Annotated in this window: 56 protein-coding genes (2 of these 56 only partly in view); 18 read left to right on the plus strand and 38 right to left on the minus strand. The window is 40.4% G+C overall.

Annotated elements, in window-relative coordinates:
* The 4 genes from ACWF5P_RS07615 to ACWF5P_RS07630 all read left to right on the plus strand — a co-directional run.
* On the plus strand, positions 1-11 hold the final stretch of the coding sequence (locus ACWF5P_RS07615; protein ID WP_101224302.1) for a hypothetical protein. Its footprint begins 202 nt before the window's first position; the window shows 11 of its 213 coding nt (coding positions 203-213); its start codon lies off the left edge, out of view; the stop codon is at positions 9-11.
* 521 nt (positions 12-532) lie between these two features.
* On the plus strand, positions 533-1405 hold the full coding sequence (locus ACWF5P_RS07620; protein WP_434168747.1) for an EamA family transporter: 873 nt from the start codon (positions 533-535) through the stop codon (positions 1403-1405).
* A 370-nt stretch (positions 1406-1775) separates the two neighbouring features.
* A complete protein-coding gene (locus tag ACWF5P_RS07625; RefSeq protein WP_434168746.1) occupies positions 1776-2396 on the plus strand; it encodes a chromate transporter in 621 nt (206 codons plus the stop codon).
* Entirely contained in the window at positions 2396-2947 is a 552-nt protein-coding gene (locus tag ACWF5P_RS07630; RefSeq protein WP_434168745.1) for a chromate transporter, read from the plus strand. The genes ACWF5P_RS07625 and ACWF5P_RS07630 overlap by 1 nt, the downstream gene beginning before the upstream one ends.
* 35 nt (positions 2948-2982) lie before the next feature.
* On the opposite strand, the gene ACWF5P_RS07635 is transcribed toward ACWF5P_RS07630, so the two are convergent.
* Positions 2983-3459 carry an Lrp/AsnC family transcriptional regulator gene (locus ACWF5P_RS07635; protein WP_034315019.1) on the minus strand — a complete coding sequence of 159 codons (477 nt, stop codon included), beginning with the start codon at positions 3457-3459 and terminating at the stop codon, positions 2983-2985.
* A gap of 882 nt (positions 3460-4341) precedes the next feature.
* Between ACWF5P_RS07635 and ACWF5P_RS07640 the strand changes: the two genes are divergently transcribed.
* Genes ACWF5P_RS07640 through ACWF5P_RS07650 form a run of 3 tightly spaced genes read left to right on the plus strand, consistent with a single transcriptional unit; the run spans position 4342 to position 6932 of the window.
* On the plus strand, positions 4342-5733 hold the full coding sequence (locus ACWF5P_RS07640) for an ATP-binding protein (protein ID WP_434168744.1): 1392 nt from the start codon (positions 4342-4344) through the stop codon (positions 5731-5733).
* A complete protein-coding gene (locus ACWF5P_RS07645; protein WP_101224307.1) occupies positions 5711-6388 on the plus strand; it encodes a response regulator transcription factor in 678 nt (225 codons plus the stop codon). The genes ACWF5P_RS07640 and ACWF5P_RS07645 overlap by 23 nt, the downstream gene beginning before the upstream one ends.
* Position 6389: 1 nt before the next feature.
* A complete protein-coding gene (locus ACWF5P_RS07650; protein ID WP_434168743.1) occupies positions 6390-6932 on the plus strand; it encodes a VTT domain-containing protein in 543 nt (180 codons plus the stop codon).
* 229 nt (positions 6933-7161) lie between these two features.
* Here the strand turns inward: ACWF5P_RS07650 and ACWF5P_RS07655 are convergent, their stop codons facing one another.
* From ACWF5P_RS07655 to ACWF5P_RS07720, 14 genes are all read right to left on the minus strand, one after another.
* Positions 7162-7719, minus strand: a complete 558-nt coding sequence (locus tag ACWF5P_RS07655; protein ID WP_434168742.1) for a hypothetical protein — start codon at positions 7717-7719, stop codon at positions 7162-7164.
* A gap of 69 nt (positions 7720-7788) precedes the next feature.
* Entirely contained in the window at positions 7789-9018 is a 1230-nt protein-coding gene (locus ACWF5P_RS07660) for an FAD-dependent monooxygenase (RefSeq protein ID WP_434168741.1), read from the minus strand.
* An 86-nt stretch (positions 9019-9104) separates the two neighbouring features.
* Positions 9105-9953, minus strand: coding sequence for a fumarylacetoacetate hydrolase family protein (locus ACWF5P_RS07665; RefSeq protein ID WP_434168740.1), 849 nt, complete (start codon positions 9951-9953; stop codon positions 9105-9107).
* 20 nt (positions 9954-9973) lie between these two features.
* Positions 9974-11038, minus strand: a complete 1065-nt coding sequence (locus ACWF5P_RS07670) for a cupin domain-containing protein (RefSeq protein ID WP_434169616.1) — start codon at positions 11036-11038, stop codon at positions 9974-9976.
* A gap of 176 nt (positions 11039-11214) precedes the next feature.
* Entirely contained in the window at positions 11215-12921 is a 1707-nt protein-coding gene (locus ACWF5P_RS07675; RefSeq protein WP_434168739.1) for an acyl-CoA dehydrogenase family protein, read from the minus strand.
* A gap of 4 nt (positions 12922-12925) precedes the next feature.
* Complete coding sequence (locus ACWF5P_RS07680; RefSeq protein WP_434169615.1) at positions 12926-13345, minus strand: thioesterase family protein; 420 nt, start codon at positions 13343-13345, stop codon at positions 12926-12928.
* Between the two features lie 25 nt (positions 13346-13370).
* Complete coding sequence (locus ACWF5P_RS07685; RefSeq protein WP_452444760.1) at positions 13371-14918, minus strand: class I adenylate-forming enzyme family protein; 1548 nt, start codon at positions 14916-14918, stop codon at positions 13371-13373.
* 255 nt (positions 14919-15173) lie between these two features.
* Positions 15174-16349: an acetyl-CoA C-acyltransferase gene (locus tag ACWF5P_RS07690; protein ID WP_434168737.1), complete on the minus strand. Its 1176-nt coding sequence runs from the start codon at positions 16347-16349 to the stop codon at positions 15174-15176.
* 163 nt (positions 16350-16512) lie between these two features.
* Positions 16513-17289, minus strand: a complete 777-nt coding sequence (locus ACWF5P_RS07695) for an enoyl-CoA hydratase-related protein (RefSeq protein ID WP_434168736.1) — start codon at positions 17287-17289, stop codon at positions 16513-16515.
* Positions 17290-17309: 20 nt separating this feature from the next.
* A complete protein-coding gene (locus tag ACWF5P_RS07700) occupies positions 17310-18164 on the minus strand; it encodes a 3-hydroxyacyl-CoA dehydrogenase NAD-binding domain-containing protein (protein ID WP_434168735.1) in 855 nt (284 codons plus the stop codon).
* A gap of 150 nt (positions 18165-18314) precedes the next feature.
* Positions 18315-20525, minus strand: coding sequence for a helix-turn-helix domain-containing protein (locus ACWF5P_RS07705; RefSeq protein WP_434168734.1), 2211 nt, complete (start codon positions 20523-20525; stop codon positions 18315-18317).
* Between the two features lie 78 nt (positions 20526-20603).
* Positions 20604-21059: a DUF3237 domain-containing protein gene (locus ACWF5P_RS07710; protein ID WP_434168733.1), complete on the minus strand. Its 456-nt coding sequence runs from the start codon at positions 21057-21059 to the stop codon at positions 20604-20606.
* A gap of 63 nt (positions 21060-21122) precedes the next feature.
* A complete protein-coding gene (locus ACWF5P_RS07715) occupies positions 21123-22481 on the minus strand; it encodes an MFS transporter (RefSeq protein ID WP_434168732.1) in 1359 nt (452 codons plus the stop codon).
* A 695-nt stretch (positions 22482-23176) separates the two neighbouring features.
* A complete protein-coding gene (locus tag ACWF5P_RS07720) occupies positions 23177-24169 on the minus strand; it encodes an alpha/beta hydrolase fold domain-containing protein (protein ID WP_434168731.1) in 993 nt (330 codons plus the stop codon).
* A 788-nt stretch (positions 24170-24957) separates the two neighbouring features.
* On the opposite strand from ACWF5P_RS07720, the gene ACWF5P_RS07725 reads away from it, so the two are divergent.
* Positions 24958-25734: a SurA N-terminal domain-containing protein gene (locus ACWF5P_RS07725; RefSeq protein ID WP_434168730.1), complete on the plus strand. Its 777-nt coding sequence runs from the start codon at positions 24958-24960 to the stop codon at positions 25732-25734.
* Between the two features lie 84 nt (positions 25735-25818).
* Here ACWF5P_RS07725 and arsC read toward each other — a convergent pair whose 3' ends face one another.
* The 4 genes from arsC to ACWF5P_RS07745 all read right to left on the minus strand — a co-directional run bounded on the left by arsC (position 25819) and on the right by ACWF5P_RS07745 (position 29070).
* Positions 25819-26238, minus strand: coding sequence for an arsenate reductase (thioredoxin) (gene arsC, locus ACWF5P_RS07730; protein ID WP_434168729.1), 420 nt, complete (start codon positions 26236-26238; stop codon positions 25819-25821).
* A gap of 31 nt (positions 26239-26269) precedes the next feature.
* Positions 26270-27568, minus strand: a complete 1299-nt coding sequence (locus ACWF5P_RS07735; RefSeq protein WP_434168728.1) for an arsenite/antimonite efflux transporter — start codon at positions 27566-27568, stop codon at positions 26270-26272.
* An 18-nt stretch (positions 27569-27586) separates the two neighbouring features.
* Positions 27587-27928, minus strand: coding sequence for an ArsR/SmtB family transcription factor (locus ACWF5P_RS07740; protein WP_101224312.1), 342 nt, complete (start codon positions 27926-27928; stop codon positions 27587-27589).
* A 290-nt stretch (positions 27929-28218) separates the two neighbouring features.
* Positions 28219-29070, minus strand: a complete 852-nt coding sequence (locus ACWF5P_RS07745; protein ID WP_434168727.1) for a LysR substrate-binding domain-containing protein — start codon at positions 29068-29070, stop codon at positions 28219-28221.
* 147 nt (positions 29071-29217) lie between these two features.
* On the opposite strand from ACWF5P_RS07745, the gene ACWF5P_RS07750 reads away from it, so the two are divergent.
* On the plus strand, positions 29218-30312 hold the full coding sequence (locus tag ACWF5P_RS07750) for an oxidoreductase (RefSeq protein WP_434168726.1): 1095 nt from the start codon (positions 29218-29220) through the stop codon (positions 30310-30312).
* 112 nt (positions 30313-30424) lie between these two features.
* Here the strand turns inward: ACWF5P_RS07750 and ACWF5P_RS07755 are convergent, their stop codons facing one another.
* The 13 genes from ACWF5P_RS07755 to ACWF5P_RS07815 form a co-directional block, all read right to left on the minus strand.
* Positions 30425-31798 (minus strand): FAD-dependent oxidoreductase, encoded by a 1374-nt coding sequence (locus tag ACWF5P_RS07755; RefSeq protein WP_434169614.1) that lies wholly within the window; start codon positions 31796-31798, stop codon positions 30425-30427.
* Positions 31799-31853: 55 nt separating this feature from the next.
* Positions 31854-32309: a MarR family transcriptional regulator gene (locus tag ACWF5P_RS07760; RefSeq protein WP_434168725.1), complete on the minus strand. Its 456-nt coding sequence runs from the start codon at positions 32307-32309 to the stop codon at positions 31854-31856.
* Positions 32310-32381: 72 nt separating this feature from the next.
* The gene (locus ACWF5P_RS07765) at positions 32382-32579 is read right to left on the minus strand and encodes a hypothetical protein (protein ID WP_434168724.1); all 198 of its coding nucleotides are present in this window, start codon (positions 32577-32579) and stop codon (positions 32382-32384) included.
* Positions 32580-32603: 24 nt separating this feature from the next.
* A complete protein-coding gene (locus ACWF5P_RS07770; protein WP_434168723.1) occupies positions 32604-33089 on the minus strand; it encodes an arsinothricin resistance N-acetyltransferase ArsN1 family A in 486 nt (161 codons plus the stop codon).
* Between the two features lie 167 nt (positions 33090-33256).
* Positions 33257-34672, minus strand: coding sequence for a SpoVR family protein (locus ACWF5P_RS07775; RefSeq protein WP_101224313.1), 1416 nt, complete (start codon positions 34670-34672; stop codon positions 33257-33259).
* Between the two features lie 162 nt (positions 34673-34834).
* On the minus strand, positions 34835-35914 hold the full coding sequence (locus tag ACWF5P_RS07780) for a YkvI family membrane protein (protein ID WP_434168722.1): 1080 nt from the start codon (positions 35912-35914) through the stop codon (positions 34835-34837).
* Positions 35915-36065: 151 nt separating this feature from the next.
* Positions 36066-37178, minus strand: coding sequence for an o-succinylbenzoate synthase (gene menC, locus ACWF5P_RS07785; protein ID WP_434168721.1), 1113 nt, complete (start codon positions 37176-37178; stop codon positions 36066-36068).
* 13 nt (positions 37179-37191) lie between these two features.
* The gene (locus tag ACWF5P_RS07790; protein ID WP_452444761.1) at positions 37192-37986 is read right to left on the minus strand and encodes a GNAT family N-acetyltransferase; all 795 of its coding nucleotides are present in this window, start codon (positions 37984-37986) and stop codon (positions 37192-37194) included.
* On the minus strand, positions 37979-39133 hold the full coding sequence (locus ACWF5P_RS07795) for a M20 peptidase aminoacylase family protein (RefSeq protein ID WP_434168719.1): 1155 nt from the start codon (positions 39131-39133) through the stop codon (positions 37979-37981). The genes ACWF5P_RS07790 and ACWF5P_RS07795 overlap by 8 nt, the downstream gene beginning before the upstream one ends.
* A 63-nt stretch (positions 39134-39196) precedes the next feature.
* A complete protein-coding gene (locus tag ACWF5P_RS07800; protein ID WP_434168718.1) occupies positions 39197-40039 on the minus strand; it encodes an SIS domain-containing protein in 843 nt (280 codons plus the stop codon).
* Between the two features lie 467 nt (positions 40040-40506).
* Positions 40507-41388, minus strand: coding sequence for an SPASM domain-containing protein (locus ACWF5P_RS07805; protein WP_434168717.1), 882 nt, complete (start codon positions 41386-41388; stop codon positions 40507-40509).
* A 238-nt stretch (positions 41389-41626) separates the two neighbouring features.
* On the minus strand, positions 41627-41947 hold the full coding sequence (locus tag ACWF5P_RS07810) for a DUF3889 domain-containing protein (protein WP_101224319.1): 321 nt from the start codon (positions 41945-41947) through the stop codon (positions 41627-41629).
* Positions 41948-41995: 48 nt separating this feature from the next.
* Positions 41996-42964, minus strand: a complete 969-nt coding sequence (locus tag ACWF5P_RS07815) for a M14 family zinc carboxypeptidase (RefSeq protein ID WP_434168716.1) — start codon at positions 42962-42964, stop codon at positions 41996-41998.
* Between the two features lie 132 nt (positions 42965-43096).
* Here ACWF5P_RS07815 and ACWF5P_RS07820 point away from each other — a divergent pair, with 132 nt between their 5' ends.
* A complete protein-coding gene (locus ACWF5P_RS07820; protein ID WP_048689737.1) occupies positions 43097-43339 on the plus strand; it encodes a YhdB family protein in 243 nt (80 codons plus the stop codon).
* Positions 43340-43470: 131 nt separating this feature from the next.
* Here ACWF5P_RS07820 and ACWF5P_RS07825 read toward each other — a convergent pair whose 3' ends face one another.
* From ACWF5P_RS07825 to ACWF5P_RS07835, 3 genes are all read right to left on the minus strand, one after another.
* Positions 43471-43998, minus strand: a complete 528-nt coding sequence (locus tag ACWF5P_RS07825; RefSeq protein WP_434168714.1) for an NAD(P)H-dependent oxidoreductase — start codon at positions 43996-43998, stop codon at positions 43471-43473.
* Positions 43999-44161: 163 nt separating this feature from the next.
* On the minus strand, positions 44162-45892 hold the full coding sequence (locus ACWF5P_RS07830) for a phospho-sugar mutase (RefSeq protein ID WP_434168713.1): 1731 nt from the start codon (positions 45890-45892) through the stop codon (positions 44162-44164).
* Between the two features lie 150 nt (positions 45893-46042).
* Positions 46043-47590: a carbon-nitrogen hydrolase family protein gene (locus ACWF5P_RS07835; RefSeq protein WP_137018058.1), complete on the minus strand. Its 1548-nt coding sequence runs from the start codon at positions 47588-47590 to the stop codon at positions 46043-46045.
* A gap of 191 nt (positions 47591-47781) precedes the next feature.
* On the opposite strand from ACWF5P_RS07835, the gene ACWF5P_RS07840 reads away from it, so the two are divergent.
* Both ACWF5P_RS07840 and ACWF5P_RS07845 read left to right on the plus strand, forming a co-directional pair.
* Positions 47782-48219, plus strand: a complete 438-nt coding sequence (locus tag ACWF5P_RS07840; protein ID WP_101224324.1) for a disulfide oxidoreductase — start codon at positions 47782-47784, stop codon at positions 48217-48219.
* On the plus strand, positions 48219-48689 hold the full coding sequence (locus ACWF5P_RS07845; protein ID WP_048689755.1) for a thioredoxin family protein: 471 nt from the start codon (positions 48219-48221) through the stop codon (positions 48687-48689). The genes ACWF5P_RS07840 and ACWF5P_RS07845 overlap by 1 nt, the downstream gene beginning before the upstream one ends.
* 68 nt (positions 48690-48757) lie before the next feature.
* On the opposite strand, the gene ACWF5P_RS07850 is transcribed toward ACWF5P_RS07845, so the two are convergent.
* Positions 48758-49171: a DUF5365 family protein gene (locus ACWF5P_RS07850; RefSeq protein WP_048689759.1), complete on the minus strand. Its 414-nt coding sequence runs from the start codon at positions 49169-49171 to the stop codon at positions 48758-48760.
* A gap of 232 nt (positions 49172-49403) precedes the next feature.
* Here ACWF5P_RS07850 and ACWF5P_RS07855 point away from each other — a divergent pair, with 232 nt between their 5' ends.
* On the plus strand, positions 49404-50315 hold the full coding sequence (locus ACWF5P_RS07855; protein ID WP_434168712.1) for an RluA family pseudouridine synthase: 912 nt from the start codon (positions 49404-49406) through the stop codon (positions 50313-50315).
* Between the two features lie 209 nt (positions 50316-50524).
* Here ACWF5P_RS07855 and ACWF5P_RS07860 read toward each other — a convergent pair whose 3' ends face one another.
* Together ACWF5P_RS07860 and ACWF5P_RS07865 are read right to left on the minus strand one after the other, a co-directional pair.
* Positions 50525-50779 carry a GlsB/YeaQ/YmgE family stress response membrane protein gene (locus tag ACWF5P_RS07860; protein WP_170946860.1) on the minus strand — a complete coding sequence of 85 codons (255 nt, stop codon included), beginning with the start codon at positions 50777-50779 and terminating at the stop codon, positions 50525-50527.
* Positions 50780-51254: 475 nt separating this feature from the next.
* Positions 51255-52085 carry an aldo/keto reductase gene (locus tag ACWF5P_RS07865; protein WP_434168711.1) on the minus strand — a complete coding sequence of 277 codons (831 nt, stop codon included), beginning with the start codon at positions 52083-52085 and terminating at the stop codon, positions 51255-51257.
* A 385-nt stretch (positions 52086-52470) separates the two neighbouring features.
* On the opposite strand from ACWF5P_RS07865, the gene ACWF5P_RS07870 reads away from it, so the two are divergent.
* The 5 genes from ACWF5P_RS07870 to ACWF5P_RS07890 all read left to right on the plus strand — a co-directional run.
* On the plus strand, positions 52471-53469 hold the full coding sequence (locus ACWF5P_RS07870; RefSeq protein ID WP_101224326.1) for an inorganic phosphate transporter: 999 nt from the start codon (positions 52471-52473) through the stop codon (positions 53467-53469).
* 442 nt (positions 53470-53911) lie between these two features.
* Positions 53912-54532: a DUF47 domain-containing protein gene (locus tag ACWF5P_RS07875; RefSeq protein WP_063235631.1), complete on the plus strand. Its 621-nt coding sequence runs from the start codon at positions 53912-53914 to the stop codon at positions 54530-54532.
* Positions 54533-54547: 15 nt separating this feature from the next.
* Entirely contained in the window at positions 54548-55546 is a 999-nt protein-coding gene (locus tag ACWF5P_RS07880; protein WP_101224327.1) for an inorganic phosphate transporter, read from the plus strand.
* 129 nt (positions 55547-55675) lie between these two features.
* Entirely contained in the window at positions 55676-56932 is a 1257-nt protein-coding gene (locus ACWF5P_RS07885; protein ID WP_230177196.1) for a PucR family transcriptional regulator, read from the plus strand.
* Between the two features lie 49 nt (positions 56933-56981).
* Positions 56982-57671, plus strand: the 5' portion of a protein-coding gene (locus ACWF5P_RS07890) for an EcsC family protein (protein ID WP_434168710.1). The gene runs 132 nt beyond the window's last position; 690 of the gene's 822 nt are visible here — the first part of the coding sequence; the start codon lies at positions 56982-56984; the stop codon falls past the right edge of the window.

Here is a 57671-nt window from a genome sequence, read left to right on the forward strand (position 1 = left end):
ACGGATTGTGATGCTTCCGGAAAGGTCATGCACCAAATTTAACTTAACGGTGGATTAGGATTAAACTCTTTAAGGGAGCTCTTTAATCTTAATCCACCTTTTCTTTCCAGCATTATTACTGTACCATTTGCTTCCCTTCCCTATAAATCCCTCTTTTTATCCCAAATAGAATCCATTAAGCCAAATAGAAACCCCACCCGTTGCTAATAGATCAGGTGGGGTTCTTTCATGTGTTTCATGTTTTAGTATACTATCTTGATTGACGGATTACCTTAATGATACGCTAGCTTTAATACTATTATTTGTTGTTTTATCAATCTAAAATCTTGTATATTTAAATGAGTATATTTTGTAACTTACTGATGTTAGCTAAAAACATTGAAAATAAATTTTTTTTGAAAGTGAGCTGAAAGCTGATGATGTGGTCACCACTATTCGAAAATGATGTACCTGCAGTTATTCTTCCTTAACGGCAGAAAAATTGCATCTCCGTTAAGGACTGGAAATGTTTAGTTAAAACGGAGGGTACAAAATGAAAAACACTATATTAGGTTCTTTATATTTATCACTCGCTGCTAGCATTTGGGGCGGGATGTATGTTGTGGTAAAAGTTGTGGTAGATGTTGTTCCGCCACTTGAATTAGTATTAATACGATATGTAATTGCGATTTTAGCATTGATGACAATTGGTTTTATAACAAAACAATCTTGGCGGATTGAAAAACGAGACTGGCTTTTGGTTTTCATTATAGGACTTGTTGGAAACACAATTTCCATCGTAACCCAGGAAGTCGGTACACTGCTATCCACTGCACAAATGGGAGCTATCATTACTTCCACAACACCTGCATTTATGGTGATATTTGCACGTATCGTTTTAAAAGAAAAGATCACTTTTAAAAAGTCAATTTCTGTAATTTTAGCGACGATCGGAGTCGGTATCATTGTCGGGAATGCCCATATCGGTTCATCTCACCAACTTGGGGGCCTATCACTGCTTATTGCTGCCTTAACTTGGGCACTTATGTCTGTTCTAATTAAACGTGTCCCTGGGCAATATTCACAAATTGTTATAACGACCTATGCAGTGCTTGTGGCAATTGTTTTTTTAACACCTGTTACGATCAGTCGATTGGATGAGCTTGATTTTCAAGCAATCATGCATCCATCCATATGGGGCGGCCTATTATACTTGGGCGTTATTTCCACAGCATGTGCCTTTTTACTTTGGAATCGCGGACTGCAAATGCTTACCGCTTCAAGTGGTGGATTGTTTTTCTTTTTACAGCCTATAGTCGGTACTTTTTTAGGTTGGTTAATTCTAGGGGAACAAATCGGCTTGTCTTTTTGGATCGGCACAATATTAATTTTTATCGGGGTATTATTAGTCATTCGGGAAGAATAACCCACATTAATAAGTTTATTAGAGTTATATATTAAAATGTACCCTATAGAGCGGTCTCTTTAAAAAAGGCTGTCTATAGGGTTCTTTTTTGGTTTTAAAATGGGGATTGCAGAAAAAGTTGTTTTTTATTTGTAATTTATCCTTATTAATACCCCTTTATGTTAATAATAAGGCGGAATCCAAGAACTCATCTCCACACCGTCCCAACGGTTTCTAGATTCTTAAGACAAAAAGATGTATTATTATATTTTTTCCAGCCGATTATATTGAAAAATCTCAAATATACAATCATTACGTAATAATAATTATTATTTTATGTACATTTCGAAAGAGTTTTTGTTATCATTAATTCATAATCTTTTGGAAATGAATGCTAAATTTTATAACAAAGGAGGAATCGTTCTTGAAAAAACCATATATGGAATTGACGATTGGGATGATGAGAACGGGGATATTAGGTTTCGGCGGCGGACCATCAGTCATCCCGCTCATCCGCCACGAAGCAGTTTCCCGTTATCACTGGCTCGAAGATGATGAATTCGGGGAAACTTTGGCGATTGCCAATACACTCCCAGGACCGATTGCCACGAAGATGGCAGCATACCTTGGTTACAAATTAAAAGGCTGGCCGGGAGCCATCGTAAGTGTGGCCGCTCACGTTTTACCTTCATGCATTGCGATGGTTTTCTTGATTGCGTTCATTAATGTTCTAAGTAATTCCGCAATGATCAGTAATATGATCGCTGCTGTAATGCCGGTGGTTGCTGTCATGCTTGGTCAAATGGCTTATGAGTTTGGCGAAAAGGCGGTAAAAGGGTTAGGAAAGGTGCTCGGAATCACCTTTTTTGCGATTTCCTTTTTGCTTCTGCAGGTCATTTCCCTGCATCCGGGTATCGTCATCATGATTTTTCTTATATATGGAGCGTTTCATTTTAAATTAAAGGATAGATTGAAAAACAAAAAGACGGATAGGAAGGAGGAATCCGCTTAATGGGTCTTATTATCCCAATAGGAGTTGCTGTTTTTCTGGCGTTTTTCATAGCCAATATGCTTGGTTACGGCGGAGGTCCAGCCTCGATTCCGCTAATGTATGATCAAATCGTTACCCGTTATGGCTGGCTTGATAATACCGAGTTCTCACAAATGCTGGCGTTAGGAAATTCACTCCCAGGACCGATCGCCACGAAAATAGCCGCATATGTCGGATATGATGTATATGGCTGGCCAGGATTTCTAGCTGCCTTGGCAGGCACGATCATCCCTTCAGCCGTGGCTTTAATATATTTATTAAAAATCCTGCGAAAATACAAGCAATCGCCTATCGTAAAAGGCATGTCACTGCTTGTACAGCCCGTGATTGCGATCATGATGTTATTGCTCACCTGGAATATGGCAGAGGATGCGGTCGGATCCATCGGCTACATCCATTCAATCGTCATCGCTGGATTGGCATTATTGGCTTTAGGTAAATTCAAGATTCACCCCGCATTCGTAATCATTCTTGCCTTTGCGTATGGCGGCTTTATCATCCCGCTCACATAATAAAAAAATCCACCTATATAGGGGGATTTTTTTATTTAAAGCTTCATGCCCATCCGGCTTTTATAGCGTTTAATGAGAATTTGGCAATCAACGCTGACAACACCGACGACCGCATACAGCTTCTCATTGAGAAAACGTTCCATCTCTTGATTATCAGTAAAGATTCCGTGCATATGGAGTTTACTCGGACCGGTCATATGATATAAACTCGTTACAGCCGGTTCACTTTCTAATTGCTGTGCGACCGATTCCAGATATTTTGGCTCAACCTCAACGTTAAAGAATGCCGAGACATGGATGCCGACCTTAGCTGGATTTATGACCGCAGTAAACCTCTCGATCACCCCGTTTTCAACAAGATGATTAATTCTCATCTGTACCGCAACTCTGGAAAGCTCCACTTTCTTCGCTAAGTCGGTATATGAAATTCGTGCATCTTCATGTAAAACCGATATGATTTTCTTATCGATCTCATCAACTTTCAAGCTGGGAATCTTAAAGTCCTCTGCCATCCTATGTAACTCCTTTTCGATTTCTTTATTCCATTATCGCAGAGAACACCACCGGATCACAACAATCTTCCTTTTCACTTCTAATAAAGGCAGAAATTTTTGGGCAGTCCAAATTCCCCCCCTCTATTTGTATATGAATGTCCATCATATATGTAGTTTTCCAAAATAAAGATGCAGTATTTCATCCAGCTGAGTGCAGCCGCCAAAAAGATGGAATTTGATAGACTCAGGGCCGGACAAATGACGGCACCTCCTTGAGTTCCAGACTGAAGTCCCCCTCCTACTTCGAAAATTGGAAGGCGGGGGTTTTACAGCCCGTTTAATGCAGGATAATAGTTTATGAATTTCCAATGGGCACTTCCTCAATCCTTTGTTTGTAAGGTTTTTGCGATATTTTTGTATTCCTCATCATTGAGAATGCCCATTTTTTTGAATAATGCGGAATAAGCCATTATTTTTTTCTGCGTACGGTTTGTACAATTCATATGGATCAGCTCCTTTTTTATATAGTATTCATTTACGACAAAATGTTTCCTTAATACAAAACATTTTGAATTGGCTAAATAAAAAAACTGCCCATTTTTTCGGCAGTTTCAATTTATTATAGGTTTAAATAAAATAAAAGCAGTCTACATAAATTCAAGAATCATCATCTATTTTTTAAATAACAACTTCCAATAGAATTAAAAAAACTGATTCCCGCATTACCATATACAAGACTGAAAAAATGCAGTTTGGGTCCATTAAAGTTATTGTCCTTCTTGCAACAAGTCTTCATTCGGATTATCGTTGTTTAAGAGATGCGAAGAAATTGAAAATACTGCATACTTTCTTCATACTTTTTCGCTAAACTGACTTTATTCCATAAGAAGGTGAATGCTCATGAAAATCTCCTTTAAGCTCGGACTATCTATATTTGTTTGCATTTTTTTGATGGAAACCGTTTCGATGATTTACTTGCATAATAAAGTGATCCATTCCCGTATCAATCAAGAATTGGAATCACTGAAGGCCCGTGGCAATAGTCATCGTGATGTGTTGGAAATCACGTATTCCGACTCTACCCTTAAGCATATCGGCCTGATGGAGTACCATACCGATACAGATGTCGTGATTACGAACACAAGGGGCGATATTCTGATATCTTCCGAAAAGGTAAATGGGGGAATGAAAAAAATCTTGGCAAAAAACATCCCGCAAGTTCCCCGAAAAGGTATGGTCATCCAATCAAGTTGGAAGGATGAAAGATATATAGCGACCATTACGCCATTTATCAGTGATAAAGAAAAAAAAGGCTATGTTTATATGTTCAAAGATACTAGGGAAGTTGAGGATTTAATTGCACAATTGAATAAGCATTTCCTTTTTGCGACTGCATTGCTCCTTTTCTTCATGCTTATCACCATTTATTTTCTATCAAAAGCTTTGACTAGACCGCTTATTTCAATGAAGGAAGCGACAACCAAACTCAGCAAAGGGAATTTTTCAGTGGCAGTGCCAGTACGATCTCATGATGAACTCGGGGAGCTTGCCCAATCCATTCAAAGCTTGGCTAATGAATTGAACTATTTAAAGAAGGAACGCAATGAATTTTTGGCAAGTATCTCTCATGAACTGCGCACGCCGCTAACTTATATCAAGGGATACGCTGATATTGCCCGCCGTAAAGACTTGAATGCTGCCGAACGAACACGATACTTAGAGATCATCCATGATGAATCCGAACGATTAAACAGATTATTGGACGAACTATTCAATATGGCTAGAATGGATGTGAATACATTCACCATATCAAAAGAAACCGTCCAGCTCTCTTCATTCCTGCAAATCATTCATGAAAAAGTGCTGCCGGCTTTTGCAAATGAAAGAATTCAATTGAATCTGGAATGTAAGGATGATTTATTTATAGATATAGATCCCTCACGGTTTGAGCAAGTCATTCTTAACCTGCTTGATAATGCGCTGAAGTACTCGAACGAATATACAGTCACCACCATCAAAGCCACTGAATGCCTTGGCAGGATTTCCATTTCCATAATCGATCAAGGGGTTGGCATTCCCCCTGAAGATATCCCCCATATCTTTGACCGTTTATATCGTGTCGAGAAATCACGCGCCAGAGATACCGGTGGATTCGGATTGGGGCTTTCCATCGTCAAGCAATTAGTGGAGATACAGGGAGGGATCATTTCGGTTAAAAGCAACTTGGAGCAAGGAACGTGCTTCACTATCACATTTAAGGAGATTACAAATGAAGACAATAGTTCTGGTTGATGATGAACAGAGAATGCTTGATCTATTAGAGCTATACATTAAACCTCACGGATATACATGCATGAAGATGAAATCTGGACATGAAGCCTTACAGTTCTTATCGCATAAACATGCGGATATAGTACTTCTTGATGTAATGATGCCTAATTTGGATGGGTGGGAAACATGTGAAAGGATTCGTGCGTTTACCAACATTCCCATAATCATGCTCACCGCCCGGGATGCTGCACAAGAAATGGTGAAAGGGTTGAAAAAGGGCGCAGACGATTATATTACGAAACCGTTTAATGAAGAAGTTTTACTTGCCAGAATCGAAGCAGTGACGCGGCGAGTGCATAATCAGGATGATACTGTGATATTTAGAGGGCTAAAATTAAATGAATCCGCTTATGAAGCACATTATGATACCAAAACAATCCCATTGACACCAAAAGAGTTCTCACTGTTGTGCTTGTTTTTAAAATCAACAGATCAAGTGTATTCCAGAGACCACCTGCTTTCGACCATTTGGGGATTTAAAACGGATACGGAAGATCGGACAATCGATTCCCATATTCGAAATATTAGAGAGAAATTGCGTCATGTCGGTTTTCCTGTAGATCAACACTTGAAAACGGTCTGGGGCATCGGGTATAAATGGAGTTCTGTGGATTGATATGAATTTCATTTCTGAGGCATTACTATCCAGCGGCCCTTTTTCCATTGCTGTAAGTTTAGTATTCAATATATTGATTAGCGTGCTTGGTTTTGTTCCAAGCGTATTTATCACGGCCGCCAATATCACCGTATTTGGATTTGAAAAGGGATTGATCCTTTCTTACATGGGGGAAATTGCCGGTGCAGTGGTCAGCTTTTGGTTATATCGAAAGGGCATTCAAACATTCCAACCCAAGTTCATGAAGAACCTGTGGGTCATGAAGCTGCAAAAGTCACAAGGGTTTCATGCATTTTGGATGATCCTGATGCTTAGGCTCCTTCCTTTTATACCATCCGGCGTGATTAACCTTACAGCAGCATTAAGCAAGACGCGAATGATGATTTTCTTCCTCGCCACATCCATCGGAAAACTGCCTGCCCTCCTTGTCGAGGCGTATTCGGTGACACAAGTATTGAAGGCATCGGACGATATAAGGATTGTTTTGGTACTGTCGATTCTGGTAATCGCAGTCGTTTATTACTTTAATAGAAATAAGTTATAATCCGAAACTAACAAGTTGTTCTTAGGCATATTATTGGTATATAAAACTGAAGCGAAAACAAGGCTGCACCAGATTTTCCGTTTCTGGCAACCTTGTTTTCTTATTGGAAGATGGTAGTCTTCAAAAGTCTCTGTTTGCAATAGTATCTTAACACTACAATATGTGTTATCCGGTATGTGTGAGTAGGTGATATTAGCACGCAAACATCCTATCATGTTTGCTTCTTAAATTATAGAAGATAAAATGTATTTCCTTCAGGACCGAGCGGCAGATGTCCATCTTCAAGCAATTCTACAATAAAGGAAAATGGGTTTTCTTCACCAGCAAGTTCAGCTGTACAAGCAAGAACACTTATATACATGGCATGTCCAACGAGGAACTTTATTGCTTTTTCATCCCTAAATGCGTTGAATGCATGTTTATATGCTCCATGAAAAACGGCCTCCGGCACTTTGTCCACGATATCTGCAAGCAGTTTTTCATTTCCAGCGGCATCGATCTTTTCCTTAAGTTGATCTGGTAATTCCTTTAGAACTTCCCAAAGTGTACTTCTTTCAAACGAAAGACAGCTGATTGCCTCTGAAACCTGAGTTGCCGAAAGCCACTTTATTTTATATTCACTGACGCCAATTGCGTTCATAAACTGATCTACTTTTTTCTCTGCTTCATTACACTTCACCCCGACTTGTGAATACCAGTCTATGGAAGTAAGTCGCACAATCATTTCATTGGCAGGCCGTGCGTCCGTACCGTACTTTTCTTCATTGATTATTCCGGCTAAAGCCATATTAGTCCGCTCCTTTCATACCTTCCGTTTTATCAGGCTGACTGGGATTCCCCTGCCGACCAATGTCTGTTAATATTTTGTTGTCAGTTCTGGAGGACCAAATTTCGGTCCATATGGGCCTTCATCGAGCCAGCGTCCCAGTCTTGGAACTATGGATACGAGGGATGCTGCAAGTTCACGCTTTAGATTCATTTCAGGGGCATCCCCTTGAAGGTGATGTAATGCAGTGGTTGATCCATCACGGTTCCACTTTGCGGCAATACGTCTTTCGGTGGCAGCTGCATCAATTGCTTCTTTTCGCTCCGTTTCAGAGTTAGATTGAAGCGCTTTCTTAATCCCCCGTACAGAAATAATTGCATCCGGAACTCCGGAGTTCAATCCACGGGCACCAAAAGGTGCAAATAAATGGGCTGCTTCACCGGCGAGAAGAACTCGTCTTTTTTCATCTGTAAAGGAATTGGCAACGACCTGATGGAAACGGTATGTTGATACCCATGTAATACGCTCAGCATATTTAGCATCCATCACTTTTGGAAGCCACTTTTTGACACCCTCGATATTTGTATAGTCATCCGGATTGTCCCCTTCTAAAAGCTGAAGGTCCACCCGCCAGCCACCTTTAAACGGAACAAACATCACATTCCTTCCTCCCATTGCTGGATGTTGATAATGAAATGTACGCTCAAGCGGCAGGGGATTTTCCTCATCCTCTTTTACATCAACTACAAGGAATGTATCTGCCGTTCGCGGTCCTTCAAATTTTAAACCAGCCTGTTCTCTAACAACTGAATGTGATCCGTCACTGCCAATAATGTATTGTGCTTCCCACACTTCACCGGATTTTGTAGTCAATCTCACCCCAGCACCGGTAATATCCAATTTTTTCACTGGTGAATCCCAAACGAACTCAACACCAGCGTCAAGACAGGCATCATAAATGTGGTTTTCGATATCATCTTGGTGCAATGCCGTGAAATGGGGTAATTTATTTTGATCGGTATTATCCGTAAATCCATAATTACGGACATATACTTCTTTTCCTTTATAAAGTGTTCGCTTAACAGGCCAAATGATCCCGTTGCGCCCCAGTGTGAACCCCAGTCCTTTCGAAATTTCTTCCAAAAGTTTTAGAGTTGCACTGTGCATATAGATCGCCCGGCTACCCGGACGAGGACGTCCGTGCGGATCCGCTTCTATAACTACAGAAGAAATTCCTTTTTGCTTCAATGCAAGACCTGCAACTAAACCAACCGGGCCAGCGCCAACAACTATTACATCGCATTTATTTATTTTTTCCATAGATGAGATTCTCCTTATTTAATATTTTATGATTATTTGTGGTTAGAATTATAAGGCAAAATAGACATTTTCAGTTTTACAATTCCTTAAACTTCACCGGCCAGTTTAACATCTACGGTGAATTCACCAATTTTGTCAATTTTAATGCGGACACAATCCCCCTCTTCAATCGGACCCACTCCTTCAGGGGTACCCGTTGCCACAATATCTCCAGGAAGGAGCGTCATATTATTGCATGCCACTTCAAAACATTTGTAACTATCGTAAATGAGATGTTTTGTACTTCCATCCTGACGCACTTCATCGTTCACCCATAATGTCATGGCCAAGTCATTTGGATCTTCAATCTCATCGGAAGTCACAATCCATGGTCCGATCGGAGTAAATGAATCAAACGACTTTCGCCAGGTCCGCTCTTCATTGCCCCGAATGGAAATATCCAATAAGGCAAAGTAACCAAAGATATAATCTTTTGCCTCTTCCTCCTTTATATTTTTCGCCTTTTTACCGACCACATATCCAAGCTCAGCCTCATGGTCCGTACGACGATCCTTATAAGGAAGTAAAATGGGATCGGAGGGGCCAGATAAGGACTCAGGTGATTTCAGAAACAAGGCAATTTCTTCGATTGTCCTAGGTGCGTTGTTGAATATTTCATTCATTTCTTCTTGATGTTTTCGATAGTTCACAGGTGCAGCCCAAATTTTCCTTGTACTTGGTACGGGGGACTTCAATGTCACCTCATTCAATGAATAAGAAGTTCCTGTTTCCGCTTCCCGATTCATTTCCTCTTTTAGTTCATTAAAATTTTCAACGAGCTTGAGGAAAGAAGAATTCGGGTCAGCTTTATCCCATCCTGCTACTTTTGATACATCTGTTACACGGTCTCCCATTACCACTCCAAGTAAATCGTCATTAAAAATAGCAATCTTCACAATGTCTCCCCCTTCTCTTCTCAAACGGTTCCGTCAGGTATAAAGACTTTTTCCACTACCTGGTGTCCATCATTTTCTTGGTACCCCTCGCTGAATTCAAGCTCTAATTTTTCCATGACGGGTTTGTCATTGAAGGAGAATAGGAACACATCATCTGATCCCGTGTTCACATGCTCATGATTGCTCCATGGTGGTAGAATAAAGAAATCCCCTTTTTCCCATTCAAACTTCTGACCATCAATGACCGTATAGCCTGTACCTTCAAGAACATGAAAAATTGCGCTGTGAACATGTCGGTGCGCTTTCGTTTGCTGACCTGGTTTCAGCTTTTGCATCATTGTGCCAATGCGGGAATCAGCCGAACCACCTGTGGTTGGATTAATATATTCAATCGCGTATCCGTCAAACGGGTCAAAATCTGCTTCTGTCATCTGATTAAGCAAATATTTAACACGATCGAATTTGTAACCGAAAATTGGTGATGGATATTCAGGATTTGATTTTTCATTTAGCTTTTTAAACGCTCCCATTGAAAATTGCTGATTAGCATAGTTTTCTGGTGCTTCCATCGGGTAAGACTCTTCCTCATACGGCTCAAAAAACGATGCAGCCATCGTGCGGACGAGACCTACATCTAGCCCATCCATCCAAAACATCGGCTCTGTTCCTTCGTGCTTGTGCTCATGCCAAGTCCAAGCCGGCGTCAAAATCATGTCTCCTCGTTCCATATACGTTTTCTCTCCATTAACCGCCGTGTATGCCCCGTCCCCTTCAATAACAAAACGGATCGCAGATTGTGAGTGATGATGGGAGGGGGCGCTCTCACCAGGTAACAGTAGCTGAATGCCAGCATATAAAGTATGTGTCCCATAGCCAACAAGACCTCGCTTCAGCAGACTCGGATTTTGAAGATACACTACACGGCGTTCTGCGTCTTTCCCCGGCTCCAGCAATTCCCCTGCAGTCAGCACATATTCACGAATGGATTTCCACTTCCATAAATACGGCTCTACATCATGTACCGGCTCTTTGGTTACCATATGACCAAGGTCGTACCATAGAGGGCCAAGATTTCTTTTCTTCATTCCTTCATAATACTGATCTAGCTTTTCCTGTGTATAAACTTCACTTTTAGCCACTCAATTCACTCCTTTTAAAATAAATTCATGATTTGAAAGCGATTCCATAATTAAATCTAATAATTGAACTTTATTTACCACTCCCAATTATCTCGGTAGCTGATCAAGTATCTGCACTAAAACTAAGAAACATATTTTTCAGCTTCAATAATTACATCCGCTATTTTACGCTTCAATTCCACAATATTTTCCGGGCAACTCATGATAAGACGGCCAGCAATCCGCGAAAATGCTTCATCATCACCGAGATGATTTAGAATATTTAAGGCTCTGATGGCAACCATTTGGGATGTTTCATGTATAAATACTTTCGTATAAGCAACTTTTTGGCTGTTTTTATCTTTCCCTGTTATCTGTACTGCTTTTTCCGTTCGTAAAATGGAGCTTTCCGCCGAATAAATTCCGATGACTAGGTCCGCGATAAATGCAGCTGTTTCCTGTTCCTGATTTAGATTTATCAGGTCGTTCTTCCGAACAGACTCTATTGTAGAATGATAAAGCTTTTTCATCAGCTGAAGTGTCTGCTTTTCACGTAGCAGCGTACCTTCGTCAACATTTCCTTTCTTACTAGGCAATTCATAGGTTTTCAGTAATGTTGAAGCAATCAGGGTTCTATTAATTTCATTAGTACCTTCAAAAATCCGATTAATCCTGGAATCACGATATAGTGACTCTATTTCATATTCTTCCATATATCCATATCCGCCGTGGATCTGCAAGGCTTCATCTACGATAAAGTCAAGAACTTCCGTGGACATAACTTTGTTGATCGAACATGCTAAAGCATAACGGGAAATCGTTTCACAAAAGTCATCGGAGCCCGTTTGTTTCATATTTGCAAACCCTTCCTGCATCGCGCCTGCAGTTCTATACACGGAACTTTCATTAGCGTATGTTTTTATAGCCATATCAGCCAGTTTATTTTTGATTAAGTTGAAGCTGGAAATAGGCTGGCCAAATTGCTTCCTTTCAATGGCGTAGCTAACTGCTAGCTCAATCGATCTCTTAGCAGTTCCCAATGAAGTGGCTGAAAGCTTATGGCGGCCGATATTCAATACGTTAAACGCAATAATATGCCCACGCCCTACTTCACCAATAACATTTTCAGAAGGTACTCTTACATTATCCAAAATAAGAGAACATGTGGAAGAGCCCCGCAACCCCATTTTCTTTTCTTCAGGACTAATGGAGACTCCTTCGTAATCTTTTTCAATAATGAAAGCAGTAAACTTTTCACCGTTCACTTTTGCATACACAATAAATAGGCCAGCGATAGAAGAGTTGGTAATCCACTGTTTTTCTCCATTTAAAATGTAATATTTCCCGCATTTTGAGAGTACCGCTGTTGTCTTTGCACTCATTGCATCCGTGCCGGATGAAGGTTCGGTTAATGCATATGCAGCTATAGTTTCACCAGATAACATTTTTGGGAGATACATCGCCTTTTGTTTCACAGTTCCAAAATAGGCAATTGGCAACGCCCCAATTCCGGTTTGCCCTCCAAATGTAATGGAAAACGAACGGCCAAGCGCCATTTTTTCAGATATGATGGACGCACTGACTTTGCCAAGTTCTAGCCCGCCATCTTGCTCTGGAATATCTGCGCTGATCAGCCCGAGTTCACCTGCCTCTTTGATAAGACGCACTGTTTCATCAAACTCCTGGTTTTCTATGTTTCCTAATGCAGGATAAACTCTGTTTTTCACAAATTTCCCAGTCATCTCTTCCAGCATAATATGTTCATCACTAAAGTCTTCGGGTGTGAAAATTTCGTCAGGAAGGATGTCAGTATTCAAAAAATGATTGATTTCCTTTTTTTCCGTAAGCATGTATTCACCTCTTCATAGACTGGTGGGTTTTCGGCATCATTTTTTTTCGGATACCTTCAGGAACCGGTAGCGCCTTCGGCTTACCCTCAAATGATGTCCAGGCACGTAATTCATACCCTTCAGCTACTATTTGTTCGCCTCTAATAAAAGCATGCCGCAATTTAAATACTTTGTTTTGTAATTCTTCAACTGTACTTTGCACAACCACGCTATCCTCAAAGAAAAGAGGACATTTGAAAATGCAGTTAGCTTCTAATAAAGGGACACCAATTTGCTGTTCTGCATAAAGTTTGGAGGATGGATACCCTAGGGCTGACAAATATTCATGAGTGGCTTCATCCATCCATTTATAAAAGTTGGGATAAAACACTATTCCTGCTGCGTCCGTGTCACCCCATCTTACCTGGAACGAATATTCTGCTATCATGTTAGATATGCTCCTTTCAATTTCAGACTGGACGACTGACCTTCGCATCCATCTGATCAAGAAGTCTCGATTTTTGGATTTTTCCGCTAGCCGTCATTGGAAAATCCTCAATGAACATGAGTTTTTCCGGGACTTTATAATTTGCTATTTGTTTCTTTACAAAGGCTTTAATTTCACCTTCTGAAATTTCTGTTCCTTTTTTTAGCTGAATGAACGCGCACACAACTTCACCAAGCACTTCATCTGGAATGCCCACGACTGCAGCAACCATTATGTTTGGATGTTTGGTCAGCACACTTTCAATTTCCTGAGGATATATGTTATAGCCCCCACGGATTATCATTTCTTTTTTTCTGCCTACAAAATGCAGATATCCTTCTTCATCCTGCACACCTAGATCACCGGTATAGAACCAGCCTTCCCGATCTAGAACCTCGTCCGTATGTTCTTGCATTTTGTAATAGCCTTTCATTATCCCAAAGCTTTTGAGGGCTATCTCTCCTGTTTCCCCAAATGGGATTTCAAGCCGGTTTTCATCAACAATTTTCAACTCAACCCCAGGAATCGGTTTTCCTAGTGTCTTCGTTATTTTCTGTTCATCATCATCATAAGGAGTCAATGTAACCGTAACCGTTTCCGTTATCCCAAATGATTGACAAAGTTTTATGCCCATGCGATCTCGTATTTCCTTGACTTTACTTGGTGGAATTGGAGCAGATCCCACCATGCCTGTACGCAATGTCGACAAGTCGTAACTATCAAAATCATCCAGTTCCATTTCTTTAATGAACATTGTCGGTACACCCATCTTTATCGTAACTTTTTCTTGTTCAATCAGTTTAAGAGTTTCACGGGGATGATATTTTTCCTGTAACACCATTCGTGCCCCGGCGGATACGCTGCAAAACAAGTTGCATGCCATGCCAAAGATATGAAACAGCGGCGCTGATACAACAAAAACGTCCTCTTCAGTACATCTAAGTTCCCCTGCCAATGTATTCGCGGATTGTACCACACCTCTATGCGTGATCATAACGCCTTTTGGCACGCCGGTTGTCCCGGACGTATATAAAATACAAAATAGATCGTTATTTACATCAATTTCTGCTTCAATGACATCACCATCGGTTTGGTCCTCGTATGGATGGAGGCCATCCCGTGTGAACCGTACAGAGATCAATGACGGCACAATCGACTGCGCTTCTTTTAACCCAAAGTTTTGATCAAATTCTTCCGTCACTATCAACGCTTTCGGCTCGGAATTCTTTAAGATGTATTCGACTTCATGTGTTCGATATTTATGGTTAAAGGGGACGATCACCGCCCCAATTTTAGCTGCAGCAAAAAATATAACCGCTGTTTCATACCAGTTGGGCAATGACACAGCAATCCGGTCCATTTTTTTTATGCCCAGATTGTAGAGTGTCCCGGCAAACCGTTCCACATCCTTTTTCATTTCATGGTAGGAGACCCGTCTCTTCAAATCATAAATCGCTTCTTTATCCCCATTAGCTGAAACAGCACGCTCCAATAAGCCATAAACTGTCAAAAGATTCTGATCTTTTTCCATATACTCACTCGCTCCCGTATGGTTCTAAAAATCTCGCCATTTTTCCTGCCTCTATATGTGATTTTTCTAACCAGAAACTTGTTTTCCCTTTTAACTGAACCATTTAGCCTACTTTAACTTCTATTTTCAGCATGAACGCCTCGTTATGGAATCCGCATTTTCATCAGTTATTTCGTCATTTGTACACAAAATCATTTCAATCCCTGGAAAAGGACTGCCTTAAACTTTGATTATACGGTTCTATAAATCACAACTTTATAACGCTTCCCAAATTGCCGCAATTCCCTGACCTCCGCCAATGCAAACAGCTGTTGCCCCATATTTTTTATTGCGTCTTCTCAATTCATAAATGAGTGCGGTTACGATTCTTGTTCCGCTCGCAGCTAGCGGATGCCCCATTGCAACTGCCCCACCGTTTACATTTCCTATTTCAAGGTCAAAGCCTAATTCTTTTTGACAAGCAAGGTACTGAGCTGAGAATGCTTCATTGATTTCAATCAGATCTAAGTCTGCGATTGTTAAGTTAGCTTTTTTTAATGCACTTTGAATGGCCGGAACAGGTCCAATCCCCATGTACTTTGGCTCTACTCCGACTACATCCCAGGAAACAAGTCGAGCAATCGGATTCAGTCCTTTTACTTCCGCATAGTCACTTGAGGCGACAATGACTGCCGCAGCTCCGTCAACCATGCCACTCGCATTACCTGGTGTAACTACCCCGTTTTCAACAAATCTCGCCTTCAGTTTCCCAAGCTGTGCCATGCTAGTTTCCCGAATGTGTTCATCGTCTTCTATGACTTTATCGCCTTTTCTGCCTTTCACGTTCACAGGTACAATTTCTTCATTTAAATAGCCTTTTTCTCTTGCAGCAAGGGCACGTTCATGGCTTGCGAGAGCGTGCTGATCGACTTCTTCCCTGGACAGACTATATTTGGCAGCCAAATTTTCAGCGGTTTCACCCATTGTACATTCTCCATAAGTATCGTATAGGCCGTCCCATACCCAGTCTTCTACAACAGGCGCCCCTAGTTGACTTCCCCATCTCATTCCGCGAATTACATGCGGTACCTGACTCATGCTTTCAGTTCCACCTGCTAATATGACATTCGCTTCTCCTGTTAAAATGTAACGCGCTGCTGTTAAAATAGATTCAACACCCGTTCCACACAGTCTATTAATGGTCAATGCAGGGACGTGAATCGGGGTACCAGCTTTTAACCCAACATGTCTCGCCAGCAAATGGGCATCTTTGCTTGATTGCTGCACATTCCCAAATACAACTTGATCGATATCTTCACCAGAAATTTTGGCTCGCCGTATGGCTTCTTTTGCGGCAAAGACGCCTAAGTCCGTTGCTGTGATATCACGGAACGATCCGGAAATTTCAGTAAATGGCGTCCTTGCTCCTTCTAACAAAAAGATTTCCTTCACTTCATTCACCTCAATTTAATTTTTTTTAAAACTTGAAGTATCATTCAGCCTTATGTCCTTAGCTACCACCATTAAATGTCCTGGAATCTACAGTTGAATATCCTCTTTAATTGCCTTCATATCTACGTTTATTGGTTTTACTTATCTATTGTTGCTTCACTGTTTATCTTCCTGAATAAATTGGTTCTCTTTTTTCAACGAAGGCCTTCAGTCCTTCTTTCCGATCTTCCGTTGAAAATGCATTGCCAAAGCATACGCTTTCGATAATCAAACCCGATTCAAGGTCAGTATTGCCTCCTGCATTGACTGCAGTCTTCACCATTTGAAGAGCAACTGGTGGTTTTTTTGCCAAGTTCCCGGCCCATTCCTTCGCTGTCTCCAGCACCTCACCAGCTGCGACCACTTTATTGACGATATGTAAATCCAATGCCCGTTGCGCATCAATCATATCGCCGAAATAAAGCAGTTCTTTGGCAACACCCTGTCCGACAATCTTCTGTAGCCGCTGGGTACCGCCTCCCCCTGGAATGATACCGAGGCCCACTTCCGGGAAAGCAAACTTCGCACGATCGGAACTTATACGCAGGTCACAGGCAAGCGCGAGCTCGAGACCCCCACCCAGCGCCATTCCATTCAACGCGGCAATGACCGGCTTTGTCACATTCTCAATTTTCGTAAATACCGTTCTGGATGTCTTGTTCATCATATTGATTCCGACAAGATCAAGACTTGCCATTTCATTGATGTCAGCTCCTGCAACGAATGCTTTCTCTCCGCTGCCAGTAAGGACAATCGCTCGAACATCTTCATTGGCTTCAAGCTCATCAAATACGATTGAAAGTTCTTGGAATACCTTTGTATTCAATGGATTGACGGGCGGCCTGTTAATGGTTACAACCGCGATTTTATCTTCGATTTCACACAATAAAAATTTATACATTCAATTCAACCCCATTCTTATTATTCGTAGTCGTAAAACCCAGCGCCTGTCTTCTTACCGTGTCTCCCCGCCCTGACTAGCTGTTTCAGAAGAAGAGGGGGAGCAAAATGATCATCGTTGAATTCCTCTTTGAAATACTCCATCACATGGTACCCAATATCCACACCCGCAAAGTCCTGCAGTGTGAATGGACCCATAGGATAGTTCAGGCCTAGCGTAACGGCCTTATCGATATCTTCAGCAGAAGCCACGCCTTCTTCAAGCAGCTTGATCGCCTCGATAAACTGTGGAATCATGATCCGGTTGACAATGAATCCCGGCGTATCTTTTTTCACCTCCACCGGCTCTTTGGTCAGCTGTTTAGAGAGCGCTTTCAATTCCTCTACAGTTTCATCACTTGTCTGATATCCACGAACCACCTCTACAAGTTTCATTAATTGTGCCGGATTAAAAAAATGCATACCAGCCACCCGTTCCGGATGTTGTGTCGCTGCTGCAATTTCTGTAATCGACATCGATGATGTGTTAGTTGCAAGAATCACGCCTTCACGAACGATTTTGTCGAGTGCAGAGAACACTTCCTTTTTTAGATTAAGGTCTTCCAGAACGGCCTCAATCACGACGTCCGCGTCTTTCATTTCTTCGAGGCGCGTCGTGGTTTGAATGCGTCCAAGCGTTTCCTGTTTTTGGTTTTCGGTCATTTTCCCCCTTGCAACACTTTTATCCATAAACTTTCCAATACGTTTTATTGCATTTTCCAAATAGCTGTCTTCTATGTCACACAAGATAACGGTAAACCCATTCATTGCCGCTAGATTCGCTATGCCTGAACCCATTGAACCTGCACCAACTACCCCAATTGTTTGAATTGCCATCTCTCCATCTCCCGACTGTATAAAATTATCAATATTCTGTAAATTAATTATAACCTTGGTAATCTTAGGTTTGTACCTACAAAATGAGGGAAAAAACTATAATTACTTCGGCTATTTTGTAGGATAAAAAAACAGCCTATAAAGGCTGTTTTAGATAAGTCCACCATTCATATCATAAAGCTTTAATGCCATCATCAAATTGAACCGGACTTCAGCGTCATTTAATTCGGCATCCAGAAGCAATTCGATCCTTTCAAGCCGGTATATGAGGGAACTCCGATGAATATAGAGTTCTTCAGCCGTGCCTTTTACATTTCCGTTATTTTGAAGGAATACATGGAGAGTATTGAACAAATCGGTGTTTTTCCCTTCTGAATATTTGATAAGAGGTCCTAGTTGACTCTTCACAAATAAATCAATGGCAGTTGAATGACCCAAATGATGGAGAATGGTATAGGAACCGAGGTCTTTAAAAAGTGAATAACCAGTGTTTTCGAACCGACTACTTACTATATTCAATGCCTGAACGGCCTGCTGATAGCTCACATAATAATCCTGGATATTCTCCGTTTCACTCCCGATCCCCATCAGTACTTTACATTCGATAGATCCCTTCGCGGCCCAGCGCTGAATACTTTCAAAAAGCGTGGCCCAAAACTTTTTTGGCTTATCCCCTTCCATTTCAGTTGAAACAAGTAGAACAAACTTTTCGTCATGTGATGCAGATATAAAAGTGCGATCGAGCTCCGACAGATGAGATTTTATTGAATCCCAAACAAGCGTTTTTTTCGTCTGCTGTTCAAGAAGATTGCTTCCTTCCATTTCACTTACATCAAGCTCTATGGACAAAACAGCCAACCGATGGCGGCTAAACAGGTCCCATTGAAATAAGTTTGCATATTGGATAATGCTTTCTTCATTATCAATTTTTTCTGTCAGCAATTTGCTAATGAAGCTATCCTTTGCCTGTTCTTTTGCATCTAGGACAAGCTTTTGCTTTATAAACTGGATTGAGCAAATATTCCGAGCTAAATCGACCGTCAGACGGTCGAACTCATCCATCTCTACACCAGACCTGCGAATGGCTAGGTAGCCAAGTAAATTGCCACCGCCACTAACTGGCCAGAATGAAAAATAATAGTCTGCGCTAGTGGGATCTTGCATAGTGATAAGCTCGTTCCCTTTTTGGTTACCAAGTTCCTCCTTTGCTCTTTCAGCCAACTGATGTGTATATAGCGGACCACCTTCATGTCCATAGTCGAGAACTGATAACTCCCGCATAAACCGGTCAAATAAGATGACCGAACTTTGAAATATTCCGCCGAGCATGGTTGTGATGCCATCAAAATTGTCAACTTCAACGGTTTCTTTTACAAGCGCTTGCTGAGAATCCAAAAGAAATTGAAGCCTGTGTTTATGATCTCTTTCGCTATGATATAAACGAGCATTTTCGAGCAAAGCGGCAACGTGTTTGGACAACAGCTCCAACATTCTCAAATCATCTTCTGAGAATACACCTGCCCCTTCGTTCCCAACATGCAGGACTCCTATTGGTTTCAGATCATTGAAAAGAGGAATCGTTAGCTGATTCCCACCAGGTGTTTCCAGAAAGGGAAAGTAGTCTTTCAGCATATAATTGTCTTGGATCATGATTTTGTGTGCGTATTCCATCTTCCCGTAAGCAGGTTGTTGGAAAACAAAACAGTTTTCTTTTTCATTATATAAATAAATGCACGCAAAATCGGCATTGGTCCCTTTTCCTGCCCTAGACGTCAGTTCGGCGATATGCTGTTCAAGAGGTGCATCGAGTGAGAGGTTTTTGCTAATCCATTCAATGCCTTCTATTTTTTTCAGCTGTGTTTCCTTTTCCCTCGCCATTGCCATGGCAACTGCCATATCCTTTCCAAATTCCTCAAAGTGAACTTCCATATCCAAAAGCGGGACGAAGCTTAAGAAACCAACTATGCAGAAGCCAAAATGGTGAATGTCGTCTTTGAGGGGGACAGTAAACCATGTTTTAATATTGGCCTTCTTCAATACTTTTGCCATATGGCATTTTTCCGGCACTTCCGCTGTTTTATATGTCATACTTTGACGAAATAATTTGGAGGAACAGTCATCTGTGGAAAATGGAAAGGCCTCGGTTACAGAAGGTATGTTGCCGCTCCACGCTTTCGGTAAAAGCTGCCCGCCCTCTTCTAACACGACACCAACAAAATCGCAGTATAGTTCAGAACGAAAGGAATCGGTCAAGTACTGCAGTGCCTCTTCTTCGGTGTCAATCTTAATCAGATAACGTGATGTCTTTCGCAAATGGTTATCTACTTTTCTCATTAATTTCTCTCTTTTACTGCTAGACAAAACCCTTCCCTCCTTCCTAATTCTCCCTAATCCTATTGTAAATGAAGAAACACATAATGAAAGAGGGAAAACCAAAAATCATAGTACCTGATAAAATTTCATCTGCACATCAGAAGGTCTTCTTATGCCTTCTCCTACAAAAATATTTCGATTTAAAAAAGCATATTCTTTACTCCCTGTCTCAAACAATGGAGCCGTTTTAAAATAATATGATCCAATTGGAACCTCTTCCCCTTGGATGATACGGTCAATAATTTCTTTGGGACCATGCCGGTAACCTTTGTTCACAACATAAATAAGCACCCCCTCCTCTGTTTGAATCGTATAATGGGCAAGTGCCTCCGTCATGCCGTCATATCGAATCATCTGGTAATCCGCGCCACCCGGTAAAACAATTCCTTTTATCCCAGGTCCGGAAAACGTTCCACCCGTTATAGGAATGACTCTTCTTATCCCCGTTCCCACATCCCCTACTTCAAGAGGATCGTCCACATGTATGTTTGCCGTAAAAATATGCTTCAGGTTTATGCTCATTTCCTCTTCCCCTCCTCTCAGTCGTAAATCCCGAAGAGAGTATCTCGTCGGGATTTACGAATATTATTTAGCGGCATTCAAATGATCTTCTGCCGATTCAGGTTTGTCCGCTTCCTTATTATAATTACCATGCTTTTCCTGAACGAACAGCATCGCGAATCCCCCAAGCACAGCGGCGCTTGCAATTGCTGCGAAGTTATACTGGGGCTGCAAGTTCATTGTAAGAAGAATACCTACGAATGTTGGAGCCACTATCCCCCCCATACGTCCAAAAGCCATGGTACTGCCTAGGGCCGTAGAACGCATTTCAGTAGGATAATACTGTGAAACAAATGCATTTGACATATTCTGTACACCCACCGATGCAGCACCTATTACTGAAATCAAGCCATATGCGATAAATGGACTGTTCGTGAAGCCAATGAGCGACAGGGCAATCGCACCACAGAAAAACAGGGGAACAAGTACTTTCTTAAAGCCCAGTTTATCCACCAATCGGCCAAATACTATGGTCCCTACAATAGCTCCGATTTGCATGACCGCAATAAAGGTGAGGCTTGATTTAAGGTCATAACCAGCCTGCATCATAAGGCGTGGAAGCCATGTATTCATCGAGTAAATCAAAATAAATGCGCTGAAGCAGGAAATCCAGAACATTACGGTGCTTATTGCACGTTTTTGTTCAAACAATTTTATAACAGGTGAACCTGGTGTTCTCTCTTCAGGTTTCTTAAGTTCTATTGCCTCTTTCACGTTTATTGTAGGATCAATCTTGGCAAGAACTCTCTTGGCTTCTTCCACTCTACCAGTTTGAATTAGGAAGCTAACAGATTCCGGTATGACTTTGATTAACCATGGAAAGAACAAAAGAGGGATTCCCGCGAGCCAGAAAACGGGCTCCCAGCCAACAGTCGGCAGAAGCGACCGGCTTGTAAGTGCAGCTGCTATAGCTCCAACCGAATAACCACAAAAAACGAATGACACGAGAGCAGAACGGATGTGCTTAGGTGCAAATTCAGTGGTCAAGGCAATAACATTTGGCATGACTCCCCCTAGGCCAATACCGGCAATAACCCGAAAAATTATAAACATTGTCGGTCCATTCGCGAACCCAGATAGCAGTGTGAAAAAGCTGAAGAGGAAAATGGTCAACAAGATAATTTTCTTTCTGCCCAATTTGTCTGCAAGTAACCCGAATACGATTGCGCCGGCCGCTGTACCCATTACCGTATAACTACCAATTGCACCTGCTGTCACATCCGATATTCCCCATTCCTTAATAAGGGATGGAACAACAGCCCCGTATATGACAACATCATATCCATCAAACAAAATGACGAGAAAAAGCCAGAAAACAAGCCAAATATGGAATGAATGGATGCGGCTTCCGTCAATTACTTTCATTGGGTTAATCAACTTCATTATTATTGCCCCCCTTTAAATTTAGATTTCATTTAACAAATCGTACCCTGCACCAATAGCAAACGCTTTCATTTTTTTTGTAACCTCTGTTCCCTCCTTTTAAGTAACTGACTTTTCCGTAATCTAATTTTATTAGCTGGCTGTAAGGATTGTTAGCCACTTAATGTAGGAAAAAAGAAGTTTATTTTCAGTTATTATGTAGTCTATTCGGATAGGGTAACCTATCCAACTAGTAAAACAGCTTAGTGATATATAAGAAAGAAGACGTTCGCTAATTTAATTTGCACAGTTTTCATTCGACTAATATTTATAGTGTTTTAGAAAAGCAGGGAACTCCGTTTTCAAATCTCCCGTGATCCTAATCTCTTTCGATTTCTAAACAATTTATAAAGGGTGAGCCCCTATGGCTACTAGCCTTGTTTGTTATGGCCTTATCAGTATCTTCTACCGAGTCTACTATTCATTTGAAAATTGCTTGTTAGTTTCATATTAGTTTATTTAGAGTTTTTTCCTTCTACTTTTTTGTTTGATTTCAAATAGACTGCAAAGCTTTTCTGGAAGAAGACCTTTGCAGACTTTTTGTTTCTTTTTTTACTGAGATAAAAATTTCGGATTTCCATTGGAATCCACTGCACACTAAGAAACCCTTCCGTATGATTCACGGAAGGATTTAGCTTCAATTCATTTTTCTCTCTTCAGTTCTTTTTATTTTCTTTACCTTTTACGTGTTTATCTAAGAAATTAATCAAGATTTTCATGACTTTTGGTTGCATCCAGTGAGTTCCACCATGGCCAGCACCTTTTACAACATAATAAGTGGAATCAACCCCTTTGTTAATTAAATTTTCGTGTAATATTTCAGTCTGGTTTGGTGAAACAAGTGTATCTTTATCTCCGTGCATGATTAAGAACGGAGGTGAATCCTTAGTGATATATGTGATGGGGTTTGCTTTGGCTGCTTTTTCAAGATTATCAAAAATCGAACCACCAGGGCTCATTACTGAAGGTCCATTTACCCACATACCTTCTGGTGCGGAAGGAGATTTGTGAAGGGCCTGAATCTCTTCTGAAAAGCCATCTCCAACTCTCGTTAAATCAGAAAGCCCATATAAATCGATAACCGCTTTCACATCACTGCTTTGATCTAGATTTTCCCCTTTCTCGAATTCCGCCAAACCACTAGTTATTCCAGCAAACGCAGCAAGATATCCGCCAGCTGAACTACCCATTACAACGATATTCTCAGGGTCGATATTAAATTTTTCAGCATTGGCACGCAGGTAGCGAATGCCCGCTTTAACATCTTCAAGTGGTGAAGGGAAGGTACTCTGAGGCGTAACCCGATATTCAATACTAGCGACAACGTAACCTGCCTCTGAAATGGTCATTCTTTGTTGTACAGACTTATCGTTATTAGCTGACATGAATCCACCTCCTGGTACAAATACAACTGCAGGAAGTGGTTTTTTACCTTCAGGCTGTAATATATCCATTTCTAGCGGAACATTGGAATCACCATAAATAGGTTGCTGAGAGTAAACAACATCTGAAATTAAATTAACAGAAGGTTCCTTAATAGGGACTTCTAACATTTTAGCCTTGTTGTCAGCTGCACTAGCAAGTGGAGTAGCAACAGCAAGAATACTAACCATTAGTAAAGAAAGAAAGGGAGCCTTTTTTATTTTCATTCAATTATCCTCCTAGAATATATTTTAAAGATTAATGATAATAACCCATAGGATGTATTGATTTTTTGAGCGCTTACATAATCTACACTCTTACTCAACCACGTCCATGAATTGTATCCTCCTTTATTAGGACCAAACTGTAATGGAAGCGCTGACAAACCATCAGATAGTCTCTTAGGTATTTTTTCCTTGTCTTTATATTAATAACTTGCGTGTAAAATTGTTAGCCGCTTTCTGTAGGAAAAAGGAAATGTGTTTTTGTATGTTTTGAATACTAACCTGGAAGAGAAAATTTTCCCTTCTTTTCAAAAGAGATTCATCGAGGGATTTACATATCTCTAAAATCTCCTAAAGGAAGCTTTCAATAAACTACTTATTACAAGGGTTCTGTCGACTAAGTTTTTTGTCAAAATGCTGGGAACCGATGATATATATCGATGAAGAAAACACATATGTGGAAATTAAGTAGAGGTTTAGAAGAGTATCCAAGAATCTTCTGACGAGTCTTTCTTTTACTAAACCAAATTACAGTAGTTACGTTTGTGATTAAGAGATTGAATACAAGCTGACTGCAACAGGTATCGGCCTTGTCATTTTTTAAGCCTATTGCATGTCGAAGGGTAAATGGGTTCATTTCCGCGAATGTTACACTTATATAATGAGATGATGCCTATACTATCTTCCTGTTTTCTGGAAAAAAGAATGAATTTATTGTGTTTTAATGGTAAATTCCTTTATAATGCGCATTAGATGATTTTTTAGCATTGAATACGAGAGGAGACTGAAATATGAAGAAACTATTGTACCCAATCATCATTGGATTATTGGCAGTTGTTCTGACGGCTTGTGGTTCGAACGATGAAGCTGATAAGAAAAATGACGAGAAAGAGACTAAAACAACTGAGAAAGAAACGGCTAAAGCAACTGAGGAACAGCAAAAACAGATGGAAGAAATGCAGAAGAAACTAGACAAGCAAAAGGTGGATGAAAAGAAAACGGTGGCCATCGTCAATGACGAAAAAATTTTAGGTGCGGAATATAATACCGTGTTGTCCACCACACAAATGCAGATGCAGCAATTCGGACAAGACCCGACAACCAAGGAGGGAGCCAAACAAACTAAAGAGCAAACGCTCAACTCTTTAGTGGGGCAAACATTACTGCTTCAAGCAGCTGATAAAAAGGGCTACACAGCTTCCAAGGCCGAAATTGATAAGCAACTTGCCGAAATCAAAAAGCAATATGAGAGTGAAGAGAAATTCAAGGAAGCGATGAAGCAAGCAGGCATGAATGCGGAAACGCTGAATGCTCAGATTGCAGAGAACATCCCATATACGAAGTACGTTGAAAAAGAAATTAAAGTGGAAGAAGCAACTGATGAAGAAATCCAAAAGTATTATGACCAGGTTGCAGAGCAAGCTAAAACAAGCGGACAGAAGGTACAGAAACTCGAGGAAATGAAGCCGCAAATCAAGGAACAACTAGAGCAGCAAAAGAAACAAGAAAAGCTTGTGAAGCATGTGGAAGAACTTCAGAAAAATGCTAAGGTCGATATTAAGATTTAATGATGAAAAGAGCTGCCAATTATGGCAGCTCTTTCTTTATGGTCTTTGGTCCGCCCACTAACACCCAAGGCGTTTCAATTTTATTTATTCACCCGTTTTAGAGAAACGTGCAATTCTTTCTCCTATTTCATCACGAACACGTTGGAAGGTAGCCCATTTTTCTTCATCTGTTCCTTCCGCTCTTGCCGGGTCATCAAAGCCCCAATGTTCACGTCTCACATGCGTTGGCGTCATTGGACATTTGTCTGCCGCATCACCACATAATGTAACGACAAAATCGGCATTATTCAATATGTCAGGGTCGATGATATCCGATGTTTGATTGGAGATGTCCAATCCAACTTCATTCATCGCTTTTACAGCTTTTGGATTTAACCCATGGGCCTCGATTCCTGCGCTAAGCACTTGCCATTCGTCACCTAGATATTTCTTACCCCATGCTTCAGCCATTTGGCTTCTGCAAGAGTTCCCTGTACATAAGAAGTAAAGTGTTTTTTTAGCCATGCTGTTTCTCTCCTTTGTTTGTAGTAAGTGTTTAATGAATGATTTGCAGCCATATATATAAGCCGGCCAATGTGATGAACAATGTTGGGATGGTTAAGATGATTCCCGTTTTAAAATAAGTTCCCCATGAGATTTTCACGCCTTTTAATGAAAGGACATGCAGCCACAATAACGTAGCCAAAGAACCGATAGGAGTGATTTTCGGGCCCAAGTCCGAACCGATGACATTTGCATAAATAAGGGCCTCCCTGATTGCGCCTGTTGTATGGGTGTCGGAAATGGCAAGGGCATCAATCATAACGGTCGGCATGTTATTCATAAGTGATGACAGAATGGCGGCGATGAAGCCCATCCCGATCGTTGCTACAAATAATCCTTGATCGGCGGTAACTTGGATTAAATCCGTTAATACATTCGTCAAGCCAACATTTCGCAGGCTATAAACCACTACATACATACCAATTGAGAAAAAGACGATTGCCCATGGTGCGCCTTTAATAACGTTTTTTGTGTTGACCGCTGGACTCCTTCTAGCCATCATGAGGAAGAAGATGGCAACAATGCCTGCAATCATCGATACAGGTACTCCAATAAACTCACTTGTAAAATAACCAACCAGCAATACTCCTAATACTATCCCGGAAAGCCTAAACATTCTTAGGTCTTTAATGGCTTCCGCTGGTTTTTTAAGCTGTGATACATCGTAATTTTCCGGTATGCTTTTTCGGAAAAATAAATATAAAACCAAGATGCTTGCTATAAGTGCAAAGATGTCCGGTACGATCATTCTGGAAGCAAACTCGGCAAAGCCGATATTGAAAAAGTCTGCAGATACAATGTTTACAAGATTACTCACCACTAAAGGCAGTGAGGTTGTATCAGCAATGAACCCACTTGCCATGATAAAAGGGAAAATCATTTTATCACTAAATTTCAAGGCTCGAACCATTGCTAATACGATTGGTGTGAGGATAAGGGCGGCTCCGTCATTCGCAAAAAAAGCAGCCACAAGAGCACCAAGGATACTTACATAGACAAACATCCTTACTCCATTTCCCTTGGCGGCTCTCGCCATATGCAGTGCTGCCCATTCAAAAAATCCTATTTCGTCCAAAATAAGCGAGATGATGATGATCGCGATGAAGGCGAGTGTTGCGTTCCAAACTATCGATGTCACGTCTATGACATCAGTAAAGTCCACCACTCCAACAAGTAAGGCCAAAACCGCACCGCCACAAGCTGACCATCCGATTGACAATCCCTTCGGCTGCCAGATGACGAGAAGAAGTGTTAATAAAAAGATGATAACTGCCAAAATAACTGATCCCACTGAAGTAGTACCTCCTAGTTAGTCACAACAAATCCGTTTTCCTTGTGCTGTTAAGTTTTCTAATTTAAAGTTTTGACTTGGCAAGTCCTTGATGACCGTCTGAATAAATGTGTAATGGGAAGAAGACGGGTTTAACGAGTAAAAAACCCATTGTCCCCTCCTCGCTTCATTCACGATCCCGCTATCTTTCAACTTTCGTAAATGCTGGCTGATAGCGGGCTGGCTCATCTCGAATAGGTCCACAAATTCACAGACACAGCATTCATGCTCAGCCATGATCTTAATCATGGTCAAACGGGTTTTATCACCTAGTAATTTAAGAATGTTTGCCGTGGTTTCCAGATCCAACGCTTCATTCATAGTTTTTCATCCCTCCTAGCACAAAGTAAATAAGTATATGCTTATGTGATTATTCATCATCATTGTATAAGCATATTCTTATTTAATCAAGCATTAACTATCCAAAAAAATAATTTCAAAGTCTCTGCTTATGAAGAAACTAGCATGCACTTCCCCTCGACTAGTGTGGGGAAATCTTTATCTAAAGACTCTATTTAGGGTGTTGTTGATTTTCCTTATGTACTAATAGGACAGGTCAGTTTAATAAAAATGAAAGAGATGCTTATTAAGTCAGCATCTCTTTTTATGAATTACCAATTTTCAGCGTGTTTTTGTATGAGTTCAATCATCCGAATTATAGAAGGAGAAAGCCATTTATCCTTATGATAAGTCAAATATGTTGATATGGAGGAATGGTGTTGTGGAATAATTTCACCTTTTAGTTTATTGCTTTCTAATTCTTCTTTGACCGAAAAGTAAGGAACTAGTGATATTCCTAAACCACTTTTAACGCATTGTTTTATTGCTTCTATACTTTGGAATTCTAAACTTTCTGTTACGTTCATATTCTGATGGCGAATATATTCATCAAAAACCGATTTATAACTACATCTAGATTCGGAGTACAGTGCTGTTTGAGATAACTCTTTTACATCTAGAGGGCTGATTAAAACCATTCTTTCTCTTATAAGTTTTTCAGAGTAAAGTTCTTCTTGTCTCCACCCATCTTTTTCTAATAATAAGGCAATGTCAATTTCCCCATTTTGAAGGCTTTTTGTAACATCATAATTTTCAAGTGATTTCAATGAAAGCTTCACTTTAGGATATTTCGTTTTATATTCGAGAAGAAGCGACGGAATTCTACAAATCGTTAAAGATTCAGAAATCCCTAAAGTTAAAGGTCCTTGTGGTTCTTTGTCAATATTTAATGACTGATTATATAGTTCAATGATCTTGGTGGCATAAGACAAAAATTCATTTCCATAGTGAGTTAATATAACTTTCTTTCCTAAGCGATCAAATACTGGTCTACCTAATTCCTTCTCCAGTTCTTTGATGTGAGTAGTAATGGAGGATTGTGCATAACCAAGATGTTCTGCCGCCTTATTAAACCCACCTTTTTCTACTATTGTTTTAAAAGTAATCAATTGACGGAGCTCCATTTATAATTATATCTCCTTATGTTCAATTTTTTTGAATTAAATTATCTAATATATCAATTTTACTAAATCAAATATAGGATTTAAACTAATATCAAACAGTTGTTAAATCAAATACTAATCAGAAAGCAAAAATAGGAGGCAAACATCATGTCGGATATAAATTCATTATTTGAACCATTTAATATAGGAACAATTACATTAAATAACCGAGTGGGCGTGGCACCAATGACGCGTATTAGTGCTACTGAAAAAGGTTTTGTCACGGATAAAATGATTAAGTATTATAGTTCCTTTGCTGAAGGCGGTTTTGGGCTCATTATTACTGAAGGAACCTATATTGATGATAAGTATAGTCAAACGTACGATTTTCAGCCAGGTATTGCTTTTGAAGAGCAAGCACAAGAGTGGAAAAAAGTTGTTAATGCCGTTCATTCTGCAGGATCAGCAATCTTTATGCAGTTACAACACACTGGGCCATTATCCCAGGGAAATCGATTTACTGATGAAACAGTCGCTCCCTCTTCTATTCAACCAAAAGGAGAACAGCTAAAATTTTATTTAGGGGAAGGACCATTTCGATTACCTAGAGAAATAACAAAAGAAGAATTAGCCTATGTTAAAAACAGTTTTGTTGAAGCTGCAAAACGAGCTAAATCCGTTGGCTTTGATGGGATAGAACTACATGGAGCAAATGGTTATTTATTAGATGCGTTTCTAACGGAATATACAAACCAACGTACTGATGCCTATGGTGGCACAACAGAAAACAGAGTTAGGTTATTAGTAGAAATAATTAATGAAGTTAGAAAATCGGTAGGAGACGACTTCACTATTGGTATTAGGATTTCACAATCAAAAGTGAATGATTACTCCTATCATTGGTCAGGCAAAGAGCAGGACGCCGCAATTATCTTTGGAGCATTAGGAAAAACAGGTCTTGATTATATTCATGTAACAGAATATAAAGCATGGCAGCCAGCATTTGAAACAGGAAAGACCTCACTTGTAGCACTTGCCAAAGAGTATAGTCAATTACTTATAATCGCTAATGGAAAGTTAGAGAACCCAGAAAGAGCTTCTGAAATGATTAATAATGGTCATGCTGATATTATAACTTTAGGCAAAGGAGCATTGGCTAATCATGACTGGGTAAAGAAAGTTCAAAATGAAGAACCTTTGGAAGCGTTCGATTCGGAAAAAGTATTACACCCAACTGCTGTTATTAAAGATTTCGAATTGTAGATGAAGAATAAAATGCTTAACAACTCCTATCCAAAACTAATTTAATTCTGCATCTCGAAATAAAAAGTATCCATATTAAAAGACCAGCCTGACTTAAGGCTGGTCTTTCATTTCATTTACAACAAGATTTATTTTTAATTTCCAATCTCACTGGAACGGGACTGCCACAGCAAGAACCATCCTTAGTTTCAGTTGCTGGGGTATCAGAGTCGCAGGAGCTAGATGTCAGGTTCACACTGCAAACTCCTGTTTCAGGGAGTTCCAAATGTACTTCTTTTGCTCCCTCTATATCGCCAGTAAGATAAGCCACTACCGAACGGACTTGTTCGTAGCCTGTCGCCAGTAAGAATGTAGGTGCTCTTCCATAACTCTTCATGCCAACAATGTAGAAGTTCTTTTCAGGGTGTCGTAATTCCTGTTCACCATGAGGCCGCACTGTTCCGCAGCTATGAATATTGGGATCAATTAGCGGAGCAAGCGCATCTATGCTTTCCACAGCTGAATCAAGGTTTATCCTTATTTCATTTAAAAAGGATGTATCAGGTCTGAAACCCGTACTCACAACGATTTCATCGATCTCACCGATTGTGGTTTTTTCTCCATCAAGTTCCCCCACCACAGTGATTTTATCATTTGTTGGATACACTCCGCTAATATGAAAGGGAGTAAGAATATTGATTCGTCCAGACTCCACTAATTGCTGAATTCTAATGCCAAGTTCTCCGCGAGCTGCCAAGCCGTCGTTTTCTTGTCCGCCGTACACTTCATGGATTTGTTTTTTACGAAGAACCCAGTAGATCTTGGTATCCGGAAACTTTTGCTGTAAGGTTGCGAGATCTAATAGGGCATTTATTGCAGAATGTCCGCTCCCGATCACCATGATCGATTTATTTTGATATCTATTTTCCAATTGGACGACATTTGGAATGCCATAGTGGATTTGATTGTGTAATTTTCTCTCGGCATTCGTCCAGATACCATTGGAAAGGATAGGGTTCGGATTGCTCCAAGTACCTGATGAATCAATAACAGCCTTCGCTTCAATGACTGTTGTGTCACCATTCACTTCTACATAGAGTTGAAAGGGAACCGTGTCCCGCTTTCCTGTTTTCAATTTATCGTGAGCCTTTTTGGCAACACCGACTACTTTTGCTTGTAATAAGATGTTTTCATTAATTTCCGGAAGGTTACTTAGCGGCAGAAGGTATTCTTCCACCAATTCGCGACCTGTTGGCAAAGCTTCTTGGTTGGGTGAAGTCCACCCAGACTTCTCAAGTAATTCCTTTGCTGTTTGATCGATGTTATACTGCCATGGGGAAAACATTCTGACGTGTCCCCACTCCAGCATGCTGGAACCAACCGAATCCCCCGCTTCCAATACGATAAACTTCTCTCCTTTTTTCAGTAAGTGAGCGGCAGCGGCAAGCCCTACAGGACCCCCGCCTATAATGGCTACCCGCAATCCTGTTTTATCAAATTGATCCATCATTATTCCCTCCTATATTAAAAGTTGTAAATTGCAAGTATTATTGAAAATTATACTACCCCCAAGGAGTAGTACAGCATACGGAAGACTTCAGCATTTTATCATTAAGCAATTTCAGCGAACGCACGACGGATTCCTTTTCAAACTCATTCATTGTCTTGAAGATTTCATTCAAGTAATCATTCATTTGCTGATCGACTAATTGATTGACCTTCATTCCTTTATCGGTCAGAGAAAGAATAGAAATTCTCCGATCTTGAGCATCTTGTGTTTTTGTGACTAAATTCAATTTTATTAAGGATTGGATTTGTCGGCTGAACGTCGTAATGTCCGTTCCCAATGTTTCTGCAATTTGCTGGATGGAAGCGTTGTTTTGTCGGTTTATTTCATACAGGATATGGCTTTGAACGAGAGAAATTTCAATTCCATCTGCACTGCAGCAATTTTTATTCAATAATCCAAAGCGCCTAGTCAAGAGTTGGAAGAGACCTCTTAGGTTTTCATTTTCCATCACTGTCACCTCACTTTATTTATACGCTATTTATTTGCAATTTTCAACTATTTGATTCAACTATTTTTTCATTTATCCTTTTAGCTTATTAAAAGCTGCCATGAAATTTCGGTGAGTTTGCTCTCCATAATAACACGCTTCACCTTTAAAAAAGTTTGTTTCAATGAATTCTTTTGCCTTTCCCACCATAGGTTCACGAGAAGCTAAAACCAGCTTGAAATAAGCATCAAAATAACCAACAGACAATACGCTTGAATGGTTTACTGTCATAATCCCTCCTACCCTCCTAATTGTTTAAAGTAATTTCTCCATAGCCATCACATCGACAAATTCCCCGTCTAAAATTCCCTGGTTCTTAAACACTCCCACTTCGCGATACCCCCGTTTTTTGTACAATCCTTGACCAATCTGGTTAAAGGGAAATGTGAATAACACAATTTTATTGAAGTCATTTTCTATTGCGAGCTTTTCGATTGATTGCAGCAATAAACCGCCAATCCCTTTTCCTCGATGACCTCTTGAGATATAAACGGATAAATCGGCAACCCCATTATAAGCACTACGATTGTTATATTGATTCAAGGAAGCCCATCCAACGATTTCCCCTTCTTGTTCAGCGACAATTACCTTAAATCGACCGCTGTGTTTGGCGAACCACTCCTCCATGTAGGCTTGATCCTTCAGTTCCGTTTCTAACGTGGCAATTCTATCCTCAATCCCTTGATTATAAATTTCTTTGACCGAGCCCATGTCTGTTTCGATCGCTTCCCGAATTATCATATCTTTCCCCCTTCATTTGCCACATGAGTTTTTCAATATTCTATAGTTGATTTATAACACTAATAGTTGTAAATTACAAGTATTATAAATTTTATGCAAAGTAGCCTTAACGAATAATAGAGCTTGAAACAAGAAAACTGCCGAGTGACCGGCAGTTTTTTTCAGCTTTATAAATATTTCCGATGAATACCTTTTCCATCATAGGAAAACAGGACTTCTTTTCCTTCCATGACTGATTCCATATGCACGGGGCGGCCCCAGAGCTGATAGATATATGGCATGACTTTTTCGAGATATTTCAGATCCAGTTCAATATCTTCATACCAATGCTTTAGATAAAGTTCCCCATTGCGCATGAAGTCCCCATCATTTACTGTGATATAGGGGAAACCGCCGTTAACCCTCATACTGACGAGTTGATCACGAACATGTTCCCATGCCTTATCGACGATTTTATAATCCTTGCCCTGCTTTTGGAATAAGTACATATCCTCCCGCATGACCAGATCTTTCGTCAAATAATTGCGGAGAAAGGAAATATCAGATTCGATTTCCCTGACTTCGAACATCTTTTCCCGGCCAGATCCAGGCTTGACGCCCAGCCTGATCATTTCTTCGGTTGGATTATCATAGCGTTCTTCAATATCTTCAAGCACTTTCAAGCCGAGATAATAAGGATTGATACTGGTCCGTGATGGCTGAACGACCCCTGCGTTCAGTTTCGCGAATTCAATGGCTTCCCCTGAGGATAGATCCAATTCACGGATTATGCGCTGATGCCAGTAGGATGCCCAGCCTTCGTTCATGATTTTCGTTTCCAGCTGCGGCCAGAAATACAGCATCTCTTCCCTGATCATCGTCATGATATCCCGTTGCCAATCGGTTAAATCCCTGCTGTACTGTTCTATGAAAAGCATAATATCCTTTTCAGGCCTAGGCGGGAATTTTTTTCTTTTTTTAATGTTGGATTTCTTCGGTTTATCCTTATTATCAAGGTCCCATAAATCATCATATTGTGTGGCTGTCGGTTTTATTTCCTCTTCTTCTTCCTCATCCTCCATCGTCCAGGCAAGCTTTGGTCTCATCAGCGACGGATCGATATGTTCTTCAATGGCTAAAAGTGCATCAAGGAAGGTTTCCACTTCCTTTTTGCCATGCAGGATTTCATATTCACGGATTCTTTCTGCCGTTGCCGACATACTTTCTACCATATCTCTCTTAGTATTATTGAAACGTATATTATTCTTAAAGAAATCACAATGCGCCAAAACGTGGGCAACAATCAATTTATTTTGTACAAGTGAATTGGAGTCCAGCAGAAAAGCGTAACAAGGATCAGAGTTAATGACCAGTTCATAGATCTTACTTAATCCAAAGTCGTACTGCAGCTTCATTTTATGAAATTGCTTCCCAAAGCTCCAATGAGAAAAACGGGTAGGCATCCCATAGGCACCAAATGTATAAATGATTTCTGAAGGGCAAATTTCATAACGCATCGGGTAAAAATCCAACCCGAACCCTGTTGCTATTTCGGTAATTTCACTAATGGCATATTCCAGAGCCTTTTGCTCCGCTTCATTCATCCGATATCCCCCTTGTCTTTCGCCTTTAAACTAATGTATGAAAAAAAGGAGGAAAAATGCCGTGATCATGAGAAAGGTCCTCGATAACAGAAAAAAAACACCTCCATATAGAAGATGTCAGGCCAAAAGTTTCGTGCAGTTCTGCACTTAATCCCTTTGAAATTAAAATTTCGCGAATTCCGTATTCACAGCCTCTTTTTTCGTTCTTGAACGGATCCAGGAAATGATGAGCGCTGCAATGATGACAAAACCTAAGTATCCTGTGACAGGGTATACCGTCCCAACCAATTTAATAAAGCCAACGAAACTTGCAAGGAAAGCGAGGATGCCGACTATAATCACGGATATTTTAAAGCGTTTCGTTTCGGCAGGTACCAACCTGGCGGTGAACGCATACAGCATCCCGACAGCGGTATTATAAATCATTCCTAAAAGGATGATTGATAGGATATATCCCAACCATGGAGAAATCTGATTCGCTAAATGAAGGGTAGGCATTCCTGAGCCTTCTATGCCCTTCAAGTCGGACATCATCCCCAAATTGATCAAGAATAGCAGGATCCCTAAACCGATCCCTCCTAGAATTCCTCCCATACCAGCCACTTTCTTATTCTTGAAGGTCCCTCCCATTACGGCTAGCATGGCTATTCCGGCAGTCATATTATATGAAACATAAAGTAATGAACCCATCATCCAATTCCCGGTTGCAGCCGTTCCTTTACTTGAAGATGAAATGATTTGATTGAAACTTAGATCGGATGTAAAAAATGAATAACCTGAAATAATGATCATGATAACAAATAAAAACGGTGTGACGGCACTAATGATGGACATTATTTTATTAACATTAAGTAAAAGCGTACCAATCGTGAGCACCGTCATGACGATTGCACCGACAATGCTTGGAATCCCGAATTGTTCCTCAAAAATCGTTCCGGAACCGGCAATCATGATGACTGTAACGCCAAACAAGAAAAATGTGATGATAATATCGACCACCCTGCCTATATAGCGGCCACAAATATGATCGATGATGCTTTTATGGGAGCGTGTTTGGAGAGTGCTCCCCAGCTGGGTAACTTGCATGCCTAAAAACGCGAATAAAGCTGTCGCCACCACAATTCCCAATACACTGTAGATTCCAAAACTCGTGAAGAACTGTAATACTTCTTGTCCTGAAGCGAAACCTGCTCCAATGATGATTCCAATATATGCTCCTGCAAGATTTATACTATTTTTCATATCAAATACCACCCTAATTATATGATTATTCTGACAATTTAAGTTAAAAGAAATATCTTCCCCTTCATCATGATCCTGTTCTTTAATAGCCTCCCAGCTTCAAGTTAACGGGCCGATGTCCATGAAGCCGGGAGTTCTTTTATTCTTACTCTTATTTATTAGGATATCTTTTACTATAGGAAGTGAATTCATCGATCGCAGCATAATCGACTTCATAGCCAATGCCTGCCGCCTTTGGGACGGTTATGACACCATCTTCCACTGTAACCTCTGGTTGGATGATGTCTTTGTGCCAATAATTCGCGGATGCTGCCGTATCACCAGGCATCGTGAAGTTATCAAGTGTTGTCAAAGCGATATTATGAGCACGCCCGACACCAGATTCCAACATGCCTCCACACCAAACCGGTACGTTCCTTTCTTTACATAATTCATGTATTTTCATTGCTTCCGTTAAACCGCCAACCCTGCCGATCTTAATATTAATGATTTTACAGCTTCCCAATTCAAGGGCTTTTCTTGCATCTTCGACGGAATGTATACTTTCATCCAAGCAAATCGGTGTTTTGATTTCCGCTTGTAATGTGGCATGATCGACAATATCATCTGATGACAAGGGCTGCTCGATCATCATTAAATCAAATTGATCAAGTTGTTTCAGTAATTCGATGTCTTTCAGCCGGTAAGCGGAGTTTGCATCTGCCATGATCGGAACATCAGGATAACGATTTCGTACTTCCCTTATTACATCTACATCCCATCCTGGTTGTATTTTAATTTTGATTCTTTTATACCCATCCCTCAATCCAGCTTCTATCTTCGCCAGTAATTCAGATACCGTTTTTTGGATGCCGATGCTGATTCCAACATCGATTTTTTCCAGTTTTCCGCCTAAAGCCATACTTAATGGAATATTCTTTTCTTTCGCATATAAATCCCAGATGGCTCCCTCGATTGCCGATTTTGCCATATTATTTTTACGAATATGCGAGAACATATCCGATACATCACGAGGATGCTCTATTTCTTTATCCAATACAAGCGGAATCAGGAAATCCTCCAGCATGGTCCAATTGGTTTTTATGGTTTCTTCGTTATACCAAGGTGCTGAAAACGCCACAGATTCAGCCCAGCCCGAAAGCCCTTCTCCATTTTTCACTTCCACAAGAATGAACTCCTTATCCACAAACGTTCCAAAGCTTGTTGTAAAGGGAGCTACCAAATCCATATTTAAATGACGTAAACGCACTTCTGTTATTTTCATCCCGAATCCCCTCTTATTCTTGTATTTTTAATAAATAGTTTTGAATGTTTTTACCTTTTTCCCGTTCGATCCCGGCTGCAACATATCCTTTGGCAAAAAAGGCTTTGAATAATTCACCGGTTTTTAACCGCCAATCAATCGCAAGGCGAAGATCAGCTTTTTTGATTTGTTGAATATCTGTCGGAATGGGTATGGCAATCACCTCGGCATTGGTTTCGAAATGATAATCCTTGATGTAAGGAAAGCCTTGGTCATTCATTGCTGTCGTTACGAGGTGTACGGCTTCATCAGGAAGCGGAGTCTCTTCCTTTGCTTCCTGCCGTATATTCCATTCCACCATGAATCGATCTGTGGACAGTCCTTCATTGAGGGTATCCTTCATATTTCCATAACAATCTTCCATATATGTAGAGCAAACAGCTTTTAGCTTACCGATATTCAAGTTTGCATTCACACTTTCCAATGGATCATACGTCCATGTGATCAAGTCGTAGCCTTTTTTTAGTGCTTCTTCTTTTTGTGCAAGTTTAAGTAATCTGCCGTAGCCCTTCTTTTGATGGTCCGGATGGATGGCTAACATATGTGAACAAAGATATACCCTTCCGTCTTTGAATCCCGGGAAACTGTATTGAAACCCGACTAACTGGCCATTGATATAGCCGCCTAAAACAAGCCCGCCGTTTTTGACTGCCGTAATCGTCTGATGGATGGGAACGCAATCCATACCCCATACGAGGGCTTCCAGTCGCTGCACCTCTTGTAAATCCTCTAATGTGGATAGGGATTTAACAATTAATTCATCAGTCATGTAAGTGGCCCCCATCCCCATATTTCTCGAAAGTCAGTATGATGGCTTTGACCAGGATTTCAATTCCCGATAACAAAGCATCTTTGTTGAAAGTCATGTTCGGATGATGGAGCCCTGGTGCCAAATCACAGCCCAATCCAAGCATCGTCGCTTTGAGTTCAGGTCTTTTCAACGTATAAAAATGAAAATCCTCTCCCCCGGTTGTAATGACAGGAGCTACCAGATTTTTTTCCCCGAGTGTATCGGCTATCGCTTCAGACATTATTTCCTGGGCTTGATCGTTCACGGTTGCTGCAGCAACACAGGTTCCCGGTTCGAGTTTCATTTCGACTCCATGGACAATGGCCAAAGATTCTGCAACCTTTTCCACCTTTTTGGTGAGCTCTTCCATCACTGCATTATCCTGTGCCCTTAAATCCAAGGAAAAAGTGGCTCTCCCCGGGATGATATTGGAACTTTCGCCGCCAGCAAAAAACTGCGTCATTTTTACGGAATAAGGGATCGACGGATTGAGATGGATACCATTTAACAAAGTGATGAATGCCGCTCCTATCTCGATGGCATTTTGTCCTTGATGCGGTCTGGCTCCATGCGCATCAGTTCCCGCTATTTCACCTTTAATAAACTGAGCGGCTCCATGCACAATGGCTGGCGCCGCTTGCCCATCCTTCACTTCCTCAACCGGCCTTAAGTGCACTCCATAAAGGAAATCGACATCATCCAATACCTTTTCTTCAATCATCTTCAAGGCGCCCGTACCTTTTTCTTCGGCAGGTTGAAAAATGAACTTCAGCTTCCCGCTAGGATGAAAGTCCATTTCCCTCAATACCAGGAATACTCCAAGTGCCAAGGTCATATGACCATCGTGTCCACACGAATGATTGGCTTGAAACGTGCCATGCACCTCCTGCCAAAGTGCATCGATATCCGATCGTAACCCGACCGTAAAATTCCCATCCCCGATTTCCCCAATCACTCCTGTACAGTCCTCGAATGTTTTCACCGTACACTGATTCTCCGTTAAAATATTTGAAATGAAAGCTGTCGTATTCACTTCATTCCAACTCGTTTCAGGATTTGCGTGTAAATGGTCAAAAATATCGAGTATACGCGGCCTTAATTTTTCGATAGATTGTGTGATATCCATTTCTGTCTCCCCCTTGTATCCCGGTTTAATCGGCTTGTTCCCCAAACTGGTGGAAGTTTTACCTCAAAAGAAATAATCGTCTTGATTGAACGCATCATATATAGCTTTTCTTTCTTTGAAACCCTGTTCGTCCTTAATCGATACACCAGCTACTAAACTATTCAATAATGAGAATAAAACCGGTGCGGTATCGATCGTGGAAGTCCTTGGTGTTGAAATGGGCAGTAAAATGTCAGTGTATTCAGCAATCGGAGCCAGTTCGGAATCCGTAACCCCAATTACAAATGCACCCGCTTTTTTGGCCATTTCCGTTATTTTCACAGTCTCTTTAACATAGCGGTGAAATGAAATGGCCACAAAAACGGAATTTTCAGTCATTTTATCCAACAGTAAAAATATATCATCAGTATCAGGGCGATATAAATGAACCTCTTCCCTAACAAGCCTAAGCGTAAAGGTTAACCAATGTGCTGCCGAAAATGATAAACGGTGTCCGGATATTAAAACATTGTCAGCTGCCGCCAATTTATCGACTGTTTTGGAGAAATCTTCATTTGATAAATTTTTCATTGTCTTTTCGATGCTGATGATATCCTGCCCCATCACCTGAGCCATGAAGTTTGGCTGACTCGCGGCTTCAAGTTTTGAAGAATGATATTCATTCAAACTGCTGCTCTCGTATATCAACTGATTGCGAATAAGCTTTTGAAGCTCAGCATATCCACTTAACCCTAATGAATAGCAAAAGCGGATGATGGTCGTTTCACTCACCCCAATATCCTTTCCGAGCTTTTGAGCTGAAGTGACTGCAAATGTATGTGAATGCACTAACAAGTATTTTGCTACCTTTTTTTGACCAGTAGATAAACCAGGGAATACTTCTTTAACTTTTTGCTGTAAATCCATAAAACATCCCCTCTGAAACAAGATATGAATCCAAAACTTTTTATATGACAATATGAAGTTTTCGCTTCAACAATAATAGAGAGTATTTTATCACAGGACTTTTAATAAAACAATAATATTCTGAATTTTTAATAAAAAAGAAGGAAATGCTTCAAGCACAAAAAAACCACGGAGATGGACTCCGTGGTTTCAGTTTGGCGGCAAAATGGGGTTCATAGTCCGAATAGTGAGGTGAACTTAAACGGCCGAATACAGTGCGGGGTAGGTCGAATACTGTGCCTCAACGGTCGAATACGGTGTGGTTTAGGTCGATAAACTGCGTCAACGGCCCAAGACAGTCGGCGGAAAGGGAGCGGATTTCTGAAATCAACTGAACATTTTAAAATAAAAAACTGTAGGCAAACTGAGTTTTCATCGAGTTTGTCTACAGTCTGAAACCACGAAATGTACTGGTGGTTTTCCTTCATTTATTTTTTATGACGCTTTGCATAGCCACATCGTTTGCATAATTCTTCAACTGCACATCTTCTTGAAAAACCATCATACATATTTTTCGCCCGTTCACCATTTAAAATGTCTTCAAGTGATGTTTCGAATATATTTCCCAGCGGTATTTTGCCTTCACTATCCAAGCAACAAGGTACGACTGTACCATCCACCAAGATGCCTAATTGATCTCTAAGGGCATAGCAGAAAATATTTTCATCGATAATGTCACGGTCCAATTCCGGCCACTCGAATTTTTCGGCCATGTTTATATAAACCCTGTCCCTCAACTTTATATTATTCTTTTGCTGAAGAGCTTCACATAAGCGAATGTCCAATGAAAGCTTCTCCTCCAGCATGCTCAGAATATCATCGTTCAGGCCATTACTCGCTTTTAATTCATCCGTATCCATATTCCATAAACGAATGGCACAAATCACTTCGCTTTTTTCATTTGCTTCATTAATAAAATCGGCAATATTACTGACATAAGAGTCAAGACTATTGCTCGTATCGTTTGCCTCAAAGCTATGAAGTGAAATATTCACCTGCCGAAGGGCTTTTTTGGAGAGCAGCTTGTCTTTGACCTTTTGAATCAAAGTACCGTTCGTTGTAATATTAACCTTCAGGTCATTTTCAGCACTGATATCCAGGAATGTACCCAAATTTTTATTTAAAAACGGTTCACCCATCAGATGAAAATAAATATGATCGGTGTGTGGTTTGATTTTCTTGATAACATCCGTAAACCCTTCAGGATCCATGAATTTCAGGGTCCTTTGCAGACTGGAGCTTGGACAAAAATTACACTTCAAATTACATATATTCGTAATTTCCACATAAACTTTCTTAAACTTTCTCATTTTCTAATACCCCTACAATCAAGCTTATTGTTTCATTCTGATACTAACTATACTTGTTAGCTGCTCATAAATGCAATGAAAACTTCATGGAAGCTGAACGGCTGCCATCATTCCCCACTGGCAGCTAATCCGAAATCCACCATTTCCCGGACAACCTTAAACAAAATCAGAAAAAAACATCTTCTCGAGGTGAAGATGTTCTGTAATGCATCCCTTAAGTTTTCCGGTTGTTCCGATCTCACTTTCCTTTTTGTTCCGTGACCTTCAAACTAAGTAATTTTTCATTTTTCAAATCATGTTGTACAGTCACGATGACATTGAACTTCTGACCTTTATTCTCGACCAAAAATTTGAAATCGTCTTCGACTAGATTTTTCGCTACTGTTTTTCTGCCCTTATATTCGTAATCGGTAATCTCAACTTCAGGATAATCTGCCTGAACTATTGTAATCGCAATCTTTCCGTATTTTTCGTAATCGGGTTTTTGGGCTTGTGCTGAAATGGCCCCTGCTTGCATAATCAAAAAAATACCCATTAGCATCACGATGACTTTCTTCAAAATCTTTCCTCCTCATACTTTCCGGTTAGTATTATTATGTAAAATTGTTCAGTTGTTATGCAGCTGCTTTGCTTCTTTTACAAGCATGATTCCAACTAATCGATTCCTCTCCCACTCCTCAGGAAACACAGTCAATGGCGGATTGGTTTCATCCACTAAATAACTAAGTTCAATCGTCATTCCCGGGCGGCGGAATTCAGTTATGAACCAATCCGTATATCCGCTTCCTACCGCTTCTTTGTCCGGAAAGGTCAGTTCATATCCAGTCAATTCGGCAGTCTTTTTCGCAATGCCATAATCCCTCGCCATATTTTTCCGTTTATTATTGTAATGCCAAAAGATTTCCCGTCCTGAGGTATGATAGGAAACGGCAATAAGGGGATCGATCTTTTTCGTGAAATCCGTAAGCGCTATAGCTTCAGCTGCTTCAAGTGGTTGTCGGCCCTTATAAAATTGATACGTCGGTTTTGTTTCATGACTCATGACTTCTTTCCATCCAGCCGGATACTGCCTATTTAAATCAATGCCATTAGCGTTGGCTTTCCACCGGGACCAATTCCTGCTATATCGATTCATTTTCCATACCGCAGCCTTTTCAAGAACATTTAAGTTGGATAAATCTCCTTGCTGGATGCTGACGCCATCTGGATTCAGCATCGGGATGAACCAGATGCTCACCTCATCCAATGATTCCGTCCGATATTCTCCAACAGGTTTGCCCACTCGATATGCGGCTGCATATTCTTCAAGCATGCGCATTAAAAGTTTGGAGCTGAGCCATTCCCGTCCATGATGTGATCCCACCAGCAAAATCGATCTTTTTCCTTTTCCTAACCTGACTGCCTTTATATTTTTCCCCTTTTCAGTTTGTCCGATAATTTGAACGTCCAATTCATACTGCTTTTGGATTCCTTGCAGATCCATTTCCATCTGTTCTGGGGAATACACTTTTGCCGCCAGCGATGGTTCAGGGAAAAAAAGAAGCACCAGTATTCCAATTACCATTATTTTTCTCATGTACTCACCTTTTATTTTTATTCAGGTAAAAAGCAACAACCGCGTTCCAAATACATCGCCACTTATTGTAAGGAAATGTTCTGTCATATCTGAACAAAATACAAATAGCTCCTTAATAAGGGGGAGAAGAACATGAGGATTGCTGATTATGATCAGGCATTGTTTCACACGCATCGTTCTGATTGGGACAGCTTGTTAGTATTGATGGTTCGAACGAAAGATCACTTTCTTTCAAAAAAAATAGAACATTTTCTGCACGCTTACAGGTTTGAGCATGATTATCAAATCGTTCAATCCCAGCTGTATGCACTGCTTCGTTATCTGGATCATGCGGCAGAAAAAACAAGTGATTATTTAAGTGAACTTCCAAGCTAAAATCAACTATAGTTTTTGCAAAACGGGAAAAATTATACAAGAGGATCGATTTTCGGGGATATAACTTTGGCTGGTGAAACCCTATAAAAACAAGGAAGGGTCAGGTATGTAAATACCTGACCCTCATTTCATCATTTTTTGATTGTAGCATATGCCGTTGCATACATTTTAAGCTCTTCAATCATACCTTCTACAAGTACTGCAGATTCTTCAAATAAACCATCATTTTCGTAATCGAAGCAATGCGGATCCAGAACCAATTGTTTGGCGATCACATTTGCATAAAGGCTTCGACCCACTGTCCTCACGGAATTCAAGGCATTGATCCCGCCTTTTCCTCCGCCGGAAACAGCCAATAGAGCGACTGGTTTATGCGTGAATTGTTCGCTGCTTAGAAAATCCAAGGCATTTTTCAAGGCTCCGCTCATGGAACCATGATACTCCGGAGTTGTCAGAATTACGCCATCAGCTTCCTCGATGCTTTTCCGAAGTCCTTGAATAACTTCCAGTTGATATTGTTCACCTTCACCTGAATATAAAGGGATTTCGCTATTGCTTAAATCAATAAGTTCCGCTCCGTATTTCTTGGATATGTAGCGTGAGGCAATCCCCGTACGCCCTTGTTTACGTGGTGAACCATTAATGATTACTAATTTCATGAATTAAACCTCCATTATTCCCCGATGTTTTCCGAGATCAGTCGCCAATACAGTATACCAAAACCGCAACGGAATTTCCTAGAATTTTGATTTTTCATGCAACTAAAAATCAAAAAAAAAAAACGAAAGACCTGAAGAAGTCTTTCGTTTAGCTTTCATACATTTAAACCAATGCTTCAATCTTGCTCATGAAATCTTCCATGACTCCCGATAACTTGGACTCAGCTTCTTGCATTGATTTACCTTGGACACCGAAATAGAATTTAATTTTCGGTTCAGTGCCTGAAGGACGCAGGCAAACCCATGTACCATCCTCAAGGAAATACTTCAATACATTTGATTTCGGAAGCTCGATCAATTCTTCATCATTTGAAAGTAATGTACGCTTCTTGCTGCTTTGGTAATCTTCTTCAACGACTACCGGAATGCCAGCTATTTGGGAAGGAGGATTTTGACGGAATTGATTCAATATTCCTTGAATCTGTTTCGCTCCCTCAATGCCCTTCAAAGTCAATGAACGCAAACCTTCCAAGTAAAAGCCGTACTTTTCAAACACATTCAGCAACCCTTCATATAAGGTCAATCCCTGCTTTTTATAATGGGCACAGACCTCGACAGCAAGCACCGCAGCTTGAATGGCATCCTTATCACGTGCAAAGTCTTTAATCAGATAACCGTAGCTTTCTTCATATCCGAACAAAAAGCTGCTTTCCCCGCTTTCATGATACTGATTTATTTTCTCGGCAATGAACTTAAACCCGGTAAGTACATCAACCGTCTTCAAGCCATATGACTCGGCAATCGTACGCCCGATTTCTGAAGTGACGATCGTTTTCAAGATGACTCCATTTTGAGGAATCTTCCCTTTTTCTTTTTTCTGGGACAGTAAATAATCCAGGAAAAGGGCACCTGTTTGATTACCAGTCAGGACAACATATTGGCCCATCTCGTCTCTCACGGCAATTCCAAGCCGGTCGGCATCCGGGTCCGTTGCTATCAATAGATCCGCTTCCACCTTGTTACCAAGCTCGATGGCCATTTCAAATGCAGCAGGTTCCTCCGGGTTTGGAGACTGAACTGTCGAAAAATCCGGATCTGGCATTTCCTGCTCCTTAACGATATGCAAATTTTGATATCCTAAGCTTTGCAGTGCCCGCCTGACGGATTTATTTGCCGTTCCATGAAGCGGCGTAAAGACGATTGACACATCTATTTCCTCGGCAAGCTGCGGGTTCTCTGGAACTGTAAGCAACGCGCGATTATACGCTGCATCCACTTCCTCCCCAACCATTTCGATGAGGCCCTGCAGTTTAAGGACTTCAGCTTCTTCAACCTGAATTTCAAGCTCGTTTTCAATGGCATTCACGTAGCTGATCACTTGATCCGCCGCATCCGGTGGCAATTGTGCCCCATCTGACCCATAAACCTTGTAACCATTATATTCAGGCGGATTGTGGCTTGCCGTGATGACGATGCCAGCAAAAGCATTCAGCTCTCGAACCGCAAAGGACAATTCTGGAGTTGGACGCAATTCATCGAATAAATAAGCTTTCACCCCAAATGTTGCCAAGGTCTTAGCTGCTTCCAGTGCAAATTCCGGGGACTTATGTCTTGAATCATAAGCGATCACAGCCCCTCTTCCTTTCGCTTCTTCCCCAAACGAAGAGATATATTGAGCCAACCCAACCGTTGCCTTCCTTACCGTATAAACATTCATCCGGTTCGTTCCCGCTCCGATTTCCCCACGCATTCCGCCTGTTCCAAACTCTAAATTTTTATAAAAGGCATCTTCGAGTTGTGCTTCATCCCGCTGCATTTCCTCAAGGAGGACACGTAATTCCCCATTTAAATTCTGGTACCCTGCCCAAGTGGTGTATAAAGATTTCCAATCCATCTCCAACATCTCCTCCCAAACGCCTCATATTTGTAATTATTATGTATCTACCTTACATATACAAAATTATCACATTTATTCCAATAAATGAAGCTCGTAATGAAAAGAACCGAATCCAGCATTCTTCACATCACGAGCTCGTATACCTCTTTATTTTTGGCCATCTTTGTAATGCAGATGGTAAATATCATGGCGGCGATCTTTCAATTGCTTTACAGTACCAGACTGACGCTCCCGCCTTAAGATTTCCAAATCGACATCGCCAATCAGGACCATCTCAAGGTTCGGGCTGGTTTCCCCGACTATGCCGTCACGCGCAAATTCGAAATCCGATGGAGAGAAGATTCCCGATTGGGCATATTGGATATCCATATTTTCCGTTTGCGGAAGATTTCCGACCGTTCCGGAAATGACAGTATAGATTTGGTTTTCGACTGCACGGGCCTGGGCACAATAACGAACTCGCAGATAGCCTTGCCTGTCTTCTGTACAAAATGGAGTGAATATGATTTTGGCTCCCATGTCGGTAGCAATCCGGGCGAGTTCCGGAAACTCAATATCATAACAAATTTGTATCGCAATTTTTCCACAATCCGTATCAAAGACACGAACGCGGTCACCTGCGTTAATACCCCACCATTTTCTTTCATTCGGTGTGATATGAATTTTATATTGCTTTTCAATCGTCCCATCGCGACGGAATAAATAAGCGATATTATAGATATTGTCATCATCTTCTTTAACGAAGTGGGAACCGCCGATGATATTGACGTTATACCTTACAGCTAAAGTGGTAAACAATTCAATGTATTGCTCCGTGAAATCCGACAGTTTCCGGACAGCCAAGCTTGGTGATCTTTCATTCAAGAAAGACATCAGCTGGGTGGTGAACAATTCCGGGAACACGGCGAAATCCGCATTAGCATCCGAAGCAACATCGGTGAAATATTCGACTTGGTTAGCGAAATCTTCGAATGAATCGATTTTACGCAGCATGTATTGCACGACGCAGATACGTACCGGCTCTGATGTTTTATAATAACGTTTTGTTTTCGGCTGATAATCGACGTTATTCCACTCCATGAGAGTAGCATACTTATTCGATTGCAGATCATCAGGCAAGTAATTCGGATTGATCCTCATAAGCGTGAACCCATTTAAAAGCTGGAATGAAAGAACCGGATCATATATTTTATGCAATTGCACTTCTTTCACATATTCCCTTGGTAATAGTTCCTCCGCATGTTTATGGTAATTGGGGATCCTTCCCCCGATAATGATGCTTTTTAAATTCAAATGGGCAACAAGCTCTTTCCTTGAATCATATAATCTTTGGCCAATTTTCATCCTGCGGAATTCAGGATGGACCATGACCTCGATTCCATATAAATTATAACCGTCTGGATTATGATTCGTGATGTACCCATTATCGGTTACATCATCCCATGTATGGCGGTCATCATATTCGTCAAAATTAATAATGAGACTGGAACATGAGCCAATCACTTTTCCATCATATTCAGCCACAAACTGTCCTTCTGGAAAAATCGCCAGATGGCTCTCAAGCTGATCTCGCTTCCAGGGAACCATTCCAGGAAAGCAACTCGACTGCAAAGCAATTATTTCATCTATGTCTCCTAGCCTCATATTACGTATTTCCATTATTTTTTCATATTTATGCAGGTCCAAATTGGGCATTTTTCCTCAGACTCCTTTAATCTCTTCCATAAGAATTATACCCCTTATTCAAAAATTAAAACAACTGAACCTACCCATGGATTACAAATAAAAACATTCTGAATGTCCGTTAAAAGAATATATATTTTACATACGCGGTCCTTACATACTATACTTTTCATGAGAGTAAAAAGAGATGGGGAAGAGGAACCATGAACAATACAAAACGCAGTGTGGAAAACTTATTATTTGTAGCCTGGGCTGCTTCCATCATTGCTATGTTTGGAAGCTTATATTTTTCTGAAATCAAGCAATATGAACCTTGTGTCCTCTGTTGGTATCAGCGGATCATCATGTATCCCTTTACGATCATTTTAGGAATTGCAATCATTCGAAAAGATTATTGGATCAGCTTTTATACGATGATATTATCCGCTATCGGTGCATTCATTTCCACGTACCATTACTTGATACAAAAGGTTTCATTCTTTTCTGACCACACCCTTGCATGCGGAAGGGTTCCATGTACAGGTCAATATATAAACGTATTTGGTTTCATCACCATCCCGTTCCTAGCCTTGACTGCATTCATCATTATTTTCATATGCAGTTACATCATATGGACAAGATCCAAGGAGGTTGCAGCTTAATGAAGAAAATGGCTATATTTTTAGTGATAATCGTCGCGATATTTGTCCTGCTGGGCGTTTTTACAAACTTGAAAAAAGAAGAAAAATCAAAAGGAAATCCATACGGTAAGGATAAGCTTAAACCCGCTACTGTCGATCAGCTGGATGACCCCAATTATCAAAACTTGATCCTGCCGGAAGAATTGGAGCAGGACCTCCAGGATAATGAAGATGTGACCGTTTACTTCTATAGTCCTGAGTGCCCGCATTGTCAAAAAACCACGCCAATCGTGGCTCCTTTGGCAGAAAAGCTGGGAATCGATCTAGTTCAATACAATCTTTTGGAGTTTGAACAAGGATGGAGCGATTATGGCATCAAAAGCACACCGACCATCGTTCACTATAATAATGGCAAAGAACAAGAACGGATCGTTGGCTATAATGATGAGGAAACGTTCGAGAAATGGTTCAAGGACCACGATATTAATTAAGGATGGAAAAAATGAGCCGGCCCTAACGGAAATGCTTCTCCCGTTATAGCCGGCTCATTTTTTTTGCCTTATACTAAATATTGATTCGCCACCTGGATGTCCATCATCTGCATCTCATTATTCGCTTCATGGTTTATACTTGAAAAATGGTCATAATAAAAGGGGAAGAATATTCCGCATTCATTCAATAGAGTGATGTTATGTTGGAACAATTCTTCAGATTCAGATTCCATAAAATCTTCTCTCTTTTGTTTGTCTAATATCGACATAAGGACTTGAAGACATGTCATTACTTGAAATGCGTCTCTTAATGTTGCCAAGTAAGTAACAGAACTTTGATTGGGCTTTAAAACGCCAATCTCGCGAAAATGAAGGATTTCACTTTCCGTAAAGTATTTGGGAAATACAGATTCGTAGAAACGAGAAACGAGACTCGCTATTTCTTGCTCTTGTTCTTCCGTTGAAGAAAAGACCGTCTTCACTAAAAAAACCACCTTTTTTCAGATCCGTTAGACCTATCTATTATATGTATATTCTAGGACAAGCGATTTCTTTCTCACTAGAATAACATAAATATTGTAAAAAATATGTGGTAATTTCCACCACGGAAATTTCATCAATAGGTCCAAGGTTACTTTTTCATGACTAATTCTTAATTATTATATATTTTTTTCATTTAATCAAAAACAAAGCAGTCGAAAGTAGGAGTTTTTATTGGAAAATTTCAGAATAACTAACCAACATTTAATAATTGATGTTCTCCAAAGTTGGAATGGATTAACAATTGAAAAGCTTTTTAGGGAGCGTTGGCAGGCCCCCAAAAAATTAGTGCATGAATGGAGAATGAGTAAAGAAGTTACAGTGAACGGGAATTCCGTCGCATGGTCAACTATCCTTAATGAAGGAGATTCGATCAGCATCCCCTTATTGGATCACGCTGAAAATGAAACAGTACAAGCGGCAGACTTAGGAATTTCCATCTTATATGAAGATGATGTGTTGTTGATAGCCAATAAACCGGCTGGAATGGATACCCATCCTTCTCAGCCCGGTGAAGCACACTCCCTCCTCAATGGTGTCGCGCACCATCTTCAAAAAACCGGCCAGACCTGTATGATCAAGCATATTCATAGGCTTGATAAAGATACCACCGGTGCCGTCCTTTTTGCCAAAAACCGCCTTATTGGGTCCATGCTGGACAGATTGTTGGAAGAAAGGGAAATCAAGCGGACTTACCTAGCTTTAGTCGAAGGAAACATTAAAAAGAATGAAGGCGAAATCAAAGAAAAAATTGGCCGCGACCGCCACCATGCGACGAGAAGAAGGGTTTCCCCTACAGGCCAGACAGCAGTCACACACTATCGGGTGCTCAACCGAGATCCCAAGAAAAACTTGACGCTGGTCAGCTGCACCTTGGAAAGCGGCCGAACCCATCAAATCAGGGTGCATTTCAGTCATTTAAACCACCCATTGGCCGGAGATACCTTATATGGCGGAAAAAGGACATTTCCACGTCAAGCCCTTCATGCAAGGAAAATTGAATTCATCCATCCCATATCAGAAGAAAAAATGATCGTTGAAGCTCCTTTCATTGATGAACCTGATATATTCGATGTCACCATTTAAACAAAAGAACACCGTTCCATTTCGGACGGTGTTCTTATTTCTTCATTAATATTATCCGAATTGTCGCTCATATTTTTTCACGGACGGATCTTCTGCATGTTGGGTCGAATTTTTCCGCTATACGGCCGAAATATACGCATGTCGGGACGAAATCCGTTCATTTTGGCATAAAAAATAGCTGGCCACTAGGGCCAGCTTTATTTTTTTATTTATGAAGCTTTTCTCATGCCTTTTAAGATAAGGCTTAAGATGAAGACAAATACTATTGCACCAATCAATGCTGGAATTATAGCGAAATCTGCTACTGAAGGTCCCCAGTTCCCAAGAATTAATGAACCTAACCATGCACCAACAAAACCAGCGATAATGTTACCGATAATTCCAAATGGTACGTCACGTCCAACGATCATACCTGCTAACCAACCAATGATACCTCCGATAATTAATGACCATAAAAATCCCATAATATATTTCCTCCTTCAAATTAGTTATTTTTTCATTTCTGCAGCAGACTCCAAGAAATCAAATCACTTCCATATTGTCATGCTTTTTTCAGTTATTTTAACTTTTACATTCAAATGGTATGATGCCGATTAGCACGATATCTAATGAATGTGAATGCTTTAGTTATTGGGTAGAGTTAGCTAGCTATAGCCCTTGAGTAACTGATTGGACAATCCTCATGTTAGTGATTTTTTTCTTTTTGTTTGCCGCTGTACTCATTATTTTCCCCGTTTAAATAATCTAAAACCTAATTTTTTTAAAAAATATTTGGCAACGAAAACAGGATTATCAGACATATTAAACGGGTATACCATAGGCTTTAACTTTGTCACATTGTTAGTATAAGCAGTAACCGTCTCAAATATGTTCATAAAGGAAAAAGAAAAAGGATGCCCCAATTTCCGGGACATCCTTCTATTATTTGCAGCATTCTTTTTAGAACAAAAGTTCATCGGGATTGCTGCCGAACCGTTCATTTTTGTTCAAGGCATCTATTTGATTCATTTCATTCAAGCTTAATGAAAAGTCAAATACATGTGCATTTTCCTCAATGCGGGACGGCGTAATCGATTTAGGTATTACAACTAGATCATGTTGCAGATGCCATCTAATCAACACTTGCGCTGAACTTTTCCCATGCTTCTTCGCTATATGATTAATTGTCGGCTCTTCCAATAGGTTCCCTCTTCCTAGCGGGCTCCAAGATTCTACCTTTATTTCGTGTTTTGCACAGTAATCACGAATTTCGACTTGAGTCAAAAGTGGATGCAATTCAATTTGATTGACGACCGGCTTCACTTCACTGTTTGCAAGTAAATTTTCCAAATGATGAACATGGAAATTACTTACACCGATTGATTTCACCTTTCCATCCTTATAAAGCTTTTCCAAAGCCCTCCAGGTTTCCAGATATTTATCTTTTCCCGGCCAGTGGATCAAGTATAAATCCATGTATTCCAAGCCAAGGCGATTTAAACTATCATCAAATGCCTGGAGCGTCGTTTCGTATCCTTGCTCTGTATTCCACACTTTAGATGTTATGAACAATTCTTCACGAGGCACGCCGCATTCACGAATCGCCTGACCAACACCTTCTTCATTTTCATAAATGGCAGCCGTATCGATCGCACGATATCCAACTTCGATCGCTTTCTTGACAGACTCAACCGTTTCATTGCCGTTTTTCACTTTAAATACACCAAAACCCAACTGTGGCATTTTAACTCCATTATGTAAGGTGATCGTTTCCCCAATATTTGAAATCATTCCATCATTCCCCCTTACTTTTATTTACCAATTATACATCCCTCCACCTTCTATTTCTAACCATAAGCCTCGGGATTTACAGAGTTCTTAAACGAAAACGCACCCATCTATATATATAAAAGGAAACATTTTATCTTTTTAATCATTCACTAAGTTAAATATTTTGTAAAAAAATGACGAAACATCTATCCTTATAGATATGAAATTCGTTACAATTGAATAGTTCGACTTAAAACCAAGTAAAAAAGAAGGTGTCAGCTTTTATAGAATAATCAAACGCAAAACTCCCATCCTAAATATTGAGGAGTTGCAAACTGTTATGCGCCCATTCATTGGCCAAAATCCATATACACTTTACACTTGAAATCAAGGGAGTCCTCCATGTATGAATAGCATACTCATCTTAACAGTGTTAATTATTATTTTTGCTTTGGTCTTTGACTTTATCAATGGTTTCCATGATACGGCTAACGCCATCGCTACCGCAGTATCAACCAAGGCGCTTAAACCACGTCATGCAATCATCATGGCTGCGGTCATGAATTTATTAGGAGCACTGACCTTTACCGGTGTTGCGCATACCATTACGAAGGATATCGTGGATCCTTTCACATTGAACAATGGTTCTTATGTAATCCTTGCTGCACTTATTTCGGCCATAATATGGAATTTAATCACTTGGTATTTTGGCATTCCAAGCAGTTCCTCCCATGCGATCATTGGTTCAATAGCGGGAGCTGCCATCGTGGCCAGTGGATTCGATGCGATTAAATGGAGTGGATTCACTAAAATTGTACAAGCATTGATTCTATCTCCCATCCTTGCCTTTACGCTTGGATTCATTGTATACAGTATTTTCAAGGTAGTATTCAAAAATAATAATTTAGGAAAAACCAATAAGCGATTCAGGAGAATACAAATTCTCACGGCGGCCATCCAGTCTTATACACATGGAACGAATGATGCTCAAAAATCCATGGGTATCATCACGATGGCTTTGATCGCTAACGGATATGCCTCTACCTCTGAAGTTCCATTCTGGGTACAATTATCATGTGCCATTGCCATGGCGCTTGGTACATCTATCGGAGGTTGGAAAATCATCAAAACCGTTGGCGGTAAAATCATGAAAATCCGTCCGGTTAATGGCGTTGCTGCAGATATGACTGGTGCAGCGATCATTTTCGGTGCAACCTTCCTGCATATGCCTGTCAGCACGACTCATGTCATTTCTTCTTCAATACTAGGGGTCGGTTCTGCACACCGCATCAAAGGGGTAAAATGGGGAACCGCAAAAAACATGTTGGTCACTTGGTTCATTACATTGCCAATTTCCGCTTCCTTATCTGGAATCATTTACTATTTGATTGCTTTATTTTTATAGAACCTTTTGCCTTTTCCATGCAGAGTTTGCAGACAATGGAACGGTAGGGACGTGACTCCTGCTGGAAAAGCGCGTCCAAAGGAGACGCCACGACCGCTCCCGGACCGCCCGCGGAAAGCGAGTGCCTTACGTTTCAATCAACGTTCATATTTCACACCCGCTCAAAAAAAATGCAGGCAATCTTGATTAATATCGAGTTGTCTACATTCGGAGTGCCTTTCCATATCGGAAAGGCTTTTTTTTGCAGATTTCCCCTTATAATTGCAGGTTTTTCCCTTTTTTTAATTTTCCTTGTTTTTTTATGTAAAGTTTTATTAAGATTTTGTAAATTTTCGTCGAAAAACCTTCCCGGATACTACATGAATTCGTTACAATCAATTTGTTAATACTAAGCGTACGACTAAAGTGCGTAAATTTGCATGACTAATTGGGAGGCTTTAACATGGCTTTTAAATCAAAAAAAGACAAATTCGCTGTAATGCTTTTTAACATCGCTCAAAACCTTAAAGAAGGTGCTGACTATTTCGCGGATTATAAACTCAAAAATATCTCCGATCTAAAAGTATTTTCAGATACGATGAAAGACTACGAGCATAAAGGCGATTCAATGGTCCATAATGTGATCAAAGAGCTGAACAATGCTTTCATCACTCCTATCGAACGGGAGGATATCCTTGAATTAACCATGAGAATGGATGATGTCATAGACGGTTTGGAACACTGTGCGGCATTATTCGAAATGTACTCAATTGTCAATGCAGATGAGTATATGCTTAAGTTTGTGGATGCAATCAAACAGTGTACGTATGAGATTGAAAATGCTGTCGATACACTATCCACTAAAAAATTGCCAATGATTCGTGAAAATGCAATCAAAATTAAAGATCTTGAATCAGTTTGTGACGGAATTCAACGTCAATCAATCAAAAACTTGTTTACAGTTGAAAAAGATCCAATCAGGATCATTCAATATAAAGAAATTTACGAAAGCCTTGAAGAGATCGCCGATCACTGTCAAGCGGTGGCCAATACACTTGAAACAATCATAATGAAAAACGCCTAAGGAGTACCCCAATAAATGGATACTTTATTAATTTTAACAATATTAATCGTTTTCTTTGCTTTAGCATTTGACTTCATCAATGGTTTTCATGATACAGCCAATGCAATAGCTACTGCTGTTTCAACAAAGGCCATGAAGCCTAGGCATGCCATCATCATGGCAGCAATCATGAATTTCGTCGGAGCTATGACATTTACTGGAGTGGCGAAGACCATAACGAAGGATATCGTGGATCCGTTCACGCTTCCGAATGGTTCATATGTAATTCTGGCTGCTCTGCTTGCCGCTATCATATGGAATCTTCTTACCTGGTATTACGGAATACCAAGCAGTTCCTCCCATGCATTGATTGGTTCGATTGCAGGTGCAGCCATTGCTGCAGCAGGCTTCGCCGGCATTAAATGGGAAGGATTCATGAAAATTCTTCAAGCTTTGATCTTCTCCCCGCTAATTGCTTTTGCAATCGGGTTTATCGTATACAGCATTTTTAAAGTAGTCTTTAAAAACAATAACCTGACAAAAACAAACCAAAAATTCCGGACTATACAGATTGCTACTGCGGCACTTCAATCGTATACACACGGAACGAACGACGCTCAAAAAGCGATGGGTATCATCACGATGGCCCTCATTGCAAATGGTTATGCATCAAGTACCGATATCCCCTTCTGGGTTCAATTCTCATGTGCACTGGCAATGGGACTTGGAACTTCCGTCGGCGGATGGAAAATCATTAAAACCGTTGGCGGCAAAATCATGAAAATCCGTCCGGTCAATGGTGTTGCAGCGGATTTAACCGGCGCTTTCATTATTTTCGGCGCGACTGTAATACACATGCCCGTCAGTACAACCCATGTTATTTCGTCTTCAATCCTTGGTGTTGGATCTGCGCATCGTGTCAAGGGCGTAAAATGGGGAACGGCAAAGAGAATGATCATCACTTGGTTCATCACCATTCCCATCTCGGCAACATTAGCTGGTTTGTTTTATCTTTTAATTAACTTCCTATTCTAAAATAAAATCCCTACCGGTAACCATAGGTAGGGATTTTTTGTTTTAACAAAGGATTTATCTATGCTTATTAATAGAAAATCGTTTAAAATTCAAGGAGAAGGAATTTTTTTAGCGAGGGGCAAAATAATAATGAAGGAATTCGAAAAAAATAGAGATATTTTTAAAGACCTTTATGGAGATATGATGGAGTTTGCCGATAGAATCAGTTCTGTTTTAGGTTGCCCCATTACAATCGAGGACGGTAACCATCGCTTACTTGCTTATAGCACACACGATGATACTACGGATCAGGCTCGTATCATGACCATAATCGGAAGACGTGTCCCTGAGAAGGTCATCAACAGTTTATGGAAAGATGGCTTCATACCCGCGTTATTGAAAGAAGATGCCCCCATTAAAATCGGGGCCATCAATGATGTCGGGCTCGGTAACAGGGTTGCGGTTTCCATCCGGAAAAATAATGAAGTACTTGGTTTCATTTGGGCTTTGGAAGTAAATGAACCTTTCTCCGAAGAAGATATGAAATTTCTGCAATTCGCTGCCAAGGAAGCGAAGAACCAGTTACAGCAATTGCAATTGAAAAAGAAAAGGAAAGAAGCCGGTCATCAAGAGTTTCTTTGGCGCATGTTGACCGGGCATTATCAAGAAGAATCGGAAATAATTGAAAATTATCAGAAATTCTCCATCCATGTTCCAGTTGTTTTTTCCATATTGGTATTTGAATTCCCTAAAGAAATCAATCGCGAAGTGGAGCGCTACATTTCATACATGTTAACGACCACTCAAAAGATAAACAGTTCATTATTTGCCATTGACCATAACAAACTCATTCTTTTCGCGGGAGCCAACCAGGAAAACAGCCCTTCTTTCACTTCATCCATTTATGAGTTCATTCCTTTTTTCATTCTGGAGATGAAACGGCGTTTCGGTGTTGAGCATATCCTTGGAACGGCTGGCAATATGTATAAAAACTTAATGGACGTTAAATCAAGTTACGAAGAAGCTCAATACACCCTAAAAATGAAGAATATATTCCCTGATGACATGAAACTCATTTTACATTATGAAGAACTTGGCATGTTTCAAATGATTGAATCACTCGCAAGCAACAAACAGCGTCGTGTTCATCCTTCCATCCTTAAACTAAAAGCATACGACATGAAAAACCAGACGGAATTGCTGCAAACACTAACTGTCTATCTAGAGAAAGACTGCAACCCAAACGAAGCTTCAAGAAACCTTCATATCCATGTGAATACATTGAATTACCGATTAAAAAGGATTTCGGAAGTGGGAAATATCCGGTTAAAAGACCCGATTCAAAAAATGTCCCTCTTTCTTAACATTAAACTTAATCAATATGATGAATTCTTCAAGAAAAATTAATGATATATTCCCTGATATGGAATACTAGAGGTGTGGAAAGGTTGATCTTATGAAATTTGAAACAAAAGAAGAACTTGAAAAAGAATTAGCAATCATAGATAAATGGGAGAAGGATCAGAAAGGACTATGGTTTTGGGAACGTATTGGGCGGATCCCTTTCAAGCTATTGGATAAGTTGACACCGGATTTCATTCAAAAAAAATTGGGTGTCATGCTTGATGAAATCGGCAGCTACATTCAGAATGGCGGAAAATATTTAACGAAAGAAGCTCATATTCTAAATCAGCTGCAAGCCAAGAATCCCGAGTTGAATATTTCTGCCCTGGAAGATGTTTCAAGCATCCCCCTCCATATCATGGATAGCGTGAGTCAGGATATTAAAAATTCAGGGAGCAAATTGGCAACGGTTCAAGGTGCCACTACCGGGATTGGCGGAATCTTCACCTTGGCAATCGACATCCCCCTTCTTCTCGGCATGTCGATCAAAACCCTTCAGGATATCGCCATCACATATGGCTTCAATCCAAGGGACCGCCAAGAACGTATATTCATCGTCAAATGCCTGCAATTCACAACATCGGATGTAGTCGGCAAAAAGGCTCTATTAAATGAATTGTCGAAAATGACCCAGACTGATTCCCAATCAAAAAGGGAAATAGCATCAGAACTGCAAGGATGGCGAGAAGTCGTTTATACATACCGTGATCAGTTTGGCTGGAAAAAGCTTTTGCAAATGGTT

It is taken from the genome of Peribacillus sp. NPDC055009, assembly GCF_053608705.1.

Coding starts and splice junctions, on each gene's coding strand:
- ACWF5P_RS07620 (WP_434168747.1), top strand. CDS start 533: ATGAAAAACACTATATTAGGTTCTTTATATTTATCACTCGCTGCTAGC.
- ACWF5P_RS07625 (WP_434168746.1), top strand. CDS start 1,776: ATGCTAAATTTTATAACAAAGGAGGAATCGTTCTTGAAAAAACCATAT.
- ACWF5P_RS07630 (WP_434168745.1), top strand. CDS start 2,396: ATGGGTCTTATTATCCCAATAGGAGTTGCTGTTTTTCTGGCGTTTTTC.
- ACWF5P_RS07635 (WP_034315019.1), bottom strand. CDS start 3,459: ATGGCAGAGGACTTTAAGATTCCCAGCTTGAAAGTTGATGAGATCGAT.
- ACWF5P_RS07640 (WP_434168744.1), top strand. CDS start 4,342: ATGAAAATCTCCTTTAAGCTCGGACTATCTATATTTGTTTGCATTTTT.
- ACWF5P_RS07645 (WP_101224307.1), top strand. CDS start 5,711: ATGAAGACAATAGTTCTGGTTGATGATGAACAGAGAATGCTTGATCTA.
- ACWF5P_RS07650 (WP_434168743.1), top strand. CDS start 6,390: ATGAATTTCATTTCTGAGGCATTACTATCCAGCGGCCCTTTTTCCATT.
- ACWF5P_RS07655 (WP_434168742.1), bottom strand. CDS start 7,719: ATGGCTTTAGCCGGAATAATCAATGAAGAAAAGTACGGTACGGACGCA.
- ACWF5P_RS07660 (WP_434168741.1), bottom strand. CDS start 9,018: ATGGAAAAAATAAATAAATGCGATGTAATAGTTGTTGGCGCTGGCCCG.
- ACWF5P_RS07670 (WP_434169616.1), bottom strand. CDS start 11,038: ATGAAGAAAAGAAATCTTGGCCCTCTATGGTACGACCTTGGTCATATG.
- ACWF5P_RS07675 (WP_434168739.1), bottom strand. CDS start 12,921: ATGCTTACGGAAAAAAAGGAAATCAATCATTTTTTGAATACTGACATC.
- ACWF5P_RS07685 (WP_452444760.1), bottom strand. CDS start 14,918: ATGGAAAAAGATCAGAATCTTTTGACAGTTTATGGCTTATTGGAGCGT.
- ACWF5P_RS07695 (WP_434168736.1), bottom strand. CDS start 17,289: ATGTATAAATTTTTATTGTGTGAAATCGAAGATAAAATCGCGGTTGTA.
- ACWF5P_RS07700 (WP_434168735.1), bottom strand. CDS start 18,164: ATGGCAATTCAAACAATTGGGGTAGTTGGTGCAGGTTCAATGGGTTCA.
- ACWF5P_RS07710 (WP_434168733.1), bottom strand. CDS start 21,059: ATGAGCATAAACCTGAAGCATATTTTTACGGCAAACATACATGTGGAC.
- ACWF5P_RS07715 (WP_434168732.1), bottom strand. CDS start 22,481: ATGAAGTTGATTAACCCAATGAAAGTAATTGACGGAAGCCGCATCCAT.
- ACWF5P_RS07720 (WP_434168731.1), bottom strand. CDS start 24,169: ATGAAAATAAAAAAGGCTCCCTTTCTTTCTTTACTAATGGTTAGTATT.
- ACWF5P_RS07725 (WP_434168730.1), top strand. CDS start 24,958: ATGAAGAAACTATTGTACCCAATCATCATTGGATTATTGGCAGTTGTT.
- arsC (WP_434168729.1), bottom strand. CDS start 26,238: ATGGCTAAAAAAACACTTTACTTCTTATGTACAGGGAACTCTTGCAGA.
- ACWF5P_RS07740 (WP_101224312.1), bottom strand. CDS start 27,928: ATGAATGAAGCGTTGGATCTGGAAACCACGGCAAACATTCTTAAATTA.
- ACWF5P_RS07745 (WP_434168727.1), bottom strand. CDS start 29,070: ATGGAGCTCCGTCAATTGATTACTTTTAAAACAATAGTAGAAAAAGGT.
- ACWF5P_RS07750 (WP_434168726.1), top strand. CDS start 29,218: ATGTCGGATATAAATTCATTATTTGAACCATTTAATATAGGAACAATT.
- ACWF5P_RS07755 (WP_434169614.1), bottom strand. CDS start 31,798: ATGGATCAATTTGATAAAACAGGATTGCGGGTAGCCATTATAGGCGGG.
- ACWF5P_RS07760 (WP_434168725.1), bottom strand. CDS start 32,309: ATGGAAAATGAAAACCTAAGAGGTCTCTTCCAACTCTTGACTAGGCGC.
- ACWF5P_RS07765 (WP_434168724.1), bottom strand. CDS start 32,579: ATGACAGTAAACCATTCAAGCGTATTGTCTGTTGGTTATTTTGATGCT.
- ACWF5P_RS07770 (WP_434168723.1), bottom strand. CDS start 33,089: ATGATAATTCGGGAAGCGATCGAAACAGACATGGGCTCGGTCAAAGAA.
- ACWF5P_RS07775 (WP_101224313.1), bottom strand. CDS start 34,672: ATGAATGAAGCGGAGCAAAAGGCTCTGGAATATGCCATTAGTGAAATT.
- ACWF5P_RS07780 (WP_434168722.1), bottom strand. CDS start 35,914: ATGAAAAATAGTATAAATCTTGCAGGAGCATATATTGGAATCATCATT.
- menC (WP_434168721.1), bottom strand. CDS start 37,178: ATGAAAATAACAGAAGTGCGTTTACGTCATTTAAATATGGATTTGGTA.
- ACWF5P_RS07790 (WP_452444761.1), bottom strand. CDS start 37,986: ATGACTGATGAATTAATTGTTAAATCCCTATCCACATTAGAGGATTTA.
- ACWF5P_RS07795 (WP_434168719.1), bottom strand. CDS start 39,133: ATGGATATCACACAATCTATCGAAAAATTAAGGCCGCGTATACTCGAT.
- ACWF5P_RS07800 (WP_434168718.1), bottom strand. CDS start 40,039: ATGGATTTACAGCAAAAAGTTAAAGAAGTATTCCCTGGTTTATCTACT.
- ACWF5P_RS07805 (WP_434168717.1), bottom strand. CDS start 41,388: ATGAGAAAGTTTAAGAAAGTTTATGTGGAAATTACGAATATATGTAAT.
- ACWF5P_RS07815 (WP_434168716.1), bottom strand. CDS start 42,964: ATGAGAAAAATAATGGTAATTGGAATACTGGTGCTTCTTTTTTTCCCT.
- ACWF5P_RS07820 (WP_048689737.1), top strand. CDS start 43,097: ATGAGGATTGCTGATTATGATCAGGCATTGTTTCACACGCATCGTTCT.
- ACWF5P_RS07825 (WP_434168714.1), bottom strand. CDS start 43,998: ATGAAATTAGTAATCATTAATGGTTCACCACGTAAACAAGGGCGTACG.
- ACWF5P_RS07830 (WP_434168713.1), bottom strand. CDS start 45,892: ATGGATTGGAAATCTTTATACACCACTTGGGCAGGGTACCAGAATTTA.
- ACWF5P_RS07835 (WP_137018058.1), bottom strand. CDS start 47,590: ATGCCCAATTTGGACCTGCATAAATATGAAAAAATAATGGAAATACGT.
- ACWF5P_RS07840 (WP_101224324.1), top strand. CDS start 47,782: ATGAACAATACAAAACGCAGTGTGGAAAACTTATTATTTGTAGCCTGG.
- ACWF5P_RS07845 (WP_048689755.1), top strand. CDS start 48,219: ATGAAGAAAATGGCTATATTTTTAGTGATAATCGTCGCGATATTTGTC.
- ACWF5P_RS07860 (WP_170946860.1), bottom strand. CDS start 50,779: ATGGGATTTTTATGGTCATTAATTATCGGAGGTATCATTGGTTGGTTA.
- ACWF5P_RS07865 (WP_434168711.1), bottom strand. CDS start 52,085: ATGATTTCAAATATTGGGGAAACGATCACCTTACATAATGGAGTTAAA.
- ACWF5P_RS07870 (WP_101224326.1), top strand. CDS start 52,471: ATGAATAGCATACTCATCTTAACAGTGTTAATTATTATTTTTGCTTTG.
- ACWF5P_RS07875 (WP_063235631.1), top strand. CDS start 53,912: ATGGCTTTTAAATCAAAAAAAGACAAATTCGCTGTAATGCTTTTTAAC.
- ACWF5P_RS07880 (WP_101224327.1), top strand. CDS start 54,548: ATGGATACTTTATTAATTTTAACAATATTAATCGTTTTCTTTGCTTTA.
- ACWF5P_RS07885 (WP_230177196.1), top strand. CDS start 55,676: ATGAAGGAATTCGAAAAAAATAGAGATATTTTTAAAGACCTTTATGGA.